Annotated in this window: 59 protein-coding genes (1 of these 59 cut by a window edge); 36 read left to right on the top strand and 23 right to left on the bottom strand. The window is 71.4% G+C overall.

Annotated features, from left to right (window positions below):
• Positions 1-648 carry the 3' portion of a protein kinase domain-containing protein gene (locus ACWDYJ_RS20200; RefSeq protein WP_451566934.1) on the top strand. It extends 954 nt beyond the left edge of the window, so only the last 648 of its 1,602 coding nucleotides appear in the window; the start codon falls outside the window, past its left edge; it ends in the stop codon at positions 646-648.
• A 46-nt stretch (positions 649-694) separates the two neighbouring features.
• Here ACWDYJ_RS20200 and ACWDYJ_RS20195 read toward each other — a convergent pair whose 3' ends face one another.
• A complete protein-coding gene (locus ACWDYJ_RS20195; RefSeq protein WP_451566933.1) occupies positions 695-1,354 on the bottom strand; it encodes a response regulator in 660 nt (219 codons plus the stop codon).
• Between the two features lie 325 nt (positions 1,355-1,679).
• On the opposite strand from ACWDYJ_RS20195, the gene pdhA reads away from it, so the two are divergent.
• From pdhA to ACWDYJ_RS20175, 4 genes are all read left to right on the top strand, one after another.
• A complete protein-coding gene (gene pdhA, locus ACWDYJ_RS20190; RefSeq protein WP_451566932.1) occupies positions 1,680-2,888 on the top strand; it encodes a pyruvate dehydrogenase (acetyl-transferring) E1 component subunit alpha in 1,209 nt (402 codons plus the stop codon).
• Entirely contained in the window at positions 2,888-3,868 is a 981-nt protein-coding gene (locus ACWDYJ_RS20185; protein WP_451566931.1) for an alpha-ketoacid dehydrogenase subunit beta, read from the top strand. Before pdhA ends, ACWDYJ_RS20185 begins: the two co-directional genes overlap by 1 nt.
• Positions 3,869-3,899: 31 nt before the next feature.
• Positions 3,900-5,297 carry a dihydrolipoamide acetyltransferase family protein gene (locus ACWDYJ_RS20180; RefSeq protein WP_451566942.1) on the top strand — a complete coding sequence of 466 codons (1,398 nt, stop codon included), beginning with the start codon at positions 3,900-3,902 and terminating at the stop codon, positions 5,295-5,297.
• A 139-nt stretch (positions 5,298-5,436) separates the two neighbouring features.
• The gene (locus ACWDYJ_RS20175; protein ID WP_451566930.1) at positions 5,437-6,369 is read left to right on the top strand and encodes a GNAT family N-acetyltransferase; all 933 of its coding nucleotides are present in this window, start codon (positions 5,437-5,439) and stop codon (positions 6,367-6,369) included.
• A gap of 48 nt (positions 6,370-6,417) precedes the next feature.
• On the opposite strand, the gene ACWDYJ_RS20170 is transcribed toward ACWDYJ_RS20175, so the two are convergent.
• Positions 6,418-6,600 carry a hypothetical protein gene (locus ACWDYJ_RS20170; protein WP_451566929.1) on the bottom strand — a complete coding sequence of 61 codons (183 nt, stop codon included), beginning with the start codon at positions 6,598-6,600 and terminating at the stop codon, positions 6,418-6,420.
• A gap of 395 nt (positions 6,601-6,995) precedes the next feature.
• On the opposite strand from ACWDYJ_RS20170, the gene ACWDYJ_RS20165 reads away from it, so the two are divergent.
• On the top strand, positions 6,996-7,979 hold the full coding sequence (locus tag ACWDYJ_RS20165; protein WP_451566928.1) for a helix-turn-helix transcriptional regulator: 984 nt from the start codon (positions 6,996-6,998) through the stop codon (positions 7,977-7,979).
• A 16-nt stretch (positions 7,980-7,995) separates the two neighbouring features.
• Here the strand turns inward: ACWDYJ_RS20165 and ACWDYJ_RS20160 are convergent, their stop codons facing one another.
• The 12 genes from ACWDYJ_RS20160 to ACWDYJ_RS20105 are packed head-to-tail and all read right to left on the bottom strand — an operon-like array spanning position 7,996 to position 21,637.
• A complete protein-coding gene (locus ACWDYJ_RS20160) occupies positions 7,996-8,493 on the bottom strand; it encodes a rhodanese-like domain-containing protein (RefSeq protein WP_451566927.1) in 498 nt (165 codons plus the stop codon).
• Positions 8,423-9,511 (bottom strand): hypothetical protein, encoded by a 1,089-nt coding sequence (locus ACWDYJ_RS20155; protein ID WP_451566926.1) that lies wholly within the window; start codon positions 9,509-9,511, stop codon positions 8,423-8,425. The genes ACWDYJ_RS20160 and ACWDYJ_RS20155 overlap by 71 nt, the downstream gene beginning before the upstream one ends.
• Positions 9,508-11,148 (bottom strand): methionine--tRNA ligase, encoded by a 1,641-nt coding sequence (locus ACWDYJ_RS20150; protein WP_451566925.1) that lies wholly within the window; start codon positions 11,146-11,148, stop codon positions 9,508-9,510. Before ACWDYJ_RS20150 ends, ACWDYJ_RS20155 begins: the two co-directional genes overlap by 4 nt.
• Positions 11,145-11,786 (bottom strand): serine O-acetyltransferase EpsC, encoded by a 642-nt coding sequence (gene epsC, locus ACWDYJ_RS20145; RefSeq protein ID WP_451566924.1) that lies wholly within the window; start codon positions 11,784-11,786, stop codon positions 11,145-11,147. The genes ACWDYJ_RS20150 and epsC overlap by 4 nt, the downstream gene beginning before the upstream one ends.
• Positions 11,773-12,981 (bottom strand): NAD(P)/FAD-dependent oxidoreductase, encoded by a 1,209-nt coding sequence (locus ACWDYJ_RS20140; protein WP_451566923.1) that lies wholly within the window; start codon positions 12,979-12,981, stop codon positions 11,773-11,775. Before ACWDYJ_RS20140 ends, epsC begins: the two co-directional genes overlap by 14 nt.
• Positions 12,978-13,376, bottom strand: a complete 399-nt coding sequence (locus ACWDYJ_RS20135; RefSeq protein WP_451566922.1) for a cupin domain-containing protein — start codon at positions 13,374-13,376, stop codon at positions 12,978-12,980. Before ACWDYJ_RS20135 ends, ACWDYJ_RS20140 begins: the two co-directional genes overlap by 4 nt.
• A gap of 14 nt (positions 13,377-13,390) precedes the next feature.
• Positions 13,391-14,710 carry a SidA/IucD/PvdA family monooxygenase gene (locus ACWDYJ_RS20130; RefSeq protein WP_451566921.1) on the bottom strand — a complete coding sequence of 440 codons (1,320 nt, stop codon included), beginning with the start codon at positions 14,708-14,710 and terminating at the stop codon, positions 13,391-13,393.
• Positions 14,710-16,119, bottom strand: a complete 1,410-nt coding sequence (locus ACWDYJ_RS20125; protein WP_451566920.1) for a diaminobutyrate--2-oxoglutarate transaminase family protein — start codon at positions 16,117-16,119, stop codon at positions 14,710-14,712. Before ACWDYJ_RS20125 ends, ACWDYJ_RS20130 begins: the two co-directional genes overlap by 1 nt.
• An 18-nt stretch (positions 16,120-16,137) precedes the next feature.
• Positions 16,138-17,511 carry a lysine N(6)-hydroxylase/L-ornithine N(5)-oxygenase family protein gene (locus ACWDYJ_RS20120; protein ID WP_451566919.1) on the bottom strand — a complete coding sequence of 458 codons (1,374 nt, stop codon included), beginning with the start codon at positions 17,509-17,511 and terminating at the stop codon, positions 16,138-16,140.
• Positions 17,508-19,022 (bottom strand): ABC transporter substrate-binding protein, encoded by a 1,515-nt coding sequence (locus ACWDYJ_RS20115; RefSeq protein ID WP_451566918.1) that lies wholly within the window; start codon positions 19,020-19,022, stop codon positions 17,508-17,510. The genes ACWDYJ_RS20120 and ACWDYJ_RS20115 overlap by 4 nt, the downstream gene beginning before the upstream one ends.
• A 48-nt stretch (positions 19,023-19,070) precedes the next feature.
• Entirely contained in the window at positions 19,071-20,351 is a 1,281-nt protein-coding gene (locus tag ACWDYJ_RS20110) for an ATP-grasp domain-containing protein (RefSeq protein WP_451566917.1), read from the bottom strand.
• On the bottom strand, positions 20,348-21,637 hold the full coding sequence (locus tag ACWDYJ_RS20105; protein ID WP_451566916.1) for an ATP-grasp domain-containing protein: 1,290 nt from the start codon (positions 21,635-21,637) through the stop codon (positions 20,348-20,350). The genes ACWDYJ_RS20110 and ACWDYJ_RS20105 overlap by 4 nt, the downstream gene beginning before the upstream one ends.
• Positions 21,638-21,830: 193 nt before the next feature.
• Between ACWDYJ_RS20105 and ACWDYJ_RS20100 the strand changes: the two genes are divergently transcribed.
• The 5 genes from ACWDYJ_RS20100 (at position 21,831) to ACWDYJ_RS20080 (ending at position 26,584) form a co-directional block, all read left to right on the top strand.
• Positions 21,831-22,415, top strand: coding sequence for a DUF3291 domain-containing protein (locus tag ACWDYJ_RS20100; protein ID WP_451566915.1), 585 nt, complete (start codon positions 21,831-21,833; stop codon positions 22,413-22,415).
• Positions 22,408-23,706, top strand: coding sequence for an MFS transporter (locus ACWDYJ_RS20095; protein ID WP_451566914.1), 1,299 nt, complete (start codon positions 22,408-22,410; stop codon positions 23,704-23,706). Before ACWDYJ_RS20100 ends, ACWDYJ_RS20095 begins: the two co-directional genes overlap by 8 nt.
• Positions 23,707-23,780: 74 nt before the next feature.
• Positions 23,781-25,052 (top strand): MDR family MFS transporter, encoded by a 1,272-nt coding sequence (locus ACWDYJ_RS20090; protein ID WP_451566913.1) that lies wholly within the window; start codon positions 23,781-23,783, stop codon positions 25,050-25,052.
• A 54-nt stretch (positions 25,053-25,106) separates the two neighbouring features.
• Positions 25,107-25,742 carry a DinB family protein gene (locus tag ACWDYJ_RS20085; protein ID WP_451566912.1) on the top strand — a complete coding sequence of 212 codons (636 nt, stop codon included), beginning with the start codon at positions 25,107-25,109 and terminating at the stop codon, positions 25,740-25,742.
• A 74-nt stretch (positions 25,743-25,816) separates the two neighbouring features.
• Entirely contained in the window at positions 25,817-26,584 is a 768-nt protein-coding gene (locus ACWDYJ_RS20080; protein ID WP_451566911.1) for a hypothetical protein, read from the top strand.
• An 18-nt stretch (positions 26,585-26,602) separates the two neighbouring features.
• On the opposite strand, the gene ACWDYJ_RS20075 is transcribed toward ACWDYJ_RS20080, so the two are convergent.
• The 4 genes from ACWDYJ_RS20075 to ACWDYJ_RS20060 all read right to left on the bottom strand — a co-directional run bounded on the left by ACWDYJ_RS20075 (position 26,603) and on the right by ACWDYJ_RS20060 (position 29,307).
• The gene (locus tag ACWDYJ_RS20075; protein WP_451566910.1) at positions 26,603-27,076 is read right to left on the bottom strand and encodes a carboxymuconolactone decarboxylase family protein; all 474 of its coding nucleotides are present in this window, start codon (positions 27,074-27,076) and stop codon (positions 26,603-26,605) included.
• Between the two features lie 111 nt (positions 27,077-27,187).
• Positions 27,188-27,604, bottom strand: a complete 417-nt coding sequence (locus ACWDYJ_RS20070) for a PPOX class F420-dependent oxidoreductase (protein ID WP_451566909.1) — start codon at positions 27,602-27,604, stop codon at positions 27,188-27,190.
• A gap of 74 nt (positions 27,605-27,678) precedes the next feature.
• Positions 27,679-28,890, bottom strand: a complete 1,212-nt coding sequence (locus tag ACWDYJ_RS20065; protein ID WP_451566908.1) for a DUF1266 domain-containing protein — start codon at positions 28,888-28,890, stop codon at positions 27,679-27,681.
• 9 nt (positions 28,891-28,899) lie between these two features.
• A complete protein-coding gene (locus ACWDYJ_RS20060) occupies positions 28,900-29,307 on the bottom strand; it encodes an ATP-binding protein (RefSeq protein WP_451566907.1) in 408 nt (135 codons plus the stop codon).
• Between the two features lie 203 nt (positions 29,308-29,510).
• Between ACWDYJ_RS20060 and ACWDYJ_RS20055 the strand changes: the two genes are divergently transcribed.
• From ACWDYJ_RS20055 to ACWDYJ_RS20005, 11 genes are all read left to right on the top strand, one after another.
• Complete coding sequence (locus ACWDYJ_RS20055) at positions 29,511-30,401, top strand: helix-turn-helix domain-containing protein (RefSeq protein ID WP_451566941.1); 891 nt, start codon at positions 29,511-29,513, stop codon at positions 30,399-30,401.
• Positions 30,398-30,601, top strand: a complete 204-nt coding sequence (locus tag ACWDYJ_RS20050; RefSeq protein WP_451566906.1) for a DUF397 domain-containing protein — start codon at positions 30,398-30,400, stop codon at positions 30,599-30,601. Before ACWDYJ_RS20055 ends, ACWDYJ_RS20050 begins: the two co-directional genes overlap by 4 nt.
• A 4-nt stretch (positions 30,602-30,605) precedes the next feature.
• Positions 30,606-30,782, top strand: a complete 177-nt coding sequence (locus ACWDYJ_RS20045) for a DUF397 domain-containing protein (RefSeq protein WP_451566905.1) — start codon at positions 30,606-30,608, stop codon at positions 30,780-30,782.
• Positions 30,755-31,033 (top strand): glutaredoxin domain-containing protein, encoded by a 279-nt coding sequence (locus tag ACWDYJ_RS20040; RefSeq protein ID WP_451566904.1) that lies wholly within the window; start codon positions 30,755-30,757, stop codon positions 31,031-31,033. The genes ACWDYJ_RS20045 and ACWDYJ_RS20040 overlap by 28 nt, the downstream gene beginning before the upstream one ends.
• Before the next feature lie 151 nt (positions 31,034-31,184).
• On the top strand, positions 31,185-31,376 hold the full coding sequence (locus tag ACWDYJ_RS20035) for a hypothetical protein (protein WP_451566903.1): 192 nt from the start codon (positions 31,185-31,187) through the stop codon (positions 31,374-31,376).
• Positions 31,360-31,887 (top strand): DUF6879 family protein, encoded by a 528-nt coding sequence (locus ACWDYJ_RS20030; protein WP_451566902.1) that lies wholly within the window; start codon positions 31,360-31,362, stop codon positions 31,885-31,887. The genes ACWDYJ_RS20035 and ACWDYJ_RS20030 overlap by 17 nt, the downstream gene beginning before the upstream one ends.
• A complete protein-coding gene (locus ACWDYJ_RS20025; protein ID WP_451566901.1) occupies positions 31,884-32,714 on the top strand; it encodes a helix-turn-helix domain-containing protein in 831 nt (276 codons plus the stop codon). The genes ACWDYJ_RS20030 and ACWDYJ_RS20025 overlap by 4 nt, the downstream gene beginning before the upstream one ends.
• A 66-nt stretch (positions 32,715-32,780) precedes the next feature.
• Positions 32,781-32,993 (top strand): hypothetical protein, encoded by a 213-nt coding sequence (locus tag ACWDYJ_RS20020; RefSeq protein WP_451566900.1) that lies wholly within the window; start codon positions 32,781-32,783, stop codon positions 32,991-32,993.
• Positions 32,993-33,241 carry a hypothetical protein gene (locus ACWDYJ_RS20015; RefSeq protein WP_451566899.1) on the top strand — a complete coding sequence of 83 codons (249 nt, stop codon included), beginning with the start codon at positions 32,993-32,995 and terminating at the stop codon, positions 33,239-33,241. The genes ACWDYJ_RS20020 and ACWDYJ_RS20015 overlap by 1 nt, the downstream gene beginning before the upstream one ends.
• Positions 33,238-33,678: a glycine-rich domain-containing protein gene (locus ACWDYJ_RS20010; protein WP_451566898.1), complete on the top strand. Its 441-nt coding sequence runs from the start codon at positions 33,238-33,240 to the stop codon at positions 33,676-33,678. The genes ACWDYJ_RS20015 and ACWDYJ_RS20010 overlap by 4 nt, the downstream gene beginning before the upstream one ends.
• A gap of 122 nt (positions 33,679-33,800) precedes the next feature.
• Positions 33,801-34,199, top strand: coding sequence for a hypothetical protein (locus ACWDYJ_RS20005; protein WP_451566897.1), 399 nt, complete (start codon positions 33,801-33,803; stop codon positions 34,197-34,199).
• 66 nt (positions 34,200-34,265) lie between these two features.
• Here the strand turns inward: ACWDYJ_RS20005 and lepB are convergent, their stop codons facing one another.
• Positions 34,266-34,958, bottom strand: coding sequence for a signal peptidase I (gene lepB, locus ACWDYJ_RS20000; protein WP_451566896.1), 693 nt, complete (start codon positions 34,956-34,958; stop codon positions 34,266-34,268).
• A gap of 382 nt (positions 34,959-35,340) precedes the next feature.
• On the opposite strand from lepB, the gene ACWDYJ_RS19995 reads away from it, so the two are divergent.
• The 4 genes from ACWDYJ_RS19995 (at position 35,341) to ACWDYJ_RS19980 (ending at position 40,416) form a co-directional block, all read left to right on the top strand.
• On the top strand, positions 35,341-35,874 hold the full coding sequence (locus ACWDYJ_RS19995) for a hypothetical protein (RefSeq protein ID WP_451566895.1): 534 nt from the start codon (positions 35,341-35,343) through the stop codon (positions 35,872-35,874).
• A gap of 531 nt (positions 35,875-36,405) precedes the next feature.
• Positions 36,406-38,292 (top strand): C1 family peptidase, encoded by a 1,887-nt coding sequence (locus ACWDYJ_RS19990; RefSeq protein ID WP_451566894.1) that lies wholly within the window; start codon positions 36,406-36,408, stop codon positions 38,290-38,292.
• 100 nt (positions 38,293-38,392) lie between these two features.
• Positions 38,393-39,043: a GntR family transcriptional regulator gene (locus ACWDYJ_RS19985; protein ID WP_451566893.1), complete on the top strand. Its 651-nt coding sequence runs from the start codon at positions 38,393-38,395 to the stop codon at positions 39,041-39,043.
• Positions 39,040-40,416: an MFS transporter gene (locus tag ACWDYJ_RS19980; protein ID WP_451566892.1), complete on the top strand. Its 1,377-nt coding sequence runs from the start codon at positions 39,040-39,042 to the stop codon at positions 40,414-40,416. The genes ACWDYJ_RS19985 and ACWDYJ_RS19980 overlap by 4 nt, the downstream gene beginning before the upstream one ends.
• Before the next feature lie 66 nt (positions 40,417-40,482).
• On the opposite strand, the gene ACWDYJ_RS19975 is transcribed toward ACWDYJ_RS19980, so the two are convergent.
• A complete protein-coding gene (locus ACWDYJ_RS19975) occupies positions 40,483-41,307 on the bottom strand; it encodes a maleylpyruvate isomerase family mycothiol-dependent enzyme (RefSeq protein ID WP_451566891.1) in 825 nt (274 codons plus the stop codon).
• Between the two features lie 137 nt (positions 41,308-41,444).
• Here ACWDYJ_RS19975 and ACWDYJ_RS19970 point away from each other — a divergent pair, with 137 nt between their 5' ends.
• The 8 genes from ACWDYJ_RS19970 to ACWDYJ_RS19935 all read left to right on the top strand — a co-directional run bounded on the left by ACWDYJ_RS19970 (position 41,445) and on the right by ACWDYJ_RS19935 (position 48,404).
• On the top strand, positions 41,445-42,248 hold the full coding sequence (locus ACWDYJ_RS19970; protein WP_451566890.1) for a carbon-nitrogen family hydrolase: 804 nt from the start codon (positions 41,445-41,447) through the stop codon (positions 42,246-42,248).
• A 9-nt stretch (positions 42,249-42,257) separates the two neighbouring features.
• Positions 42,258-43,058, top strand: a complete 801-nt coding sequence (locus ACWDYJ_RS19965) for a hypothetical protein (protein WP_451566889.1) — start codon at positions 42,258-42,260, stop codon at positions 43,056-43,058.
• A 100-nt stretch (positions 43,059-43,158) separates the two neighbouring features.
• Positions 43,159-44,010 (top strand): LppU/SCO3897 family protein, encoded by an 852-nt coding sequence (locus tag ACWDYJ_RS19960; protein ID WP_451566888.1) that lies wholly within the window; start codon positions 43,159-43,161, stop codon positions 44,008-44,010.
• Between the two features lie 413 nt (positions 44,011-44,423).
• Entirely contained in the window at positions 44,424-44,651 is a 228-nt protein-coding gene (locus ACWDYJ_RS19955; RefSeq protein WP_451566887.1) for a hypothetical protein, read from the top strand.
• A complete protein-coding gene (locus ACWDYJ_RS19950; protein ID WP_451566886.1) occupies positions 44,629-45,138 on the top strand; it encodes a DUF6879 family protein in 510 nt (169 codons plus the stop codon). The genes ACWDYJ_RS19955 and ACWDYJ_RS19950 overlap by 23 nt, the downstream gene beginning before the upstream one ends.
• Positions 45,139-45,153: 15 nt before the next feature.
• Entirely contained in the window at positions 45,154-45,999 is an 846-nt protein-coding gene (locus tag ACWDYJ_RS19945) for a helix-turn-helix domain-containing protein (protein ID WP_451566885.1), read from the top strand.
• A gap of 284 nt (positions 46,000-46,283) precedes the next feature.
• A complete protein-coding gene (locus ACWDYJ_RS19940) occupies positions 46,284-46,508 on the top strand; it encodes a DUF7848 domain-containing protein (protein ID WP_451566884.1) in 225 nt (74 codons plus the stop codon).
• A 57-nt stretch (positions 46,509-46,565) separates the two neighbouring features.
• Complete coding sequence (locus tag ACWDYJ_RS19935; RefSeq protein WP_451566883.1) at positions 46,566-48,404, top strand: NHL domain-containing thioredoxin family protein; 1,839 nt, start codon at positions 46,566-46,568, stop codon at positions 48,402-48,404.
• Positions 48,405-48,427: 23 nt separating this feature from the next.
• Here ACWDYJ_RS19935 and ACWDYJ_RS19930 read toward each other — a convergent pair whose 3' ends face one another.
• The 3 genes from ACWDYJ_RS19930 to ACWDYJ_RS19920 form a co-directional block, all read right to left on the bottom strand.
• Positions 48,428-49,720 (bottom strand): M18 family aminopeptidase, encoded by a 1,293-nt coding sequence (locus tag ACWDYJ_RS19930; protein WP_451566882.1) that lies wholly within the window; start codon positions 49,718-49,720, stop codon positions 48,428-48,430.
• A gap of 101 nt (positions 49,721-49,821) precedes the next feature.
• Positions 49,822-50,553: a hypothetical protein gene (locus tag ACWDYJ_RS19925; RefSeq protein WP_451566881.1), complete on the bottom strand. Its 732-nt coding sequence runs from the start codon at positions 50,551-50,553 to the stop codon at positions 49,822-49,824.
• 101 nt (positions 50,554-50,654) lie between these two features.
• Complete coding sequence (locus tag ACWDYJ_RS19920) at positions 50,655-52,481, bottom strand: acyl-CoA dehydrogenase (RefSeq protein ID WP_451566940.1); 1,827 nt, start codon at positions 52,479-52,481, stop codon at positions 50,655-50,657.
• Between the two features lie 204 nt (positions 52,482-52,685).
• Here ACWDYJ_RS19920 and ACWDYJ_RS19915 point away from each other — a divergent pair, with 204 nt between their 5' ends.
• Together ACWDYJ_RS19915 and ACWDYJ_RS19910 are read left to right on the top strand one after the other, a co-directional pair.
• Positions 52,686-53,153 (top strand): SseB family protein, encoded by a 468-nt coding sequence (locus ACWDYJ_RS19915; RefSeq protein ID WP_451566880.1) that lies wholly within the window; start codon positions 52,686-52,688, stop codon positions 53,151-53,153.
• 87 nt (positions 53,154-53,240) lie between these two features.
• A complete protein-coding gene (locus ACWDYJ_RS19910) occupies positions 53,241-54,191 on the top strand; it encodes a DUF5937 family protein (RefSeq protein ID WP_451566879.1) in 951 nt (316 codons plus the stop codon).
• Positions 54,192-54,442 lie beyond the last annotated feature (251 nt).

Below are 54,442 nucleotides of genomic sequence, written 5' to 3'. Positions count from 1 at the left end.
ACGCTCCCGCACGGCCAGCCCGGCGGCCCCACGAAGTCGGCGCCGCCGAACGGGAACGGCGGCCAACGGCCCCCGTACGTCTCGAACGCCACGACCTCGCAGTTCCAGCGGCCTATGGTGCCCGGGCTGAACCCGGACGACGGCTCCGCCTTCCCGGGCGGGGGCGGCCAGGGTGGCGGCCCCGGCGGCCGTGGCGGTCACGGCGGGTACGACGGCTACGACGACCGCAGGGGCGGCGGCCGGTGGAAGATGCTGGTGTTCGCGGTCCTCGCGGTCCTCGCCATCGCCGGCGGTGTGGCGTACGCGGTCAAGAACATGGAGGGCGGGACGAAGGAGGGCGGCGACGGAAAGCCCACCCACAGCTCCTCGGCCCCCTCCCAGAGCCCGAGCACGACGCCCGAGTCCCCGTCGTCCACCCCGTCGCCGGAGCACTCGCGTACGTACGAGGAGAGCTGGACGCCCACTCCGGGCCGCAGCAAGTACACGTCGAGCGGCAGCCCGTCGACGTCGGCCTCGTCGTCCCCGTCGCAGTCGAACAGCGCGTCCTCGTCACCGTCCGCGACCAAGTCTCCGCCGGTGACGCTGCCCACGAATACGCCTCCGGTGCCCACCGGAGGCGGCGCGAGCTCGCCCGCCAACGGCCAATGATCCGCTGATCGGAGCGCGTGCCGGTCCTGCCGGTCCGGGCTGTCGGTCAGCGCCTCTCGGCCTGGAGGCGGGCCACGTACGCGGCGGCCTGGGAGCGGCGTTCCATGCCCAGCTTGGACAGCAGGCTGGAGACGTAGTTCTTGATGGTCTTCTCGGCGAGGTGCAGCCGCTCGCCGATGACGCGGTTCGTCAGGCCCTCGCCGATCAGGTCGAGGATCTTGCGCTCCTGGTCGGTGAGGTGGGAGAGCCGGTCGTCCCCCCTGCCGTTCTTGCCGTCGCGCAGCCGCTCCAGCACCCGGGCGGTCGCGACGGGGTCCAGGAGGGACCTCCCGGCCGCCACGTCCCGTACGGCGCTGATCAGCTCATTGCCGCGGATCGCCTTGAGGACGTAGCCCGAGGCACCGGCCATGATCGCGTCGAAGAGGGCCTCGTCGTCGGCGAACGACGTCAGCATCAAGCACTTGATGTCCTCGTCCTGGGAGCGCACCTCGCGGCACACTTCGACGCCGCTGCCGTCGGGCAGGCGCACGTCGAGGACGGCCACGTCGGGGCGGGTGGCCGGGATGCGCACCAGGGCGTCCGCCGCCGTGCCCGCCTCGCCGACGATCTCGATGTCGTCTTCGACCGACAACAGCTCATGAACGCCGCGACGTACCACTTCGTGGTCGTCCAGGAGGAATACCTTGATTTTTCCGTCTTCGCGCACGAAGTCAGTTTCACACATTCACCTCTTCCCTGACGGGGTTACCCGGGATAACGTGCCGTTGTTCCGGCCCCCTGCAAGGCTGTGACCAGGAAGTGTTCCCGCCGCCGCCGATTTACTTGGATATCCAAGCAAAATCGCAGGTCAAACGGGGTTTCGCAGTTATGCGACGCACTGGGTAACGTGCATTGCGCAGGGCACTCGCCGGGGCACCTGTCACGCCTGAATCCCGTACGTGCCGTGCACCCACCCCGTGCGCGGGTACGGATACAGGTGAGCCGCACTGGTCCCCGGAGAACCCGGGTGCCGGACCGACGGAGGAGCACACGTGACCGTGGAGAGCACTGCCGCGCGCAAGCCGCGACGCAGCAGCGGCACCAAGCGGGCAGCAGGCGCGGCGAGCGCCCGCGCGACCGCCGCTGCCACCGCACAGCCGCACGACGCCGAGCCTCAGCTCGTACAACTGCTGACGCCCGAAGGAGAACGGGTCGAGGTCGGGGCCAATCCCGATGTCGCCGAGTTCGCCCCCTTCGTCGCGGACATCACCACCGACGACCTGCGCGGGCTCTACCGCGACATGGTCATGACCCGCCGCTTCGACGGTGAGGCGACCGCGCTCCAGCGCCAGGGCGAGCTGGGCCTGTGGGCCTCGCTCCTCGGCCAGGAGGCCGCGCAGATCGGCTCCGCCCGTGCGTTGCGCGACGACGACTACGTCTTCCCGACCTACCGTGAGCACGGTGTGGCCTGGTGCCGTGGGGTCGACCCGACCAACCTGCTCGGCATGTTCCGCGGTGTGAACCACGGCGGGTGGGACCCGACGATCAACAACTTCCACCTGTACACGATCGTCATCGGCTCGCAGACGCTGCACGCGACCGGCTACGCGATGGGTGTGACCAAGGACGGCGCCGACTCGGCGGTCATCGCCTACTTCGGCGACGGCGCGTCCAGCCAGGGCGACGTGGCCGAGGCCTTCACCTTCTCGGCCGTCTACAACTCGCCCGTGGTCTTCTTCTGCCAGAACAACCAGTGGGCCATCTCCGAGCCGACCGAGCGCCAGATGCGCGTGCCGCTCTACCAGCGCGCGCAGGGCTTCGGCTTCCCGGGCGTACGCGTCGACGGCAACGACGTCCTCGCGTGCCTCGCGGTCACCCGCTGGGCGCTGGAGCGGGCGCGCCGCGGCGAGGGCCCGACCCTGGTCGAGGCGTTCACGTACCGCATGGGCGCCCACACCACCTCGGACGACCCGACGAAGTACCGGCGCGACGAGGAGACGGCGGCCTGGGAGGACAAGGACCCGATCCTGCGCCTGAAGGCCCACCTGCTGGCTTCCGGGGGCGCCGACGAGGCGTTCTTCGCGGAGCTGGAGGCGGAGAGCGAGGCGATGGGCAAGCGCGTGCGCGAAGCCGTACGCGCCATGCCCGACCCCGACACCATGGCGATCTTCGAGAACGTCTACGCGGACGGGCACGCGCTCGTCGATGAGGAGCGCGCGCAGTTCGCGGCCTACCTCGCGTCCTTCGAGGAGGGTCACTGATGGCTGTGGAGAAGTTGTCGATCGCGAAGGCGCTCAACGAGTCCCTGCGCAAGGCCCTGGAGACGGACCCCAAGGTCTTGATCATGGGCGAGGACGTCGGAAAGCTGGGCGGCGTCTTCCGGATCACCGACGGGCTGCAGAAGGACTTCGGCGAGGAGCGGGTCATCGACACCCCGCTCGCCGAGTCCGGCATCGTCGGCACCGCCATCGGCCTGGCCCTGCGCGGGTACCGGCCGGTCGTGGAGATCCAGTTCGACGGGTTCGTCTTCCCCGCCTACGACCAGATCGTCACGCAGCTCGCGAAGATGCACGCGCGGGCGCTGGGCAAGATCAAGATGCCGGTCGTCATCCGCATCCCCTACGCGGGCGGCATCGGCGCGGTCGAGCACCACTCGGAGTCCCCGGAGACGCTGTTCGCGCACGTCCCGGGCCTGAAGGTGGTCTCGCCGAGCAACGCCTCCGACGCGTACTGGATGCTCCAGCAGGCGATCCTCAGCGACGACCCGGTGATCTTCTTCGAGCCGAAGCGGCGTTACTGGGACAAGGGCGACGTCGACGTCGAGGCCATCCCCGGCGAGCTGCACAAGGCGCGGGTCGCGCTGGCCGGCACGGACGTCACCCTCGCCGCGTACGGCCCGATGGTGAAGGTCTGCCTGGAGGCGGCGGCCGCGGCGGCCGAGGAGGGCAAGTCGGTGGAGGTCGTCGACCTGCGCTCGATGTCCCCGGTCGACTTCGACGGGATCCAGGCGTCGGTGGAGAAGACCCGCCGGCTCGTGGTCGTCCACGAGGCCCCGGTGTTCCTGGGCGTGGGCTCGGAGGTCGCCGCCCGCATCACGGAGCGGTGCTTCTACCACCTGGAGGCGCCGGTGCTGCGCGTGGGCGGATTCCACGCCCCGTACCCGCCGGCCCGCCTGGAGGACGAGTACCTGCCGGGCCTGGACAGGGTGCTCGACGCCGTCGACCGCTCGCTGGCGTACTGAGGAGAGCCCTGTGACGATCCGCGAATTCAGAATGCCCGATGTGGGCGAGGGCCTCACCGAGGCCGAAATCCTCAAGTGGTACGTCCAGCCGGGTGACACCGTCACCGACGGACAGGTCGTCTGCGAGGTCGAGACCGCCAAGGCGGCCGTGGAGCTGCCGATCCCCTACGACGGGGTGGTGCACGCGCTGCTCTTCGAGGAGGGGACCACGGTCGACGTCGGCCAGGTCATCATCTCGGTCCGGACCGAGGGCGGCTCCGGCGCCGCCGAAGCCCCGGTGCGGGAGGCGGCTGCGGCCGCCGCCCCCGCCGCGGCCGAGGAGCCGGCCGCGCCCGAGGCGCGCCAGCCCGTGCTGGTCGGCTACGGCGTCTCCACCGCGTCCACGAAGCGCCGGCCGCGCAAGGCCGTAGCGGGCACGCCCGCCCAGAACGGCACGGCTCCGGCCGCGGCGGCGGCCCAGGCTCCGGCTCCGGTCGCGCCCACTGCTCCGGCGGTGCCCGCGCAGCCGACCGGGGAGCGGCCGCTGGCCAAGCCGCCGGTCCGCAAGCTCGCCAAGGACCTGGGCATCGACCTGGCCGCGGTGGTTCCCACCGGCGAGGGCGGGGTCGTGACCCGCGAGGACGTCCACGCCGCCGCGGCGGCCACGGTCGCTCCGCAGGCCGCCCCTGCCCCGGAGCCCGTTTCCGCCCCGGCCCCCGCGCCCGCGGCGGCGACGGCGGGCACCCCGGCGCTGGAGACCCGTATCCCGGTCAAGGGCGTCCGTAAGGTCACGGCGCAGGCCATGGTGGGCTCCGCCTTCACCGCGCCGCACGTCACCGAGTTCATCACCTTCGACATCACGCGCACGATGAAGCTGGTGCAGGAACTCAAGGCCGACCCGGACCTCGCGGGGCTGCGGATCAACCCGCTGCTGCTGATCGCCAAGGCCGTCCTCGTGGCCGTGCGCCGCAACCCGGACGTCAACGCGTCCTGGGACGAGGCGGCCCAGGAGATCGTGCTCAAGCACTACGTCAACCTCGGGATCGCCGCGGCGACCCCGCGCGGCCTGATCGTCCCGAACATCAAGGACGCCCACGCCAAGACGCTGCCGGAGCTCTCCGAGGCCCTGTCGTCCCTGGTCGCCACGGCCCGCGACGGCAAGACCTCCCCGGCCGACATGCAGAACGGCACCTTCACCATCACCAACGTCGGCGTCTTCGGCGTCGACACCGGTACGCCCATCATCAACCCCGGCGAGTCCGCGATCCTCGCGGTCGGCGCGATCAAGCTCCAGCCGTGGGTCCACAAGGGCAAGGTGAAGCCGCGTCAGGTCACCACGCTGGCGCTGTCGTTCGACCACCGTCTCATCGACGGCGAACTCGGCTCCCGCTTCCTGGCCGACATCGCGGCGGTCCTGGAACACCCCCGCCGCCTGGTCACCTGGTCCTGACCCGACGGCAGCACGCGTACGACGCCCACGCACCGATGGCCGGCCCCCTCCACGGGGCCGGCCATCGGCCGTGGGCGGGCGCTGAGCGGTGGACGGAAACCTCTGGGCGGAGCGCCGGGACCCGTGTGATCATCGCCGGATGCGCTTTCGTCCTGCCACCGCAGACCCCGCCGCCCTCGACCGTGCCCTCGCCTACCAGGCCGACGGTCCCGTCGCCGCCCTGACCGCCGAGAAGATCCGCGAGGAGCTCGCCGCGAACCGGTTCCGGCCCGAGTGGATCTGGTTCGCCGAGGACGAGGACGGCGAGATCCTGGCCCGCGCCCTGTGGTGGGGCCGCGCCGACAGCGAGCGGCCCATCGCACTGGACTGCCTCCAGGTGCGCTTCTCCGTGCTCGACCGGGCCACCGTCGCCGCCGGACTGCTGGCCGCCGGGCACGAGGCCTTCGGCAGCCTGCCGCTGTACAACATGTCCCTGCCCGCGGACTGGCGGGTCCGCCCCGACATGCTCGAGGCGATCTACTGGCGCCTGGAGGCGGCGATGCGGACCGGCCTGACCAGCGCGATCAAGCGCCTGCGCTACGAGTGGACCCCGGCGGCGGGGACCGCCGAGCCCACCGGGCGGCTGGTCTTCCGGGAGGGCACGGACGAGGAGTTCCTCGCCGCCTTCGCCCGCGTGTCCGCCGGGAGTCTGGACCTGCACACGCAGAACGAGCTGCGCTCGATGGACGCGGAACAACTGGCCCGCGAGGACGTGGAGTTCTACCTCGACTGCCCGGGTGAGCGCTCCTGGTGGCGGCTCGCCGAACTGCCCGACGGCACCCTGGCGGGCCTGGCCATCCCCTCCGCGACCCCGTACCACCGCAACGTCGGCTACCTGGGCGTCGTACCGGAGCAGCGGGGACAGGGCCTGATCGACGAGATCCTCGCGGAGATCACCCGCTTCCACGCGATGCGGGGCGCCACACGTATCACCGCGACCACGGACACGGTCAACGCCCCGATGGCGGCGGCCTTCGACCGGGCCGGCTACGAGGTGACCGAGGTCCGCCTGGTCATGGAGGAGCCGTCCTGAGCTGACGTGACCGGCCGGACGTGACCGGCACACGACCCGCGGGGAGGGTCAGGACCAGCCCGGCTCCAGCGTCGTGGCGGGGGCGACCGACCAGCCCGGCTCCTGGGTCGTGGTGCCCGCCGCCGTGACGGTGGTGGTCGGCTGCCCCTCGGCCTGCTGCGCGGTGTTGACGGCGACGACGGTGAGCGCGGCGGCGGTGACGGAGATCAGGGAGACGAGCGTGCGACGCATGATGGAGAGCCCTTTACGTTTCGGCGTGAGCGGCTTCGTTGGCCGGATCTGTCGTTCCGGCACATCGCCATCGTGTCGACCCGAGGAGGCCCGTGTCGCGGGTTTCCGGTGGCACAAAGCGATCTGACACATCCGTGCCAGGCGGTCGCGGCCCGCACCGCCGTCCGCCCGGCCCTCCGTCCGCCGGGCGCTCACCCGGGAGCGCATCCGGAACGCGTGTCCGCTTGCTGGACAATGTTTGTGCTGGCGGCGGCGGGTATGGACAATCCAGGATGCGTGATCGACCTCGGAGAGGCGAACCCCGGAGGCCGGGCATCCCGTGCCTCACACCCCGCCGCCAACGTTGCCGGTAGCCCATTCCTCGTCGCTCCGATTTGCGAGCTGGGGGGCTCCCATTGCTGGTTACTCTTGGGCTGACAGAGCGCTCTGATTCGCTCTACCGACTTATCCTCAAACGGCCGGATGTCGCGGTTGCCGACGTCGCCGCGGAACTGGGGATCCCCGAGGACGAGGTCCGCGAAGACCTACTGGAGCTGACGCGGCTCTCGCTCCTCGGACCGTCCTGGCAGACCGACGGAACGCTGCGGGTGGTGAACCCGAAGGCGGCCCTGGACTCCCTGCTCGCGCACCAGCAGGCGGAGATCGCCCAGCGGCACCGGGTGCTCGCCGAGAGCCAGGCCGCGGCCAGCTCGCTGCTCTCACGCTACGCCGAACTGCACCCTGCCCAGCCCGCCTTGGAGGCGGAGCGGTTCCAGGGGGTGGAAGCGGTCCGGGCGAAGCTCGCCGTACTCAACACCCGCACCCGCCGCGAATCCATCAGCTTCCACCCGGGCGGGCCGGTGCCCGCGGCGCAGTTCAAGGCCAGCGAGCCGCTCACCGAGGACCTCATCGCCCGCGGAGTCAAGATCCGGACGATCTACCAGGACGCCATCCGCAACGACGCGGCATGCCTGGAGCACGCCCGCTGGCTGACCGAACGCGGGGGCGAGATACGGACCGTGCCGTCGCTGCCCATGCGGATGGTCATCGCGGACGGGGAATCCGCGCTGATGCCGATCGATCCGTCGGACAGTGCCCAGGGAGCGGTGCTGCTGCGGGAGCCCGGGGCCGTCGCCGCGTTCTGCGCGCTGTTCGAGGCCGTGTGGGAGACGGCCAACCCCTTCGGCGCGCCGCCCCGCCGGCGTCTGGACGATCCCGGCTCGCAGCCGCGCGAGCTGCTGCGCCTGCTGGCGCAGGGCTACACGGACGAGGCCGCCGCCCGGCGGCTGGGGATATCCCTGCGCAGCGAGCGGCGCCTCATCACGGAGCTGATGGAGAAGCTGGACGCGCAGAGCCGCTTCCAGCTCGGGCAGCGGGCCGTCGAACACGGTCTCCTCTAGGGCGCCGGCCAGGGCCTCAGCACCCGCACGCGGCGCCGTCGACCGGGGCGGTCAGCGGGTCCGGTGCGGAGGTCCGCAGGCCGTGGGCGTCCTCGACGGTGAACCCCTCGCGGGACCAGTACTCGAAGCCGCCCAGCATCTCCTTGACCTGGTATCCGGCGACGGCGAACGCGTGGGCGGCGCGGGTCGCGCCGTTGCAGCCGGGGCCCCAGCAGTAGGTGACCACCACGGTGCCGGGTGCCACCAGCTCGGCGGCGCGCGCCGCGATCTCGTCGGTCGGCAGGTGCACGGCTCCGGGGATGTGGCCCTGGGCCCAGGCCTCGGCGCTGCGGCTGTCGACCACGACGAAGCCCGCCGCCCCGGCTTCGAGGTCCGCGTGGACGTCGGAGACGTCGGCCTCGTGGGTGAACCGGCGGTGGAAGTGCGCGGCGGCCTCGGCGGGGTCAGCCGGCGGAACGCGCAGCACCTTCGAGACGAGCAGGTCCCGCGACGGCGTGGCGGTGGTGGTGGTCATGGCTGGTGGTCTCCTTCGGGAGCGGGCGGGGGCGGCGCAGGGCCGCGACGGCGATGAACAGGTAGATGGCCGCGGTGGCGGTGCCGGGGCCGACGAGCAGGGCGGCGGTGCCCCAGCCGGCGAGGTGGCCGAGGAGGAGCGTGGCGAGGGCGAGCAGCGTGCCGGGCAGGACGCCGGTGCGCCGGGGCCGGGTGGTCAGCTCGCCCCAACGGACGCCTGTGGACAGCAGGTTGGTGCGGCAGTACGTCCAGCAGACGGCCGCCGACGCGAGGCCCAGGACGGCGAGCACCGCCGGGTGGGGCGACGGCAGCCAGCCGCCGGGTCGCAGCAGCACCCCGTAGATCCCGGCGGCCAGCGCGATGCCCAGCAGGGTGCCGCCCAGGCGGGCCGGTGACCGGCGCAGGGACGGGATCGCCGCCTCCAGGCCGACCCAGCCGAACAGCAGCGGCACGACCAGCAGGGCGGGCGGCCAGTCGGCCGGCCCGGTTTCGGCCGGGCGCCCCAGCAGCCACCAGGCGGCGGCGAGGGCCAGGACGGCGCCGAGCCGGATCCGGCGGGCGGCGGGGGACAGGACGCCCGGTCTGTACGCGGCGTGCGCGGCGGCGGTGACCAGGAGGGCGACCGCGAGCGTGAGGACGCCGCCCGTACCGAAGTTCCACCCCGAGTCCGTACCGAAGTTCCAGCCCGAGTCGCCGCCACTGACGTTCCAGCCGGAGTCCCCCAGCGCGAACTCGGCCGCCGCCAGCGCCACCGCGGCCTGGCCGGTGGCGAAACCGGCGAAGTAGAGCGCGGTGACCGCACGGGCCGGGGCGGCGCCCAACCGGTCCCGGACGAAGGCCACGGGCCCGGCCGCCGCCGTACCGCCCGAGGCGGCGACCAGCAGGCACCAGCCCGCGAGTACGGCCGCCAGCGCCGGGCCCGCCCAGGGCGCGGGGGCCGGGGCGAGCGCCGCCGGGAGCACCAGTGCCCCCAGGCCCAGTACCGAGCCCAGCGTCCGGGCGGGCCCGTCGGTCCTCACGAGAGTTCGTGGAAGAACAGCGGGGTGGCGCCCGGGAGCCGGGTGCCCTCGGCCAGCAGCCGTCCCTCGACGCCCGACCACTGCGGCATCCGGGTCGCCAGGTCCACGGGCAGGCCCAGGTGCCCGGCGAGGAAGGCGGACCAGCCGGGCATCAGCGGGGCCGCGGTGACGGCGACCGCGGCCAGCAGTTCCAGCTGGGCGGCGAGCCGTCCGGCGTACTCCTCGCGCGGACCGGTGACCCGCAGCCGCGCCAGTTCGAGCAGGTCCGCTCCGGCCCGGTCGACGGCGGTGGCCAGCGCGGCCGCCGCCCGCTGCGGGGAGAACGTCTCGGCGCCGAGCGCGGCGGCCGTCTCCCCGGGCAGCGCCGCCCGTTCGGCGGCGAGCGGACCGGTGGGAGCGGCGCCGGGTACGACGGAGTCGAAGTCCTGGGCGAGCAGGTCCAGGGCGGTGTCGGTCCACCGCTCGATGCCGTCGGCCAGCACGGTGGAGACGGTGTCGGCGAACTCCTTCATCGAGAAGTTGTTCTGCTCCCGCTCCGGGCCGGTCAGGCAGAGGTGGAAGCGCAGGGCGTCGGCGTTGACCCGGCGCAGGAAGTCCCCGCCCCAGATGGCGTGCCCGCGGCTGGTGGAGAACTTGTCGCCCTCCAGCCGGTAGAACTCGTTGATGACGACCTGCGAGGGCAGCGTCAGCTCACCCTGGGCCAGCAACAGCGCGGGCCAGAGCACGGCGTGCGAGAAGGAGCAGTCGAAGCCGATGAAGTTGACGACGCGGGTGTCGGCGTCCGTCCACAGTCGTTCCCATTCGCTCGTGTCGCCGGCCGCCTCGGCGAGCCGTGCGGTGCCCGCCACGTAGCCCCAGATCCCGCTGAACCACGTGTCGAGGATGTGCCCCTCCCAGCCCGGCAGCGGGACCGGGATTCCGTAGTCCGCCTCGCGGCTGATGGCGGTGTCCGGCAGGTCGCGCTCGAACAGGCCCTCCAGGTAGGAGATCAGCCGGGGCCGCCATTCGGCCTTCGACCGGGCGTCCGCGTAGTACGCCTCCAACCGCTCGCGGTAGCGCTCCAGGGGGAAGACGATGCGGCGCAGGGTCGTCGTCTCCGGCGCGTTCCAGCAGGCCGTGCACTTCGGGGCGGCCAGGCCCGCCGGGGACTGGGGCAGGCCGCACGCCTCGCAGTACACGCCGTCGGAGGGTTCGGCGCAGAACTGGCACTCGCCGCGCACCTCGGCCTCGTACAGGTAGCGCTCGCAGGGCGCGCAGTGGAAGACGGGCAGCTCCTGGACCTCCAGGGCGCCGGACTCCCACAGTTCGAGGAAGAAGCGCTGGACGAACTCGGTGTGCGTGGAGTCGGTGAGCGGGCGGGTGAACCAGTCGTGGTGCATGGCGCCCAGCGAGAGGGTCTCCTCCATGCGGTCGCCGAAGAGCTTGGCGGTGGGGTGGGCGGTGGAGCCGATCTCCGCCGCGCGGCGCGGCACGTAGCAGGAGTGCTCGTCGGAGTAGCCCACGTAGCGGACGTCGTGGCCGCGCTGGCGCAGGTGGCGGCTGAGGACGTCGGCGCCGAGGAAGGGGCCGGAGAGGTGTCCGAGGTGGAGGTCGCCGTTCGGGTTCGGCGGGGCGCTGGTGACGACGTAAGAGGTCATGACGCGTGGGTTCCTTCGGGGAGGCGCAGGGAGGAGGAGTCGAGCGGTGTCGTGTCGAGCGGCGGCAGCGCGTCGGAGGCGGCGGCGACGACCCGGCTGTGCGGCGGCAGGTCGTCGAGGACGATCGAGTGGGCCCCGATGCGGCAGTCGGCGCCGATGGTGACCGGGCCGAGCACGCTCGCGCCGGTCCCGATGATCACGCGGTCGCCGACGGCGGGGTGGCGGCGCGAGCCGGTGGGGCGGCGCAGGTCCTTCCACCAGCCGACCGAGCCGAGCGTGACCTGGTGGTAGAGCATCACGTCCTCGCCGATCCGCACGGTCTCGCCGATCACCACGGCGGTGCCGTGGTCGATGAAGAAGCGGCGGCCGATCCGGGCGCCCGGATGGATCTCGATGCCGGAGACGGCACGGGCCAGCAGGGACAGCGCGCGGGCGCTCACCCGGTGTCCGCGGTTCCACAGCCAGTGCGCCACCCGGTACGTCCACAGGGCGTGGATGTGCGGGTAGAGGAGCACTTCGGCGCGGGACTTCGCGGCGGGGTCCTTGGCGAGGACGGTCTCGACGTCCTCCCGCAGCTTCGCCCGCAGCGACCTCTTCTCCTGCGCCGCCTCGGGGGCGGTTCCCTCACATGTGGTCATAGGGGGCCTCCGGGCGGATCGGGCGGCCCGCGAGGAACCGCTGCGGTCGGTAGGGCTCCAGCAGCTCCTGGACCGCCTTTCCGGGTACGGCGCCGCCCTCCAGGATCTCCAGGGCGGCGAGTTCGGCGACGGCGGGCGCCAGCTTGAAGCCGCCGCCGCTGAAGCCGATTGCCAGGTACAGGCCGTCGGGGCCGGCCGCGCCCACCACCGGGCGCTTGTCGGGGGTGTAGCCGTCGATCCCGGAGCGGGTGCCCGCGAGGGGGGCGGTGGCCGCCGCCGGGACCCGGCCGGTGATCGCCTTGATCGCCGATTCCAGTTCGGCCTCGGTCAACGGCTCGACGTCGCGGCCCAGTTCGGTGTCCGGCTTGCTCGGTACGCCGAAGTAGAAGCGGTCCAGGCCGTCGGGCCGGAAGTAGCTGCCGGTGGTGTCGTCGATGCAGGTGGGTACGGAGGCGGCGTGGCCGCGCCGTCCGGCGCCCGGCAGCTCGGCCTGGGCGAGGCCGATCCGGCGGGCCGTGACGGGGATGTGGATCCCGAGGTACTCGGCCGGGGCGGAGCCCCACGCCCCGCCGGCCAGTACCACCAGCGGCGAATCGATCCGGCCGATGGAGGTCAGCACTCCGGTGACGACGCCCTCGTGTTCGAGCACCTTGACGGCCCGGATGCCCTCGGACGGGGAGACACCGAGCCGGTAGGCGGCGGTGAGCAGCGAGGCCGAGGCCATCATCGGGTCGGCGTAGCCGCCCTCGGGCTCGTACGCGGCGAGCGCCACGCCCTCGGTCCGAAGGCCGGGGTAGATCTCCTTCAGTTCGGCCGGCTCGATGACCTCGACCCGGCGGTACCCGGCGGCCTCGCCGGCCCGGGCGGCGTTGTCGCGCAGGTCCTCGGCGTGGTTCTCACCGACGATCATCACGAAGCCGGTGCGGCGGTAGCCGCAGTCCCCGCCGATGACGTCGGACCACTGCTCGAAGACAGGCAGGCTGCGGGCGGCGAGCCGGATGTCGGCGAGCGAGGTGTGGTGCAGGCGCAGCAGTCCCCCGGAGCGGGAGGTGGCGCCCTGGGCGTTGACCCGGCCCTGGTCGCACAGGACGATCCGGCCGAGGCCGGCGAGGGCGAGCTGGTGCGCGATGGCGGCGCCGATCACTCCCCCGCCGACGACGACGGCGTCGGCGTGCGCGTGGAGGATGGGACTCATGTCGCGTCCTCGATGCCGAACTCGGCGGCCCACTTGGCGCGGTCGCGGGCGACCGCGTCCGCGCCGCCCCACCAGATGGTGACGAACCGCAGCCGGACATCGCCGTCGTTGGTCAGGTCGTGGTCCTGGAAGGGGGTGATGAAGACCGTCTCGCCGGCGCGCACCCGGCGCGTCTCCTCGCCGATCCGTATCACGCCGCTGCCCTCGACGATGAAGAACATCTCGTTCTCGTCGTGGTCGTGCGGGGTGGAGGTGGCGCCGGGCGCCACATCGACCCAGGCGCCGCCCCAGTTGGGCTCCTCCACGGCCTCCGGCCACGGGAAGATCCGTCGGCCGCTGACGTTGTACGGCTCCTCGAAAACCATGTCGTCCTCGTGGGCGGTGAAGATGTGCATGTCGTACGGTCCAATCAGGCGGTGACGGGCTCGCGCAGGCGGCTGCGCAGGTCGCGGTGGATGGTGTCGGCCTTGGCGGCCATCTGGCTGAAGGAGGTGGCGCTGCCGATGCCGTGCCGCCATTCGGTGAGTCCGTCGAGGTAGATGCCGACCTCGCAGTCCTCGGTGGTCTCGGCCCGGTAGGCGCGGGTGAGTTCGGGCCGCCCCTCGGCGTCGAGGCGCAGGTACGGGGTGAGGGCGGCGAGCTGGTGGGGCAGGGCGGCCTCGCGGTAGCCGGTGCAGACGATCACGGCGTCGGCCTCGACGGTCGCTCGCTCCCCGGTGAACACCTCTTCGGTGCGCAGGCGGATCCGGCCCTCGGGGGCCTCTTCGACGGCGGTCACCTCGGTGCGCTTGTGCATGTGCAGCCGCTGCCGGCCGGTGAACCGGTCCTGGTAGACCGCCTGGTAGAGGGCGGTGGAGACGTCCGGGTCGACGGCCGCGTAGTTGGTGGCGCGGGCCTGGGCCAGGGCGCGTTCGCGCTGCTCGCCCTCCAGCCCGTAGAAGTAGTCGGTCTCGTCGGGGAAGTACACCTCGTTGCTGAAGTGGCCGAGTTCGTACATCCGGAAGCCCGCGTGGCGCACCACCGAGTGGATTTCGGCGTCCGGGTGTTGGGCCGCCAGGTGCAGGACGATCTCGCCGGCGGTCTGGCCGGCGCCGATCACCACGACCGTGCGCGGCGGTTCGTCGCCGAGGGCGGCGAGGCTCGGCAGCAGCCGGGAGGCGTGGAAGACCCGCTCGCCGAGGTGCGGGCGGAAGAGTTCCGGTACGTACGCCTCGTGGCCGGTGGCCAGCGCGATGTTGCGGCCCAGGGTGCGGTGCAGCGAGCCGTCCCGGGTGTCGCGGCTGACCACGGCGGCGGTGCGGACGCGGCCGTCGGAGTCGGTGACCGGCTCCACGGAGACCACCTCGCGGTGGTACTCCACGGGGCCGCGTACCTGGCGGGCGGCCCACTGCACGTAGTCGGACCACTCCAGGCGGCTGACGTAGCCGCCCATCAGCGTGAAGGGGTAGAAGCGTCCGCTCTGCTGGAGGTAGTGGGGGAAGGTGAAGCGGGAGCGGGCGTCGCGCGGGGTGGCGAAGTCGCGCAGGAAGTGGTGCTGGATGTCGGTGCCGGGCAGGACGAGGTTGGGCTGCCAGGCGGAGTCGGCGGCCTTCTCCAGGTAGCGGGCGGCCAGCGGGGCTTCGCCGGTGGCGTCGTCGTGGTCCTCGACGGCGGCGGCCAGGGCGATCCCGGAGGGGCCGAAGCCCGCCACGACCAGGTCCAGGGCGGGAGTGTGAGTGGGGTACGTCATCACACGGCCGCCTTCGCCGGTGCGGGGACGAGGGCCTCCAGGGCGGCGATCAGCGACTCGCGGATGATCAGGCCCGCCTGGTCGATCTGCTCGGCCGTGCAGTTCAGCGGCGGCAGCATGCGTACGACGCAGTCGTCACGGCCGCCCAGTTCGATGATCAGCCCGCGGCTGACGGCCTCCCACTGCACCCGCTTGGCGAGGGTGTCGGCGGGCGCCCCGGTCTCGGGGTCGGTCAGCTCGACGCCGGTCATCAGACCCAGGCCGCGGACGTCGGCGACGTACGGGCTGACCTCGCGCAGGCCCTGGAGGTGGACCATGAGCTGGTCGGCGCGGGCCCGGACGTTCTCCAGTACGCGCTCGCGCTTGACGACCTTCATCGTGGCCACGCCCGCGGCGAAGGCCGGCTGGTTGCCGCGGAAGGTGCCGGAGTGCGCGCCGGGCTTCCACCGGTCGAGCTTCTCGTCGTAGAGGATCACGGAGGCGGGCAGGCCCATGCCGCTGAGCGCCTTGGAGGCGCAGATGACGTCCGGCTCGATGCCGTACTGCTCGAAGGCGAACCAGGTGCCGGTGCGGCCGCAGCCGCTCTGCACCTCGTCCACGATCAGCGGGATGCCCAGGCGCTTGGTGACCTCGCGGATCCGCTGGACGAATTCCACCTCGGCGGGGATGACGCCGCCCTCGCCCTGGACCAGCTCCATGATCACGGCGGCCGGCAGGGTGATGCCGCCGTTGACGTCGGTCAGGGCCTTCTCCAGGAAGGCGGCGCAGTTGACCTGGCAGCTGTCGCGCTTGAGGCCGAGGGGGCAGTTGTGGCAGTTGGAGTACGGGAAGAAGTGCACGCCCGGCATCCGGCCGCGGACCGGCTCCTTCTGCTCGACCAGGCCGGTCACGCTGAGAGCGGCCAGGGTGGCGCCGTGGAAGCCGCCCTGGAAGGTGATGATCTCCTCGCGGCCGGTGGCCGTCTTGCAGAGCTTGAGGGCCGCGTCGACGGCGTTGGCGCCGGTCGGGCCGCAGAAGTGGATCCGGGTGCGCTCCCGCATGGGCTCTGGCAGCATCCCGATGGTCAGGTCGGTGAACTCGTCCTTGACCGGGGTGGGGAAGTCCAGGCCGTGCACGAACTCGTCGAGCTGGCGGTGGGCGGCCGCGAGCGGCTCCGGGTGGTTGTGGCCCAGCGAGAGCACGCCGGCGCCGCTGAGGAAGTCGAGGAAGACGTTGCCGTCGAGGTCCTCCACGTAGGAGCCCTTGCCGCGGCGGATCGCGATCGGCAGCTTGCGCGGGTAGGAGCGGGAGTTGGACTCGCGCCCGGCCTGGCGGTCCAGCAGTTCGGCGCTGAGCGGGCCGGGCAGCGGGCCGGTGATGACCGGCGCCGTGTAGGCCTGCTGGACGGGGGTGTCGATGGTGGCAGTCATGGGTTCGCGTCTTTCCGGTCAGGCGGCGGCGAGTACGGCGCTGCGGTCGGTGAGTTCGGTGGCGGCCGCGGCCAGGCGTGAGGTCAGGGCGTCGGCGAGGGAGGCGGCGCGCAGCGACAGGAGGCTGAAGGAGCCGGCGTCGCCGATGCCGTGGCTGGACTCGCACAGGCCGTTGAGGAAGAGCGGCGGGGTGCCGTCGGACACGGCGGTCAGCGCGTAGTCGGCCGAGACGAGCAGGCGGCCGTCCGGCTCGGTGGCGAAGAGCTCGGCGAGCGGCGCCATCAGCGGCGGGCAGAGCTCCTCGTGCGGGGCGGGGCCCATGTTGCGGAAGCCGGTGGCCAGCACCGCGAAGTCCACCGACTCGGTGGTCCGCTCCCCGGTGATCCGCTCCAGGAAGTCCAGCTCGACGCGGTCCCCGGCCTCGCGGACGGCGGTGGCCTCGTGGCTGCCGCGCAGGAACACCCGCTGGTCGCCGTCGAGTTCCTGCTCGTACATGGTCAGGTAGAGCTCGCGCAGCACGTCGCCGTCGGCGGAGGAGTAGTTCGTGCCGTGCATGTACCCGTCGAGCGCGTTCTTGCCGGCGCGCGAGGCGTTGAAGTAGTAGTCGGTGAACTCCGGGAAGTAGCCCTCCTCGCTGAACGGGCTGGTGTCCTTCAGGCGCAGCGAGTGCGAGCGGGTGTACGTGGTGACCTTGGTGCGCGGGAAGCGGCGGCTGAGGTCGAGGGCGAGCTCCACGGCGCTCTGGCTGCCGCCGATGACCGCCACCGACTCCGGCTCGCGGCCCTCGCCGGCCAGCTCGGCCAGCCGGGGCAGGTACTGGGTGAGGTGGAAGATCCTCGGGGTGCGTACGGAGTCGTAGGGCGCGGGGACGTACGGGGTACGGCCCGGGCCCATCACCAGCGTCCGGCCCAGGTAGCGCCGGCCGGACATGGTGGTGACCGCGTAGACGCGCTCCCCGGCCTCCTCGACGATCTCGACGCCCGCGGCCCGCTGGCCGCAGTCGACGAGGTGGGAGAAGAAGCCGGCGGCCCAGCGGATGTAGCCCGCGTACTCCTTGCGGAGCGGGAACTCGCCCGGCACGTTGAGGTGGCGCAGCAGCCGGCCCTGCTCGTGCAGGTAGTTCAGGAAGCTGTAGCGGCTGCGCGGATTGCGCAGGGTGACCAGGTCACGGCTGGGGTGGTTCTGGATGTCGGAGCCGTCCAGCAGCATGCCGGGCTGCCACTCGGGGGTGGGGCGGGCCTCCAGGAACCGGGCGGTGAGCGGGGACTCGCGCTCCTCCAGGGCGATGGCCAGAGCCAGGTTCGCCGGGCCGAAACCGATGCCGAGGATGTCGTACACCGGAGTCGCGGCGGTCGCCTGGGTCGCGGTGGTGGCCGAAGGGGTGGCGCTCATCGTGTGGTGCTCCTTGCCGTAACAGTGGTGAGAGTTGGGTTTCCGTCGAAGTCGATGCGCAGGCCCGCGATCCGGCCGGCGGCGTGGACCCGCTGGTCGGTGCGGTACCAGAGGGGGATCAGCGCCAGGTCGGACATGGCGGTGCGGTCGGCGCGCTGCCAGGCGTCGGCGCGCTCGGCCGGGTCGGCCGAGGCGCGGGCCCGGGCCAGCAGGGCGTCGAACTCCGGGTTCGCGTACCGGCCTTCGTTGTCGCCGTGGGCCGTGCCCCGGTCGTCGGGCGCCGTGCACGAGGAGTGCAGCAGCGGGAAGAGCATGTTGTCGGGCGTCGGGTAGTCGCAGGCCCAGCCGGCCCGGCAGAAGCCCGCCGCCGCGATCGAGGTGCGGTGGTCGACGAGACCGCGGGCGTCGGTGCGCAGGAGCTCGACCTGCCAGCCCAGGACCTCTTCGAGGCCGCGGGCCAGGGCGTGCACCCAGTCGTCGTGTCCGGCGCCGGTGTTGTACGCGAACTCCACCCGGCTGCCGGGGGGCAGGCCGGCGCGCAGGGCCGCCGTACGCGCCCGCTCGGGGTCGTACGAGGTCCAGTCGGCGTCGGGGTCCTGGTCCGCCCGGGGGGTGTGGGCCTTGCCGAACCAGGGGGAGAGCAGCGAGTGCGCGGCGCTGCGGCGTCCCTGGAAGTACGTGTCGATCAGCCCCTGGCGGTCGATGGCGGCGGACAGCGCCCGGCGGGCGTCCAGCGAGTCCATCGGCGCCTGGTGGCAGAAGGGGATCAGGTAGAACAGGCCGGCGCCCTCCTGTTCCAGGAAGCCGGGGTGTGCGGCGGCCTCGGCGGTGCGGGCCGGGGGGATCCGGGCGTAGTCGTACCGGCCGGTCAGGAAGCGCTCGTACTCGTCGTCCAGGCCGGTGACCGCGTCGAGGATGTCGATGTGCACCTCGCGCACCTGGGGCGCCGGTCCGCACCACAGTCCGTTGCGGAGCAGCCTGATCGACTCTCCGTGGACCCAGGGGCCGTCCATCAGGAAGGGACCGTTGCCGATCGGCCGGTCGTTGTACTCGGGGTTGAGGGCGGGGCCCGCGCACTCGGGGACCGGGCTGAAGATGGGCTGGAGGGTCTTCAGGTCGAACTGGACGTCCGGCTGGTGGAGTTCCACGCGCAGGGTGGCGTCGTCGACCGCGGTGAAGGTGCGCACGCCCGCCAGGTGGTAGGCGGTCTCCGTGTTGGCCTCGGGGTCCAGCGCGCGGGTCCAGCCCCGGACGAAGGAGTGCGCGGTGACCGGCTCGCCGTTGCTGAACACCGTGTCGGTGCGCAGGTGGAACGTCCAGGTGCCGGCCGTTTCGTCGCTCTCCCAGGAGGTGGCGGTGGCCGGGATGAGGGCGCCGTCCTCGTCGAGTGACAGCAGCCCGGTGAACAGGGCCTTGCAGACCAGGATTCCCTCACCTTCCTGGGCCTTGTAGGGGTCGATGGCGGTGGGCTCCGTGATTCCCATCCGGAACACGGGGTCGTTGGCGTGCACGTGGGGCTCTTTCCGCGGTCGAGAGGTGGGATGTCGGGGGAAACGGGATCAGGCGGCCGGCACCACGAGCACGTCGAGCCGTTCGTCCAGCTCGGCGGCGATCTGCTCGACCCGGTCGATGTCGGCGACCGACCGGTAGGGCGCGGCGACCGCGAGCGAGCCGGCGATCTCGTACCAGCCCTCGGGCGCGCGGCGCAGCCGGTCGCCCGGCTTGGAGGCGGGGATGTACGAGCGGAAGTGCGGCGAGTGGAAGGCGTCGCCGGGGTTGTTCCGCACCAGGGTCCCGGTGCGGTACGCGAACTTGATGCAGGTGGCGGCGCGCGGTGTGGCGGCACGGACCACCTCGCCGTCGGCGACCGCCGCCCGCGCCCGCTCGTCGTCGCCGGCGAGCACGGCCTTGGCGTAGAGGCGGACCGCGTCGATGCCGTGGACCTCGCGCAGGTTGCGGTAGTTCTGGCCGCCGCTCATGCGGGTGGCGAACTCCACGACCCGGTAGCGGCCCTCGGAGTCCTGCCGGAACTCGGCGTTGAACAGGCAGTGCTCGACGCCCAGGCCCTCGACGATGCCCTCGGCGACCGCCACCAGCCCGGGTTCCTCGTCCGGGGTGCGGAAGGGGAGGGTGTAGAAGTCCTCCTCGAAGTACGGGCCGGGCATCTGCATCTTGTTGGTGACGCCCACGAGGTGGAACGCGCCCGCGATGACGACGCCGTCGAGGGTGACCTCCTTGCCCGGGAGGAACTCCTCCAGCAGCGCGATCTCCGGGCCGTCGCTGGGGAAGTAGCCGCCCCACTCCTCGGCGAGGCGGGCCACGTCGGTCAGCGCCCGCTCCAGGCCCTCGCGGTCGTGCACGAGGGTCACGCCGATGCTGGCGGCCAGCGCGCTCGGCTTGACGATGAAGGGGTACGTGAAGGCCTCGGCGGCGGCGAGTCCGGCCTCGACGCTGTCGACTCCGGCGAACGCGGGGCACGGCAGGCCGTGCTGCTCCAGGAACGCACGCTGGAGCTGCTTGTCGCGGGAGATCTCGTCGGCGGCGGGACGCGGCCAGCGGTGTCCGAGCAGCTGGTTGACCTTGGAGGTGACGGCGATGTCGCTGTCGTAGAAGGTGATCGCCGAGGCGATCCCCAGCCGGCGGGCCTCGGCGGCGCAGTACTCGGCGAGCGCGCCGCCCTCCAGGTCCTTCGCGACGGGGATGACGGAGGCGAAGCGGCCGTCGTCCGCCGCCTCGGCGACGGAGGTGGCGAGGTGGATCTCCAGACCCATCCGCTCCAGGGTCTCGATGTGCTCGCGGTGCCACGCGTACGTGTTCCGCATGATCAGCAGGATCTTCACGGCTGGGCCTTCTCTTCGGCTTCTTCGGTTTCTTCGCTGGTGGGGCGGGTGACGACGGTGACCTTCTCCACGAGCCGCTCGGCGAACGCGACGGCCGCCCCGGTGTCAGGGGCGGTGACCAGGACCTGGCCGACCCGGTCCCAGTTGCCGCGCAGTTCACCGACGGTGTCGCCCGCCGCGACGGTGGTCTCGATGTCGATGACCCCGTCCAGGGCCAGGGCCTCGTCCTTGCCCTGGATCTCCCTGACCGTGCCGGGAAGGGCGGACAGGAAGCGGGTGGCTGCCGACCGGCGGGGAGTCGGGCGCTCGGTCAGCGCCGGGATCAGCCCGAACTGCCAGGCCACGATCCACTCTTCGAGGTCGATGCCGAACGCGGCGTCCAGCAGGTCGAAGATCCGGTCGCCGCCCATGCGGTTGTGGCTCTCGATGATCTGCGGGCCGGCGGGGGTCAGCCGCAGCTCGGTGTGGGCCGCGCCGTCGGTCAGCCCCATCGCGTCGAGGAAGCGGGAGACCGCCTCCTCGACGCGCCGTTCGTCGGCGGGGGCGAGTCGGGCCGGCAGGGCGTGTCCGAGCTCGATGAAGCCCTCCTGGCCGCCGGTGAGCTTCTCGGTCACCGCGAGCACGATGTGACGGCCCGCGAAGGAGAACGTCTCGACGCTGTACTCCGGTCCGGCGATGTACTGCTCCGCGATGAACCGGCCGATGGTGAAGAAGGCCCCCCACTGCAGATCCGTACGGGCCCGCAGGGCCTCGACGCCGGCCCAGGCCTCCGCGGCCTGCTCCGGCCCGTCGATCCGTACGACACCCAGGCTGGCGGTGGCGTCGACGGGCTTGAGCACGAACGGGTAGCCGTGCTCGGCGCCGAAGGCGATCAGCGCGTCGGCGCCCTCGATCTCCGCGGCCGCCACCGACAGCGCCCGGACCTCGGGGGAGTCGCAGGCCGCGAGGTGGCGGCGCATCGCGTACTTGTCCCGCAGGAGTTCGGCGACCTCCTCGGAGGTGTTGCCCAGCCCGAGGTGGTCGCTGATCCGGCCGGCGGGCACCAGGCCCGGCTCGGTGATCGAGGCGACGCGGGTGAAGCCGTACGCCGTGTGGGCCGCCTCGACGAGGGGGCGGGTGACGTCCCAGTCGGTGTAGTCCGCGATGAGCACGGCCTCGGCGAGTTCGGCCGCCTCGGGTACGAACTGGTCCTTGTGCTGGATCAGTACGAAGCGGATTCCGAGCGCCGCCGCCTTGCGCAGCGTCTGTATACGTCCGCCGACGACGAGAAGCTTGTGTTCGGTCATGGCCAGAACTCTGCAACACGAATTCCGTCCCGGAAATGCATTCCGGCTGGCACAACCGTGCATGGCATGAAGCACGCACCCGTGTGCCCGGCCGGACCTTTCCGATCACGGGCCAGGCACGTTCGTGCCGGACACATTGGTGTCCGGTCCTGGCCATTGCCCGTGCCCGGCTCGCCCCAGCAGGATCTGCGGCATGCCCAGAGTCGCACTCACCACATTCGCCGTACTGAAACAGCCGTATCCGCATTTCTCGAACGAGGATTTCAACGAACTCGAACCGTTGGTATTCGGCGCCTCGCAAACCAGCCCCGGATTCATCGCCCGCGCCGAAGCGGTCGACACCGTACAGACCAAGTGGACGAATTTTGGCCGGGACTACGGAAGGTGGGGGCTTTTCGACGCACCTTCCTTCTACACCGGCGGCCGCGATGACGAGACGGACACCCGCGCCTCCACGCTCTCGCTGTGGACCGACCTCGCCTCGGTGAAGGCGTACGCGTACGGCGGCCTGCATCGCCATGCCCTGCGCGAGCGCCGCCGCTGGTTCGTCCACCTCCCCCACCGTCTGTACGCGGCCTGGTGGGTGGAGGACGACGCCGTCCCCACGTGGTGGGACGCGTGCCGGCGTCTGGAGCACATCAACGAGTTCGGCCCCACCGTGCGCGCCTTCGACTTCAAGCAGCCCTACGACGCCGAGGGCAACCCGGTCCTCTCCTCCCCGGGGCGCCGGCCGGCCCCCGAATCCACCCCCCGCGCCCACGAGGTGATCCATGTCTAGCCCCGCCCGCGGATCGGTCCGCGACGTCCGTGTGCTGCTGCTCGTCCTGAGCGCGGCCGCGTTCCTGCTCACCCTCGCCGGTTCGGCGCTGAAGAACACCGTTCAGGTCTACTTCGTGCCCATGGCCGACACCTTCGGAGGCTCGCGCGGTGCTCTGGCCTGGGCGACCACGCTGTTCGCCATCACCGTCGCCGTCGCCTCCCCGCTGGTCGGCGCGATCGCCGACCGCATCGGCGGCGCCGCCACCCTCGCCCTCGGCACCGCCCTGTCCGGTGCCGCCCTCGTCGGCTGCGGCCTCGCCGGAGAACTGTGGCTGTTCGTCGCGGTGTACGCCGTCATCGCCGCGCTCGCCTCCACCATGCTGTCCTACGTCCCGCTGGGCGTGCTGGTGGACGAGTTGTTCCGGGACGGCCGCAAGGGCCTGATGTACGCGCTGCTGACCAACGGCGCGGCGGTCGGCTTCGTGGTCCTGGTACCGCTGTGGTCGTGGCTCGGCACCTGGGCGCGCTGGCAGGACGTACTGCTGGCGGTCGGGCTGGTGTTCCTCTTCGTCCTGGCACCGCTGGCGCTGCTGGTGGCACGGAGCTCGGCGCGGGTCACCGCGGTGTCCGAGCCGGAGGCCGGTGGTGAGCCCGAGCCGCCGCGGCTGACCTTCGGCGAGCGGCTGCGGCTGACCGCCGGGAACGCGGACCTGCGCCGCCTCGCGCTGGCCATGTTCGCCTGCGGGGCGACGATGGCCTTCATCGACGTGCACTTCATGCCGCTGATGCACGACCACGGCATCGGCCAGCCCGTGAGCTCCACCGCCGTCGCGATGCTCGGCGTCGCCGAGATCGCGGGCGGCCTGCTGGCCGGCTGGCTCTGCGACCGCGGCTGGATCAGGGCCGTGCTGCTCAGCGCGTACGCCGTGCGGGCCGCCGCCATGCTGCTGGTGGCGCTGAGCCCGAGCGGCGCGGTCGCTGTCGCCTTCGGTGTGGTCTTCGGCATCAGCTACCTGGCCACCGTCATCGCCACCACCATGTGGGCCGCCCGCGTGCTGCCGGTGCACGTACGCGGCTTCGGCATGGGCCTGGTCTGGGCGGTGCACGCCCTCGGCACCGCGCTGTCGAGCCAGGTCGGCGCGCTCATGGCCGACGCGATGCACAGCTACACCGCGGTGACGCTGGCCTGCGCCGGCCTCGCGGCGGCGGCCTGCGTCCTGGTCCTGGCGAGCCGGCTGCCCGCGGCGCACGTGGCCGCGGAGCCGGAGCCGGAGCCGGAGCCGAAGCGGGAGCCCGTGACAGCCGGCTGACCCCGTACGTAGACATCGCGCGCCCCCTCCCTCGCCCCTCACCCCCCACCTCAGCGCCCTCAAGGAGCCCCCTCATGGCGGACAGGGTCCCCCTGCCCCTGCACGAACGCCTGCGCGAACTGCCCAGGAGTGCCTGGGTGATCTTCGCTGGAATGTTCCTCATCAAATTCGGCAATTTCCTCAACGTGTTCCTGGTGCTCTTCCTCGTGGCCCAGGGGTTCTCCGCCTTCGAGGCGGGCATCGCCCTCGGCGTGGTCGGGGTCGGCGCCTTCATCGGAAACGGCATCGGCGGCACGGTCGCCGACCGTTTCGGGCGGCGTACCGCGATCGCGGTGTCGATGTTCGGCAGCAGCGCCGCCACGGCCCTGGTCCCGCTGACCGACGGACTGTTCACCACCACCGCCCTGGTGGGGCTGGTCGGCGTGTTCGCGCAGCTCTACCGGCCGGCGGCCGGGGCACTGCTCGTGGACCTGGTCCCCGAGGAGCAGCGGGTGATGTCCTTCGCCGTGCTGCGCCTCGCCATCAACGTGGGCATGGCCGTCGGCCCGCTCGTCGGCGGCCTGCTCAGCGGGATGTCGTACACCTACCTCTTCCTCGGCGACGCGCTGTTCTCCTTCGCCTTCGGCGCGCTCGCGCTGCTGACGCTCCCGGCGGGCCGCCCGGTGCCTGCCGAGGTCCCGGCCGAGGCCTCCGCCGAGTCCGTGAAGGGCAAGCGGCGGCGCGGCGGCGGCTACCGGCAGGTGCTCGCGGACCGCCCGTACGCGCTCTTCCTCGGCTCGATGGTCGCCGCGACCTTCGTATACGGCCAGTCCACCGTGACGCTGCCCCTGCACGTCACCGACGCCGGCTTCGACAACAAGGTCTACGGCCTGCTGCTCGGCCTGAACGCCCTGCTCTGCGTGGTGATCGAACTCCCGCTCACCAAGCACACCGAACGCCGCAACCCGCGCCGCGTGATCGCCGCCGGCCTCGCCCTCCTGGGCATCGGCATGGCCCTCACCGGCGCCGCCCACGCCATCTGGCTGCTGGCCCTGACGGTGGTCGTGTGGACCGTCGCCGAAACGCTCTACACGCCGATCGCCAACGCCTACCCCGCCGAGTTCTCCCCGGCCCACCTGCGCGGGCGCTACCAGGGGGCGGAGGGCATCGCCCACACGCTCGGCGGCGCCCTCGGCCCGGCCGTCGGCGGTCTGCTGTACGGCATCTCGGCCCCGCTCCACTGGGTGGTCTGCGCGGCCGTCGCCGGCCTGGGCGCCCTGCTGGTGCTCGGCGCCAACCCCGGCAACCGGAAGCGGGTGAGCGAGACGGCGCCGGCCTCCGAGCCCCAGCCCGCCCCGGCCGGCTGAACCCCGCACCGCACCGCACCGACTGACGACAAAGAACCGAAAGGAAGCACCCGCATGACCACGCAGACCCCGGCACCCGCCGCGACCGCCCCGGCGGACGCCGACGTCCACCGGATCGACATCCCCTCCGCCACGGAGGACCCGGCGGCCTACGTCACCGCCCTCCTCGACGTGGCCGCCGACCGCGACGCCTTCGACGTACTCGCCAAGACGCCCGTCTGGGCCGCGCGGCTCTTCGCCGACCTGCCGACCGACCTCGCCGAGACCGTCCCCGAGCCGGGCGAGTGGCCGGCCGCCTTCATCGTCGGCCACCTCTTCGACGTCGACATCGTCTACGGCTTCCGCTGGCGCCTGGTCGCCACCGAGGACAACCCCGTCTACCCGGGCTACGACGAGCAGCGGTGGGCGCCGCTGCCCCGCCTCCCCTTCCGCCAGATGCTCGACGCCTGGACGGGGCTGCGCGCCTCCAACGTCGCCCTCCTCGCCTCGCTCGCGCCCGAGGACCTGCTGCGCACCGGCCGCCACGGCGAGCAGGGCGGCGAAACGATGGAGGTCATGATCCGCAAGGTCATCGGCCACGACATCGCGCACATCAACCAGATCTACCGCGCCATCCGGCTCGTACGGCAGGCCGCCGGTCTGGAGGTGGCCGAACTCGACGCGACGTACGCCTCGCTGGGCCTGCGCTGACCGCTCCCTCGCGGAGCCGGACCCCTCCGGGCGGGAGGTAACCTCGCGCCCGGAGAAGGGGGTCCAGCGTGCCGATGGCCGAGTTGCAGGTGTACGAGGTCCAGGAGGCCGACGTCGCGGGCGGCGTGTGCGTGGTGCGGTGCGTCGGCGGAGTCGCCCGTACCGGGCAGGTGTACGCCGTCGGGGAGTCGAGGCTCGGCCTGCGCCGCATCGAGTGGTACGGGCGACCCGCCGGGTTCGTCCACCTCCTCGACGCCGGCCACTCCGCGAGGGTCCACCTCACCGGCGCCATCGTCGCGCTGCTCACCAAGGGCCAGGTGCTGACCTCCGTACCGCCGGGCGGACACGCGCTGGCCGATCTGGAGGCCTGGCTGGCCACCGGCCCGCCGCTGCTGGACGAGCCCCACCCCCGGACCCTGCGCGTCCTGGCCGTGGGCCGGATGCGGGACGAGGCGCTGCCGGACGAGGTCCGGCTGCGCTGGGGCCGGGTGGCGCTGGCCGCGACGTACCGCTGCGCGGAGGCGGAGGGCGCGGCGGACCTGGTACGGGGACCCGAACTGGCCTCCGTACGCGGCTACCTGATCCAGCGCTTCGGCCCGGCGCGCGGTGGCGACCCGGCCGCCCTGTGCCGGGAGGTGCTGGCGCTGATCGACCTGACCCCGGCGCAGGCGGCGGAGCAGGCCCGCGACTGGCGCGCACTCCCGCGCCCCCGCATCCTGCACCTGCGCCGCATCAAGAACCTCATCCCGTGGCTGACCCTCGTCCGCCCCCACCTGCCGCCCGGCGACCCGCTGGGGGAACTCGTCGACGCCTGGACGGCGGTGAGGGCCCGGCTTCCCTGAGAGGCGGCCCCGGCCGGGTCAGCCGAACTGGCCGGGCCGGTAGTCGCCGGCGGGCTGCCGGACGAGCACGTTCACGCGGTTGAAGGCGTTGATGAGGGCGATGAGGGACACCAGGGCGGCGAGCTGGTCCTCGTCGTAGTGCTTGGCGGCGTTCGCCCAGGCCTCGTCGGTGACGCCGCCGGCCGCGTCGGCGATGCGGGTGCCCTGCTCGGTCAGTTCCAGGGCGGCGCGCTCGGCATCGGTGAACACCGTGGCCTCCCGCCAGGCCGCGACGAGGTTGAGGCGCGTCGCGCTCTCCCCCGCCTGTGTGGCTTCCTTGGTGTGCATGTCGGTGCAGAAACCGCAGCCGTTGATCTGGCTGGCGCGTATCTTCACCAGCTCCTGCGTCGCGGCGGGCAGCGTCGAGTCCGCGACCACCTTGCCCGCCGAGACGAAGTGCCTCAGGGACTTGGTCGCGACCGCGTTGCCGAAGAGGTTCAAGCGGGCATCCATGGCGCACTCCTTGCCGTTGTCAGTGCTTACACCTCTCTGACCGGACGGCTCGGCACGATGTGACAAGGTCAAATGTGACGTGTGTCACTTCAATGGCATCGGGGCGGGGCGCTATCCCTTGGCGGCGTTGCCGAGCACCTTCGCCGGGGTGATGCGCACGATCACCCGTACGTCCTCGGCGGGCGCCTCCTGGTACTCCTTGCCGGCGCCCGGCCCCAGGTACTCCTCGGCGATGCGGACGGCCACCGCCCGGCCGGCGTCCTCGGTGACGGTGGCGGTGCCGCGGATCTCGGCGTAGAGGTAAGGGTTGGCGAGGTCGAAGACGGTCAGGCCGACGCGCGCGTCCCGGAGGATGTTCCGCTCCTTGCGGCGGCCCCGCTCGGTGGATATCAGCACGTCGTCGCCGTCCCGGGTCACCCAGACCACCGAACTCTGCGGACTGCCGTCGGGGTTGAGGGTCGCCAGGACCGCCGGGTGCGGGGAGTCGAGAAGGCGGCGTACGGCGTCGTTGAGCGCGATGGTCGTCATGCGGGCGAGGGTAACGGGCGCCGCCGGGGCGGGGCGCGCCCTTTCCCGGCCGGGCGGGCACTACTCGAAGTCGCTCAGCGCCAGGGGATGTTGAGCCAGGGGCTGGCCGGGTCGGTGGTCAGGGTCAGGTGGGTGGCGAGGGAGGACGCGTACCACTCCCCGAACTCCTCCTCGTCGAAGTGCAGGCACCGCCCGAGCGCATAACCGGCTGAGAACTCCTCCCAGGACCGGTACGTGTCCCGGGCCGCCTCGCCGGCGCGCAGCACGGCGCGTTCGGTGTCCTCCAGAGTGCAGTAGCGGGCCCCGACGCCCCAGCGGGCCATCTGAGAGGCCCGGCCGTGGTCCCAGCCCTCGACGGAACGCACCCAGCCGCCCTCCGGGAGCAGCCCGTCGGCGCGGAAGCGCTGCTCGTAGCGGGCGATCCGGCCGATGAGCCGCTGCACGCCCGCGATCTCGCCCTCGATCTCCGCGGTGGGGCGCGGCTGGGCCACGGTGACCCCGTCGGCGGTGAGCTGCGGCTCGGCGGAGCGCTCGGCGCCGCGCCGCAGGCCGGCCTCGGCGGCGTGCCGCCAGTGCTCCACGTCCACCGGGCCGGCGAAGTCGGAGGCCAGGATCCGGCGCACGCGCAGCGCGAACTCCCAGACGGGGCTGACGATGTCGGCGTTCAGCATGCGCTGGAGGACGTCGAACCAGCCCGCGCTGTCCGTGATGTCCCAGGCCTTGCGCAGGCGCTCGCGTTCGCGGGTGTAGCCGGTGCCGTGGTAGGCGAGGGCGTTCCAGAACTCACCGTTGGTGACGGCGAGATGCGCGCCCACGGCCAGGCCGTGGGCCACGGGACCGTGGAGCGGTCCGCCGGTGTGCAGGGCGTGCACCACACCAGGGGCCGGGCCCCAGGAGGGGGCGGCGGCGTCCCAGTGCGCGCGCCAGCGGGCGCGGTCGGCGGGGGTGGTCGTGAGGTACGCCTCGGCTGGGCTGCCGGGGTTCACGGCGAGGTGGGCGGGGTCGTGGGCGTCCCAGGCCTCGGCGAACCAGGCGAGGCTCCGGCGCAGGAAGACCGTGTCCGGGGAGGGCGCGGGCAGCATGCCGCGGGTGAAGACGGCCAGGCTCGCACCGCTGGGATCGGGGTGGAAGCGGGCCTGCCGGGGGTTGGCGTCGACGTGGGCGCGGAACTGGGGGAGGAACAGCTCCGCGCGGGCGAGGGCGTCGAGGTAGCCGGACCAGTCCCCGCGCGCCTTGGCCTCGTACAGCTCGCGCTCGATCGCACTCGGCGCCGTCCATCCCCTCATACGGGGACCCTATACGGGGGCCACGGCCGCGCACTCGGCCCATACGGTCTTCCCGACGACCCGCTCGGAGGTCCCCCAGCGCTGCGCGAGCGCGCTGACGATCTGGAGCCCCCGCCCGTACTGCTCGTCGTCGGCCGCCGCTCGCGGTTCGGGCCGCCGCTCTCCTTTCGGATCGGTGACCGCGATCCGGAGCACTGCTCCGGTGAGCTGTATCTCGACCCGGAGGTAGCGGTCGCGGAGCGACCCGTGCACCAGCGCGTTGGTGACGAGCTCACTGGTCACCAGCGCCACATCCGCCGCCAGCCCCGGCTGCCCCCACACCACCGCCAGCCACGCGGCCCGCCGCCGGGCGGCGGGCACCGAGTCCTGCCGGGGCGGGTAGTTCCGTACGTCTCGTCGCGTCGCGGGCTCGTCCATGTCCGTGCACCTCCGGTGGGGCGGTGGCAATGCCGGCGCCTTGTGGGCAGCACGGTGCGCTTCCGCCAACTGAAGCTGGTCAGTGAGCAGTTCGTCACCGACGGTAGGGGTGTGGCGACTCCCGGGGCAAGCGCTTCGGGGAAGATATTCCCCGTACGGATTACGGTGTCGACTTCGGGTTGTGTGAGCGCAAGACTGAGCCGGTGAACCGTGGAACACGCGAAGGCCAGGGAAACCGGACGTCGACGGTGCTGGGGCGCCGACTCGGTGGCGAGCTGTACAAGCTCCGCACGGCGGCGGGTAAGACCCAGCTACAGGCGGCACGCGAGATCAGTGCCACGTCGACGAAGATCGTGAAGATGGAGAGCGGCTGGGTGCCCATGCGGGACCCGGACATCCGCGTGCTGTGCGAGTTCTACGGGGTGACGGACGCCCAGTTCGTGAGCGGACTGCTCGACTTGGCCCGGCTGGACCGCGATCGCCGCAAGGCCAAGGGCTGGTGGCAGCAAGTCCCCACCGTCGGCGGTTTCGCCGAGTACGTGGCGATGGAGGACGTCGCCACCCGCATCCGGTCCTGGCAACTCGCCTTGATCCCGGGGCTGCTCCAGAGCCCCGACTACATTCGCGCGCTGGGCGTTAGCTCCGACTCGTGGACACACCCGGACCAGATCGAGGAGATGGTGACCACCCGTACCAAGCGGCAGGCGCGGTTGAGGGGTGACAAGCCCCTGGAGTTCCACGCTGTGATCTGGGAGGCGGCGCTGCGCCAGGAGATCGGCGGTCGTGACGTGATGCGCTCGCAGCTCAACCACCTTGTGGAGATGGCGCAGCTGTCCAACGTGCACGTGCAGGTACTGCCGTTCCGGGCAGGCGGGCACCACGGCGTCGCGGGCGCGTTCAACATTGTGTCGTTCGCCGAACCGGGGGCCGTGGACGTCGGCTACTCCGAGGGGATCGCCTCTACTGTGTGGGTGGAGGGGGCGGAAGGGAATGAGGCGTACGCCCGGTCGTTCGACCGTGTGTCGCGCATGAGCCTTTCGCCGCACGACTCCGTGAGCTTGATCGATGACATCAGCAAAGGTATGCAGCCATGACCGAGTTCGAGTTCGTGAAGTCCAGCTACAGCAGCGTCACGAACGACACGGACTGCGTGGAGGTGGCCACGAACGTGGCCGGCACGGTCGCGGTTCGGGACAGCAAGCACACCGACGGACCGGTCATCAGGGTCACTGCCACCGCCTGGGCGGCGTTTGCGGGGAGCGGTGGACGAACCTCCTGCCTCCGGGAAGCCTAAACCCGTGAACCAGTTCGAGTTCGTGAAGTCCAGCTACAGCGGCGACCGAATCGACTCGGACTGCGTGGAGGTGGCGACGAACGTGGCTGGCACGGTCGCCCTCCGCGACAGCAAGCGCGCCGACGGTCCGGTCATCCAGGTCACCCCCACCGCGTGGACGGCATTCGCGGCGGCGCAATGAGCCCCGGGATCACCGTCTACTTGCGGCCCGGCTGCGCGTTCTGCATCAAGCTCTGGTTCAAGCTCCGCCTCACCGGCACCCGGTACCGCCCGGTCAACATCTGGCGGCAGCCCGACGCGGCGGCCTTCGTCCGGAGCGTCAACGCCGGCAACGAGACCGTCCCCACGGTCCGCGTGGTGTCTTCGACCGGCACCGAGTCGGTCCTGACGAACCCGTCCCTCACCCAGATCAAGCAGGCCCTCGACGCCTGACCCCCGGCCCGCATACGCATGGAAGTCCCCGCTACGGCGGGGGCTCTGTGCTGTCTGGGCCGGTTTCCAGTAACGGAAATCCGAACCCCTTGCGCCTACCCCGGCAGCCCCGCGAGCATCGGTCACGACACTCGATGACGAGGGGCAGGCTGTGAAGCTGACACGACTGGTGGGCGAGTGCAACGAGGGCGAGTGCCCGACCATCTACGCCACGGATCGCGGCACGCTGGCCATCCAGGGGGACAGGGTTGCCGACCACGGGCTGGAGATTCCTGCCCACGAAACCTTGGTGGAAGTCCCCATCGCGCTTATCCGAAAGGCCATCCGTGACAACCTCATCTAAGACCCTGGGGGACTGGCTCAAGGACTTCAACCAGGAAGCGTTCCGGCTGGAAACCCTGGACGACTACAGCAAGTCGGGCAGTGTCGATGCCTATCAGGCGTTCCTTGCAGGCGAGTCGCAGCCGGAGGACTTCAAGACATCCGATTGGATGGCGACGGTCGGAAATGCCGTGCAGGCAGGAAAGCGGATCTATCGCGTTCACGTCCTCGCTCGGCCGCTGACCGACTATCTGCGGTTCGAACTCTCGTGGGGTTATCAAAGGAACATGGCGGCCGGGGAAGAGTTCTTCATCCTGGACACCACGAGCCAAGGGAACCCGATCTCGGACGCCCCGGACTTCTGGATGTTTGATGAACAGGTCGTTGGAACGATGTCCTACGATGGGGAGGGTAAATTCCTGGGCATCAACTTCCCCGACGTCGAAGAATTGTCCAAGTTCTTGGCGTACAGAGACACTGCAATGGCTCAAGCCGTGCCGTTCTCTGAATGGTGGGCAAAGTACGGCGAGTGAATAAGACGAGTCTTGGATCAGCGCTGCGGGAACTGCGAGTGTCCTCCGGGATGGAGGCCAAGGCGGTTGCCCGTGGCGCTGCCATGTCTCGTTCCAAGCTGTCCAAGATTGAGAACGGGAACACTGCGGCGAGCGTTACCGATGTGGACTGCATCCTCACGGCCATAGGCGTGTCGGAGGAGGTCAAAGTCGAGTTCATGGCCGCAGCAAGAGAGGCGGCCACAGAAGTCACGGCCTGGCGCCTCATTCGCCGTCTGGGCTACAGCCGCAAGCAGGAGCAGGTGCAGGCCTTGGAGTCGCAAACGACTCTACTGCGCCTGTTTCAGCCCTCGCTCATTCCCGGTTTGCTCCAGACCCCGGAATATGTCCGGGCGGTTTTCGCCCGCAAGGGGCTGACAGAGGTTCAGCTGGAGCGCACCATCGGTGCCAGGCTGGCACGGCAAGGCGTCCTGTACTCGACGGAGAAGGCATTTCGTTTCGTGATCACGGAATCAGTCCTCCGCTGGCACATTGTTCCGCCGTTGGTGATGGTGGGGCAGTTGGACCGACTGATTTCCGTCTCCCGGTTGCCGAATGTCGATATGCGGATCGTTGCGTTGTCTGCCGCTCAGGTGGAGTTTCCGGAGCACTCATTCTCCATCAAGGACGACCGTACGGTGACCATTGAAATGGTCCATGCCGAAATGGTCGTGACCGACCCCAGGGACGTCGCCCTGTACGTATCCAAGTTCGAAGGGTTCCGTCGGACCACTGTCGCCGGCGAGAGCATGCGGGCCTTGATCGAAGGCATCCGGGACGAGCTTTTGCGCGAACAGGAAACCGGCTAGAAACGCCTCCCGCACCCCGACAGGATTGGCCCCCGACAGCCGGAAATGTCGAGCGAGGGGTGCGCGATGGCGAGCAGGACAGAACCGGCACGGTGGCACGAGGCGCCGTTGTCGCTGCCTCCCAGGGAGCCCCGGGCGGTACCGCAGCCGGTGGCCGGCTGTCCCGAGTGTCAGCGGCTGGATGTCCTGCGGCGCAGCGCGACCGAGGGCGACCGCGTGGACAACTCGCTGATCGCGGACTGCAACGTCCTGCTCCGGATGCACGGCACGGGGCACTGATGGACATGCAGACGTGGCGGGACGGCCGTACCCGGGCCGCCGACGCGGCGGAAGCGATACGTACGGCCCTGGCCGCCCTGGGCGTTGCCGAATCCGCGTGGAGCGGCATCCGGCCGACCGTGACGCACACCGGCCGGCCCTACGTCCACCTCGGGATGATCCGGGCCGACGTGGTGGAGCAGGTGGCGGAGGCGCTGAGGGCCTCCGTAAGGAACCCGACCGTTGAGAGAGAGGAAACATCGCTATGACGACCATGCTGGACAACCCCGTCGCCGTGCGGCACGGGCGGGACCTCGTGAGTCCCGAGCTGTTCGAGAAGCTGGCCGCGTTCTGCGCGGAGGAGTACGGCCAGGAGCCGGTCGTGGCTCGCCAAGTGATGGACCAGGCGCTGGCGTTCCTCAAGGTCATGGGTGACGCCCGGGCCTTCGACATGGCGCCGTCGGAGATCGTTGATCCCGGCTGGCACACGTTCATGTTGCACACGCAGGAGTACGCGGCGTGGTGTGAAGCGCAGTTCGGCTACTTCCTCCACCACGCCCCGAACTCCAAGGTCCGCACGCGGCCCCTCATGGTCTCCGTCGCGGACCGGATCAAGGTCGCCGGGTTCGCCGTGGACGAACGGCTGTGGGGCACTTCGGCCGACGGTAACCAACCCGCGTGCTGCGGCGACGGCGGCTGTTGCTGATCCAGCCGGCCGATCGGGTCCGGGCGCGGCCGACGCACCGCCCGGGCCTCCTCCCAACAGAGGTAGGGCGTATGCAGCACGACGGAGTTCTGACGGGGCAGAGCCGGGTCACGGTGTTCGCGATGTTCGGCACGGCCTTCGGGTACGCGACCCACTCCCTCGACGGACGGAACATCGGGGAGGTCGCCGTCGTCGGGCCCCTGACTCCGGGCGTCGAGTGGGCGCGGCTGTGGCAGATGGCGCGGAACATGTGCCGGCCTGCTGATGGGGACCGGGAACACGCTCAATGGATCACGATGCAGGCTTCGCGCTCGTTCATCTGCGGTAGCGACGTGATCGTGAAGTTCCCGCAAGGAACGTGGAAGCTGGAGCCCGGCGGCAAGCGGGTGGCCTTCGAGGGTACGTACTGCAACCGCGATGGCCTGTGGACAGGGAACCTGACGGTAGAAGAGGCCATGCCCGAGCACGTAGCCGCACACCCGTCGCTGTATCGGCATGACCAGTCCGCTGTGCGGAGTTGAGGACCGACTTTCTACCCCGCGCAGTCTCAGAGCATCGAGGCCCGGGGGCCGCGCGGCACTGTTCCGCTACGGCGTCGTCGGCCAGGCGGGCGACGCCGCTGGCCGCGCCGCCTTCGCGGCCCGCCTGCGGGCCACCAGTGCCCAGATCCCGAGACCGGCACCGGCAGGGAGGGGCAGAACGCTGAACAGCATCACCGCGCCGATCCAGACGTGTCCGGCGTCGGTTTCGAGGGCTTCGGCGCGTACCGCTGAGACCGGCACCATGCCCTCCCTCGTCCCGGCGAGGTGGTAGGAGGAGTCATTCGAGTTGACCCGGTTGTCCCCCATCAGGAAGATCCGGCCCTCCGGTACGGTCACGTCGAACGGAACGGTCGCCGGCACCCCCCGGTCCATCAGATACGGCTCGTCGAGCAGGTGGCCGTTGAGCGTGAGTCCGGGCGCGCCAGGGCGGAAGGAGAGGTGGTCGCCGCCGACCGCCACCACCCGGGACAACGAATCCCCGTAAGGCACCCAGGGCAGGGAGACGAGAACGACCTCCCCCCGCTCGACGTTCCGCACCGAGCCCCCGCCGAGGAAGACGCGGTCACCGCGCGCGTAGGTGGGCTTCATCGCGTCGCTGCCCGTGACGCGCGTCTGATATCCGTAGGGCGCGCCGAGAGCGGCCCAGACGGTCGTCCCCACCACCAGGACCGCCCCGAGTGCCAGCAGCACGATGGCGGTGATCCCCGGTCTGCGACCCGGCCGTCTGTTTCCCGTCACATGCCCTCCCTGCTGCGTACCTGGCGGGAATCGTACGGTCGGCCCGCACCCGGGACGCCAGTAGGGTGTCCGCCCCAGGGCAGCGTGCGGCGGCGGAAGGCGGATATGCGGGGCGGTTCGGTCACGGTGGTCGGCGGAGCATCGCGGGTTGCGCGTTCGCGTCCGGCCCGGATGCGGCCCCCGGTCACGGATGAGACGCTGGGTCTGTCCGGAACGGCGGCGGCAGTCGACGACTGGCCTGGCCCGAGTACTTCCATGGCGACGCTGACCGGAATCAGATCCCCGTAGGGACCGTCCGTCGGGCCCGTACTTGGTGTGAGCCCGGCATCACGTGATGTGTGCGCCGGGGGGCACACGCCAGTACGAGGGAGGACGAGACATCATGAGCGTTCCTGTGGCGTCCCGGTCGCGCCGCCTGGCGACGGCCACGGTCACAGCCGGTGTCCTGGCCGCCGGCTTGCTCCTGGCCCCCGAGGTCTCCGCGGTCGGCAGCTCCGCACCGACAGCCCCCCGTGCCAAGGCCGTGCCGTGTGAGTACGTGAACGGCGAGGGGGTGGCAGGCACCCGTCTGAATGCCACTCCTCCCCGCTGGAAGTACGGCAACAGCCCTTATCTGGGCACGCGGTTCGACCGCTGTGGGGACGTGGTCACGATCCATTACGGCGGCTACCCCAAGGCGAGCTATTACAAGGTCGCATGGAGCATCAACTGCCCCAAGGGATCGTTCGAGAAGAAGTACGGGCCCGGCAAGGCGTTCAAGCTCGTGCTGACTGCCGCACACTGCAGGACCACCCAAGACAGCTACACCACGTACGAGGTTCAGGTGGCGGCCTGTACCCGCCACACGCCTCCGGCGAAGGACACCTGCACCCGCTGGTCGCCCAGGGTCCTCCTGACCTACTTCACGAACCCGTAGTCGGCGCCGCCCCTGTTCACTGAGGGGGCGCCATGACATCACTGGCGCTCGAGGACTTCGTCCCATACGCAGCCCCCATCGGCCCAGCTCCACAGCCGGCGGCGCAGTGATGCGGCGGCGTGGCGCAGGCCGTCGTGGGCCCCTGGTCCCACGCTTCGGCCCGGCGGGAGCGGGGGGACGTGGCCGTGGTGGGGCCGCGGGTACGGGCGGCCGAGGGTGCGGCCGATCCGGCCTGGCATCCCGTCGAGCGGCCGGTCGTGGAGCTGTGCCCGCGCGGCAGCGGCCCGGCGGCGGTGATGGCCGGCGTGCCCAAGGGGCCGGAGGTGGCGCGGATACGGGGTCGGCTGCGCCGGGCCGGGCTGCTCCGCCGGAGCACGGCGTCCGTCGGCGGCCCCGCGAGGGCCTGGCCCGAAGGGACACCCGTACGACCCCCCGTGCCACCGCGCGACCGTGCGGACCCCCTTGACGGGCCCGGGCGGCGGGGCGAGGCTCCCGGGTCTCGGGTCGAACGGGTGCAGCTGGGGGGCCGGTATGCCGGGGGAGTCTGTGCGGACGGTGGGGGAGCTGCGGGGGCGGCTCGCGCGGTGCGGGGCGCGGTGGTCCGTCAGCGAGCACCTCGCCGACGAGGAGCCGCTGCCGCGGCCGGCGCTCGGTCTGGAGCCGGGGGTGCGTCCGACGCCCGCCGCGGAGGCGGGGGCGGTGGACCTGCGGGCGCTCGTCGGGCGGGAGAGCGGCAATCCGCACCTCACCCGGCGTCGCGCCGCACACGGGCTGCTGCCCGACTCGGAGGCGGCCGTCGGCGCCCGGCCCACCGCCGTGGACTGGCGGAGCCGTTGGGGCTGGCCGTGGCTGACCAAGGTGAAGGACCAGAATCCGTGCGGGTCCTCCTGGGCCTTCGCGGCGGCGGCCCTCGTGGAGTCGATGGCCCGGATCGAGCACCACGTGTGGGCCCGGCGCTCCGAGGGGGACGTGCGCGACGCGCTGAAGTCCGCCTGCGGGCAGGGCGGCGACCCGGAGACCGCCCTGGACTGGATCCAGGCCAACGGCGGCCTCGCGGACCCGGACTGCTGGCCGTACGGCACCCCGCCCCCCGGCCTGCCCGCTGCCCGGCGCGAGGCCTGGCGGGCCGAGTACACGCCGAGCTGGGACCGTTCGGGCCGCACCGTGCGGATCAGCGACTACGTGCGGCTCGGCGACGTGGGACAGCAGAAGACCTGGCTGGACACCGTCGGACCGCTGACCGCCTGCTTCGACGTGTACGACGACTTCTTCGGGCTCGGCGCGGGCGTCTACCACCGCACCGGCGACCGGTACGAGGGCGGCCACTGCGTGCTGATCACCGGCTACGACGACGCGGCCGGCTGCTGGCTGTTCAAGAACTCCTGGGGGACCGGCCACCACGTCGGAGGCTACGGCCGGATCGCCTACGGCGAGGTCAACATCGACTACTGGGCCAAATGCGGCCTGCTCGGCACCAACATCGACCCCTGGAGCAAGCGCCGCCTGCACACGGGCAACGTGTACGAGAGCGGGAACGGCCGCTCCCACCGCAACTTCGAGCTGGCCGCCACCGCCGGCGGCGGACGGCTGCGGCACTGGTGGCGCGACGGCGACGCCCCCTTCGCCTGGTCCCGGGCGTCCGAGTTCGCGCACGACGCCTCCGGCCAGCCCGCCTTCACCGGGTCCACCTACAACCGGAACATGGAGTCCCTGCACGTCACCACCGGCGGCCGGCTGCGCCACTGGTACTTCGAGCAGTCCGGCGGCTTCTGGCGCGACGGCGGCGCCTTCGGGCCGGGGGACGCGGCGCCCGGTTCGACCCCGGCCTTCATCCAGAGCGACTACGGCAAACCGGGCAACTTCGAGGTCGTCGTCCGCACCGCCGACGGGCGCCTCAACCACTGGTGGCGGATCAACGGCGCCCCCTGGACCTGGAACGACGGAGGCCGCTTCGCCTCCGGCATCGCCCACTACGGCCCCGCCCTCGTCCAGACCCGCAGCCGCCACCTCGACCTCGTCGCCGCCCGCACCGACGGCCGGATGCAGCTGTGGTGGCGCGACGACCCCAACGGCTTCGCCTGGCGGCCCGGCGAGGTCTTCGGCAGCGGCATCACCTCCGCGCCCTGCCTGATCGAGGCCCAGTACGGGGCCGCGGACGAGGACACCGCCGGGAACTACGAGCTGTGCGCGGCCCGCGCGGACGGCCGCGTCGAACACTGGTGGCGGGGCAACGCGGGCGACGCGGCCTGGACCCGCGGCGCCGTCTTCGGACACGACGTGCGGGCCGTCACCGGGATGCTCCAGGGCAGTTTCGGGTTCAACCTGGAAGTCGTCGTCCTGCGCACCGACCGCCTGCTCCAGCACTACTGGCGCGACGGCGCGGGCTGGCACGAGGGAGCGGTCATCGGCCCGGCCTGAGGGGCCGTGCCCGAAAGGGGCTGAGGGGGCGTACGGCGTCGCCCGGTCCGCATCCTGGACGGGCCCCGGCTTGCACCCCTGTTGTATCTAAGCTGCGCCCATGCCGTCCCCCGCCGCCACCCCCACCGCCGCCGACCGCGTCTACCACCACGTCAAGCAGGGGGTGCTGGAGCGCCGCTACGAAGGCGGGACCCTGCTCACCGAGGGCGAGGTCGCCGAGGCCGTCGGGGTCTCCCGTACGCCGGTCCGCGAGGCGCTGCTGCGGCTGGAGACCGAGGGGCTGCTGAAGCTCTACCCGAAGAAGGGCGCGCTGGTCCTGCCGGTCTCCGCGCAGGAGATCACCGATGTCCTCGAAACCCGGCTGCTGGTCGAGGAGTTCACCGTACGCCGAGCCGTGCCGGCGCCCCCCGGCCTGCTGGAGCGGCTCGCCGCCCTGATCGACGAACAGCGGCGGCACGCCGACGACGGCGACCTGGCCGCGCTGATCGCCGCCGACCGGTGCTTCCACGCCGAGATCGTGCGCAGCGCCGGGAACCAGATCCTGAGCCGGCTCTACGACCAGCTCCGCGACCGGCAGCTGCGGATGGGCGTCGCCCTGCTGCACGCCCACCCCGACCGCGTGGAGCGCACCCTGGCCGAGCACACCGAGATCCTCGACGCGCTGCGCGCCGGGGACGGGCGGGCCGCGGCCGCCGCCGTACGCGGCCACATCGGACGGGTCGGGGCACTCGTGCGGGGGCCGGGCCGATGACGACAGCGGCCGTGCTCAAGGACCCTCCGGGCGGGCGGAAGGCCGTCGCCGTCTGGTCCATCGGCGTCGCCGTCTACTTCGTCGCGGTGATCTTCCGTACCAGCCTGGGCGTCGCCGGACTCGACGCCGCCGACCGCTTCCAGGTCAACGCCTCGGCGCTGGCCGCCTTCTCCCTCCTCCAGCTCCTGGTCTACGCGGGCATGCAGATACCGGTGGGCCTGATGGTGGACCGGCTCGGCACCAAGAAGGTGCTCACCCTGGGCGCCGTCCTCTTCACCGCCGGGCAGCTCGGCTTCGCACTGTCCCCCTCCTACGGGATGGCGCTCGCCGCCCGCGCCCTGCTGGGCTGCGGTGACGCGCTGACCTTCATCTCCGTTCTCCGGCTCGGCACCCGGTGGTTCCCGGCCCGGCGCGCACCGCTGATGGCGCAGCTGGCCGGGCTGGTGGGGATGGCGGGCAACCTCGTCTCCACCCTGGTCCTGGCGCCGGTCCTGCACGGCGTCGGGTGGGTTGCGGCCTTCGCGGGGAGCGCGGTGGCGGGGCTGATCGTCCTGGTGCCGCTGGTGCTGTTCCTGCGGGACCACCCGGAGGGGCACGCGCCGGTGCCCGTCGCCCGGGGCGGGGCGGCGGGCGGCGCGGCGGGCGGGGCGGCGGGCGGCGCGGCGGGCGGCGCGGGGGGCTTCGTACGCCGCCAGATCGCGGACTCCTGGCGGGAGCCCGGCACGAAGCTCGGGCTGTGGGTGCACTTCACCACGCAGTTCCCGGCCATGGTGTTCCTGCTGCTGTGGGGGATGCCGTTCCTCGTCGAGGCGCAAGGGCTGTCGCGGACCACCGCGGGCGGGCTGCTGACCCTGATCGTCGCCGCGAACATGGGCTTCGGGCTGCTCTACGGCCAGATCGTCGGCCGCCGCCAGTCCTCCCGCATCCCGCTGGCCCTCGCCACCATCGGACTCACCGCCACCCTGTGGGCGGCGGTCCTGGTCCATCCGGGGGATCGGGCGCCCATGTGGCTCCTGGTCAGCCTGTGCGTGGTGCTCGGCACCTGCGGTCCGGCCTCGATGATCGGCTTCGACTTCGCCCGTCCCGCAAACCCGGCCGAACGCCAGGGCACCGCGTCCGGGGTCACCAACATGGGCGGCTTCCTCGCCTCAATGACCACCCTGCTGGCGGTGGGCATCCTGCTCGACGCCACCGGAGACAACTACCGCGTCGCGTTCTCGTCGGTCTTCGCCCTGGAACTCCTCGGCGTCGCCCAGATCCTCCGCCTCCGCGGCCGGGCACTGGCCCGGGAACGGGAGCGCACGCGGCCACCCACTCCAGCGGCAACCAGCCCCGCCAGGGGGTATCCCCGGACGAAGTCTGGGGGGGGTTGAGGCGCGGGGTCCGGGGCGGAGCCCCAGACCCCGGCGCAGCCGGGCTCCAGAGCCCCGCCCCCGTCCCTACGGGGTCACGGCGAACGAGCCCAAAATGGCGTCGGCCAGCGCCACGTCCCCCTCCACCTTCACCCGGTCGGCGACCGTCCGCGCCCGGACCCGGCCCGCGGCGAGGCGTACGTACGTCTCCCAGTCCAGGGTCAGCGTCACCGCCGGGCCCAGCGACGGGGCCTTGTCCAGGGTGCCCCGCCCGGCCGCGTCGACCCGTACGGTCCGCATGAACTCCAGCGCCCCGTGCACGTCGACGACCACCGCCGAGTTCGCCGGCGCGCCCGCGAGCTTCGCGACGACCTTCGGCAGCCCGGCGAGGAGGATGTCCCGCGCCACGTACGCCCCCGGCGAGTCCCAGTTCCCCGGCACGCCCAGCGCCGCCCGCAGGTCCTGCTCGTGGATCCACACGTCGAAGGCGCGCAGCCGCAGCGCGTGTTCCAGCGTCACCTGGTCGCCCAGCGGCCCGCGCACCATGGTGGCCGGATCCCGCTTCTCGTTGCGCAGCTGGCGCGAGCGGCGGATGACGGTGTACTCCAGCTCCGAGGTCATCTCCGGTGCGGTGTGGTGACGCCGTACGTCGACCTGCACCTCCATGTACCGGGTGAACTCGTCGACCACGTGCCGCAGGTCCCGCGCCACGGTGTGGATCGGCCGCGGGTCCCCGAGCTGCTCACACTCGATGCCGATGATGTGCGACACGACGTCACGGACGGACCAGCCGGGGCAGGGAGTCGCCCGGTTCCAGTCACCCTCGGGCAGGGGGAGCACCAGCTCGGATATTGCCTCGATGGAATGCGTCCACGCGTCGGCATAGGGCTGAAGGCTGGGATGGACGGTCAACGGGACCCCTCGCGTGCTGTTCAGTGGCGCGTTGTGGACTGTTCCCAAAACTACGCTGCCGGTGAGCACCCCGGCAGTGCTTTCGTGTGACGATCGTAGGCCCGAGTTGACGGCTGTTATGCCAGGACGGTGGTACTGTGCGCGCCTCGCTGATCCAAATCGCGGTGACCGACGGGGAGTCGGTGGCTTCCCGACGCTCCCGGGTCGCCGGTCTCGTACGGGAGCAGAGCGCTTCCGACCTCGTCGTGCTGCCCGAACTGTGGACCGTGGGCGCCTTCGCCTACGAGCAGTTCGAGACCGAAGCGGAACCCCTGGACGGGCCGACGTACGAGGCCATGTCCAAGGCGGCGCACGACGCCGGAGTGTGGTTGCACGCGGGCTCGTTCGTGGAGCGCGCGGGTGACGGATCGCTCTACAACACCGCCCTCGTGCTGAACCCGGCGGGCGAGCTCGCCGCGACCTACCGCAAGATCCACCGCTTCGGCTTCGACCAGGGCGAGGCGGTGCTGATGTCGGCCGGTGACTCCCTCACCACGGTGGCCCTGCCGGAGCAGACGCTCGGCATCGCCACCTGCTACGACCTGCGCTTCCCGGAGCTGTTCCGCGGGCTGGTCGACGCTGGCGCCACGACGCTGGTGGTCGCGGCGGGCTGGCCGGCCCGCCGCCGGGCCCACTGGACCCTGCTGAACCGGGCGCGGGCGGTGGAGGACCAGTCGTACGTACTCGCCTGCGCGCTGGCCGGTACGCACGCGGGCGTCGAGCAGTCCGGGCACAGCCTGGTCGTGGACCCGTGGGGCGAGGTGCTGGCGGAGGCGGGCCCCGGCGAGGAGGTCCTCACGGTGGAGCTGGACCCGGCGAAGGTCGCCGAGACCCGGGAGCAGTTTCCTGCGCTCAAGGACCGGGTACTGGGCGTGCGGCCACCGCAGGCCACGGAGGGATAGATTTCGGCCATGTCCCTCCTCTACGTGACCGACCTGGCCTACCCGGCGCGCGGGCGCCGCTACGGCGACGAGGACATATTCCTCACCGCCCGGCTCCGCGAGCACTTCCCCCTCGCCCTGTGCCACCCGCTGGACGCGGCGGCCCTGATGGGCGGGTTCGACGCGGTGGTCGTCCGCAACAGCGGCCCGGTCCTGCACTACCAGCGGGCCTACGAGGAGTTCCGCGCCGCCGCGCTCGCCGCCGGGACCCGCGTCTACAACCCGCTCACGGGACGCGGTGACATGGCGGGCAAGCAGTACCTGCTCGACCTCACGGCCGCCGGCTTCCCGGTGATCCCCACGGTCGACGACCCGGCGGACCTGCACCTGCTGCCCGAGGCGGCGACGTACGCGGTCAAGCCCAAGCAGGGCGCGGACTCCATCGGCCTCACCTTCACGCCGACCCCGTCCGGCCCGGCGGGCGAGGTGCTGATCCAGCCGCGGATCGACTTCGCGTACGAGGTGTCCTTCGTCTTCGTCGACGACGCCTTCCAGTACGCCCTGTACGCCCCGGACCCGGCCCGCCGCTGGGAGCTGGAGCCCTACGAGCCGACCGCCGCGGACCTGGCCTTCGCCCGCCGCTTCGTCGCCTGGAACACCCTGGCGCACGGCATCCAGCGCGTGGACGCCTGCCGCGCGCCGTCGGGGGAGCTGCTGCTGGTCGAACTGGAGGACCTCAACCCGTACCTCTCCCTGGACCTCCTCCCGGCCGAGGCCCAGGACGCCTTCGTCAGCGCGCTCACGGGCTCCCTCCGCTCCTTCCTGTCCTGATCCGGGTTGGCGGAATGCCTGCGTCAGCCTGCGTGGCTTGGGCACACTTCGCAGAGGTCCGTCCGGCGGCTTGCGCCCCCTACGCCTCGAGGAGCCTCTGGTGTCGTCGCAGGAACTCGACTTAACGATCACTCCCGAACAGGCCATCTACGGCGTGATCCTGACCGTTTCGCTTCCGGTCGGGCCCGCCCGCCTGCGGATTCCGTCCGGGACGCGGGACGGCGAGCTGGTGCGGGCGCGGGTCGGAGGGCAGGAGGTGCTGGCGCGGATCAGGGTGGCGTCGGCCCAGGCTCCGAGCCCTGCCCCTGCCCCTGCCCCTGCCCCCGCCCCGTCACCGTTCCTGAGTCAGGCCCAGGCCCAGGCCCCGACCCGGGCGCAGGCGCAGGTCCCGGGTTGGCCGGGGGCGGGGGCCGCGGGCCCGCCGCAGCCTGGGCCGCCGGCCAAGAAGGGCGCCGCGGGATGCCTGGTGGCGGTCGGGCTCGTCGTGGCCGTGATCGTCGCGCTCGTCGTGGCCGACTCCGGGGACGACACCGACAACAAGACGTCCGCCTCCTCGACGCCCACCCCGTCGGCCAGTTCCTGGTCGCCGTCCCCGTCCTACAGCCCGTCCTACAGCCCCTCGTACCGGTCCACCCCCGGCACCGCGACCGAGCCCGCCACCACCGAAGCGGCCAGCCCGGCGCCCAGGCCGTACGACAAGGGCACCTGCCTCAACGGGACCCTGCCGGACTCGACGACGGCGACGCGTGTCGACGACGTGGAGGAGGTCTCCTGCTCGGCGTCCGACGCCCACTACCGGGTGATCGCGAGCATCCCGATGACCTCCGACATGGACCGCTGCGACGACTACCCCAAGACCGAGTACGCCTTCTCCCACCGCTACACCCTCAACGGCGCCGTCATCAACCAGTACGTGTACTGCCTGGTCGGCATCGGCTCGTACGCCCGCTGACCCGTCAGCGTCGCCAGCCCGCCGCAGGCCTTGTCGTACGGGCGTGACCGGGCGTTCATGCGCGGATGGCAAGCTGAAGCATGAACGATGCCGCTCCGGCGCCCACCCCCGCGCCCGCGCCCGCGCCCGCGCCCCGACGTGCCCGCGTCCTGGGTACGGTCCCATTTTTGCCAGCGGCTCCGCCCCGCCCTGCGGTCACGCGGTCCACAGGGCGGAAGAACGCCCCTGCTAAGCCCCCTCAAGGCCCACTGAACAACCCCTGAGCCCCCGTGTCCGCCGCCCTGGTGAGGGTGACGGCACGAGGGCTCTAGGTATTCCACGGCCGTAGAAGTTCGTGCAAGTTGCTGGCACGTCCGGGTGATCCGGCGCAAGCTCGTTCATGTTGATCGCCACCAGAGCGACCGGAGGGCACCATGACGTTGCACCGGCTTGGCAAGGACCCAGAAAGCCCCAACAACGGTTCCCCGACCGTCTACTTGGACGACGAGACCGGGAACTACATCCTGCAAGGGTGGCGCGTGACGGACGCGGAACGGCTGGCGCAGTTGGACATGCCCGCCCATGAGACCGTCATCGAGTTCCCGAAGCGCATGATGCAGTTCTTCCCGGAGGTGAACGGTGGCGCAGGAGCCGACGTTTGAGGATCTGTTCCGCGCCGCGAGGCACAGCGCGTACCACCTGGAGATGCGGGACGCCTACGCGCTGGATCAGGACTACGCCGAGTGGACTTCGGGCAACCGATTCGACCCGGCGGAACGTTGGCCCTGGTGGATCGACCTGGTCTCTGGGGCAGTTGCGCGGGGCGTCGATGTCCGCCGGGCGCGCGTCGTCTCCGAGCCCATCTCTACGTACGTGCGCTACGAGTACGAGCTGACCAGCGGCCACAACATCAAGGCCGGGGAGTCCGTGCGCTGGCTGCCCCGCCGGGAGACTTCCGGCCTGGCACTGCCCGGCAACGACCTGTGGCTCTTCGACGGCACGTACGTGCTCTTCAATCACTTCGACGGCAATGGAGAGATGACCGGTGAGGAGCTGGTCGCCGACCCCGCCGTAGTGGAACTGTGCTCGTCCGCGTTCACGGCCGTGTGGGAGAGGGCCACGCCTCACGAGGACTATCAGCCGGTCTGATCCAGGGCACCGAACATGACCTCGTCGTCCAGCGTCCAGCAAGCCCGGGAGGCCTTGGGCAAGCGCCTGCGCGAGATCCGGAAGGACTCCGGTCTCACCGCGCGGGAGCTTGCCTCCCGGGCCGGCTGGCATGAGAGCAAGTGCAGCCGCATCGAGAACGGGCGAACGGCGCCCTCCGACGGTGATCTCCGGATCTGGGCGCTGCACTGCGACGCGGAGGAGCAACTTGCCGACCTGATCGCCACAGCACGCAACATCGACGGCGCCTACGTCGAATGGCGACGTATGGAGCGCTCCGGCCTGCGGCGCGCGCAGGAGTCGGTCCTCCCCCTGTGGGAACGGACCCGGAACTTCCGCGCCTACTCCTCCTGGCTGATCCCCGGTCCCTTCCAGACACGCGCCTATATAGAAGCGTTGCTCACAGCGATTCGCGATCGTCGCGCGCTGCCCGATGACCTGGAAGCAGCCGTTCAAGTCCGTGTGGACAATCAGCGGGTCCTGTACTCCGGTCCCCACCGCTTCGCGGTTCTCCTGGAGGAGAGCGTCCTACGTCACCGGATCGGCGGCGCCGACACCATGGCCGGGCAGCTCGGCCACCTCTTGTCTGTGGCGACCCTGCCGAATGTCAGCCTGGGCGTGATCCCCACGACGGCCGACCGTACGGCGCTGTGGCCGGTAGAGGACTTCTGGATCTTCGATGAGGCGCAGGTCAACGTCGAGCTGGTGTCCGCGTTCCTCACGATCACTCAGCCCCACGAGATCGGCATGTACGCCCGCACGTTCGCCGACCTGGCGGATCTGGCCGTCTACGGAGCGCCGGCACGCGCCCTGATCGCAGCATCCATAGACGCTCTCGGGTGACCAGCCGCAAGTCTTCGCAAGTTCGTTGAGGTGCGATCCCGGGCGTTCCTAGAGTGGTCGGCATACGGACGACACGAGGAGCGGACCGTGAAGCCGATCACGTATGCGCAACCCCCGGTAGAGCTGCCGTTGCGAACAGACGCGGAGCCCGTACCGGCGGCCGGCTGCGGAGTGTGCGCCGCCCTGGCCGACCAGCGTAGAGAGGCCCGCTTGAGGGGCGACGGCTCCACGGTGAGCGACTGCAATGTGGAACTCCGGAACCACCCGCACCTCAAGGGGTCGGCATGAGAGCGGTGCTCCGGTATGTCAGCCACGTCATGCATCGCCATCCCTCGGCGGAGACGACGGCCACCGCGCGCTGTCTGAATCCGGACTGCCAATGGATCTCCGCACCGACCGGCAACGCGGACGTGTGCACCGACATGTGCATCCAGCACACCGGTCGGACCGGTCACATGACCTTCCTCCGGGAGTTCTCGGAAGTCGCCGTGGTGGAGCGTATGCCCTGAGCAGGCGCTTCGTACGGGTGTGATCCTGCGTTCACAGGCGGATGGCAAGCTTGAAGGATGAACGATGCTGCCCCGGCGCCCACCCCTGCGCCCGCGCCCCGCCGACGTGCCCGTGTCCGCGCTCCCGAGCTGGTCGGGAAGGGGGGCTGGCTGAATACCGGTGGGAAGGAGCTGACCCTCGCCGATCTGCGGGGACGCGTTGCGATTCTCGATTTTTGGACCTTCTGCTGCATCAACTGCCTGCACGTCCTCGATGAGCTGCGCGAGCTGGAGGAGAAGCACCGGGACACCGTGGTGATCATCGGCGTGCACTCGCCGAAGTTCGTCCACGAGGCCGATCACGCCGCCGTCGTCGATGCCGTCGAGCGGTACCAGGTGCACCACCCCGTGCTGGACGACCCCGAGCTCGCGACGTGGAAGCAGTACGCCGTGCGGGCCTGGCCCACGCTCGTGGTGATCGACCCCGAGGGGTACATCGTCGCCCAGCACGCCGGTGAAGGGCATGCCCACGCCATCGAGCGGCTCGTGGTGGAGCTGGAGGCCGAGCACGAGGCCAAGGGGACCCTGCGGCGCGGTGACGGGCCGTACGTGGCGCCCGAGCCGGTCGCGACCGACCTGCGGTTCCCGGGCAAGGCGCTCGTGCTGCCCTCCGGGAACCTGCTGGTGTCCGACACCACCCGGCACCAGCTGGTGGAGCTCGCCGCCGACGGGGAGAGCGTCGTACGCCGGGTCGGCGGCGGGGAGCGCGGATTCGGGCCGGACGCCTTCAGCGAGCCGCAGGGGCTGGCGCTGCTGCCCGACGGGAGGGTCGTGGTCGCCGACACCGTCAACCACGCGCTGCGCGTCTTCGACCCGGCCACCGGGGCCGTCGAAACCGTCGCGGGGACCGGGCGGCAGTGGTGGCAGGGTTCGCCCACCTCCGGACCCGCGCTGGAGGTGGCGCTGTCCTCGCCGTGGGACGTGGCCTGGTGGCAGGGCCGGGTGTGGATCGCGATGGCCGGGGTGCACCAGCTGTGGACCTGGGACCCCGGGGCGGGCACGGTCGAGGTGGCGGCCGGGACCACGAACGAAGGGCTCGTCGACGGCCCGGCCGCCGAGGCCTGGTTCGCTCAGCCGTCCGGGCTCGCCGCCGCCGGGGACCGGCTCTGGGTCGCGGACTCCGAGACCAGCGCCCTGCGGTACGTGGAGGCCATCGACGCGGGCTACGCCGTCCACTCCGCCGTCGGCACCGGCCTGTTCGACTTCGGCCACCGCGACGGCGACGCCGCCCAGGCCCTGCTCCAGCACCCGCTCGGGGTGACCGCCCTGCCGGACGGCTCGGTCGCGGTCTGCGACACGTACAACCACGCGCTGCGCCGGTTCGACCCCGCCACCGGGCAGGTCTCGACGCTCGCCACCGACCTGCGCGAGCCCAGCGACGCCGTCCTCGTCGGCGACGACATCGTCGTGGTCGAGTCCGCCCGGCACCGGCTGACCCGGCTGCGGCTGCCCGAGGAGGCGGTACGCGTGGAGTCCGTGGCCCACCGCACCCAGCGGGCCGCCACCGAGGTCGCCCCCGGCACGCTGCGCCTCGACGTGGTCTTCCAGGCCCCGGCCGGCCAGAAGCTCGACACCCGCTACGGTCCGTCCACCCGGCTCCTGGTGTCCTCGACCCCGCCGGAGCTCCTCGCGGCGGGCGAGGGCCCCGGCACGGACCTGTTCCGGGAGCTGGCGCTGAACCCGGAGGTCACCGAGGGGGTGCTGCACGTCTCGGCGATGGCCGCGTCCTGCGACGACGCCCCTGACAACGAGTACCCGGCCTGCCATGTCCACCAGCAGGACTGGGGAGTTCCGGTCAAGGTCACCGCGGGCGGCGCGACCCGCCTCCCGCTCGTCCTCGCCGGGATGGACGCCTAGGAGGAACGCCCCGTAAGGGGGGCTCAGCCCTCCAGGAAGGCCAGCAGGGCGTTCGCGAGCAGGTACGGGTCGTCGGCCCCGCACAGCTCGCGGGCGCTGTGCATCGACAGGATCGCGACGCCGATGTCCACCGTCCGGATGCCGTGGCGCGCGGCCGTGATCGGGCCGATCGTCGTCCCGCAGGGCATGGAGTTGTTGGAGACGAACGTCTGCCACGGGACCCCGGCCCGCTCGCAGGCGCCCGCGAACACCGCGCGCCCGCCGCCGTCCGTCGCGTACCGCTGGTTGACGTTGACCTTCAGGATCGGGCCGCCGTTGGCGCGCGGGTGGTGCGACGGGTCGTGGCGCTCCGCGTAGTTGGGGTGCACGGCGTGCCCGGTGTCCGAGGACAGGCAGATGGTGTCGGCGAAGGCCCGCGCCCGGTCCTCGTACGAGCCGCCGCGCGAGAAGACTGAACGTTCCAGCACGTTGCCCAGCAGCGGGCCGTCCGCTCCGGTGTCCGACTGCGAGCCGTTCTCCTCGTGGTCGAAGGCGGCGAGTACGGGGATGTGGTCGAGCTTGCCGGCGCTGGAGACGGCGGCCAGGGCGGCGACTCCCGCGTGCACCGACAGCAGGTTGTCCATCCGCGGGCCGGCCAGCAGCTCGCGGTCACGACCCAGGTAGGCGGGCGGTTCGATCGAATGGACCATCAGGTCCCAGCCGGCGACGGAGCCTTGAGGAAGGCCTTCTTCCTCTTCCAGGAAGGCGATCAAGTCCCCCTCACGCGCTTCGCCGAGGCCCCAGATCGGCTGCATGTGCCGCTGCTTGTCGAGCTTGAGGCCGTCGGTGTTCACCGACCGGTCCAGGTGCACGGCGAGTTGGGGCACGCGCAGCAGCGCGCGGTCCACGTTCACCAGGTGCTCGCTGCCGTCACGCAGGGTCAGCCGCCCGGCCAGGCCCAGGTCCCGGTCCAGCCAGGTGTTGAGGAGGGTGCCGCCGTAGATCTCGACGGCGACCTGCCGCCAGCCCTGCGAGCCCGTGTCCGGTACCGGCTTGACCCGCAGGTTCGGGGAGTCGGTGTGCGCGCCGATGATCCGGAACGGGGTGTGCGCCGCCGCGCCTTCGGGCACGTACCAGGCGATGAGCGCGCCCCCGCGGAGTACGAACCTGCCTCCCGTACCCGAGTCCCAGGCGTCCGATTCCGACAACTGACTGAAGCCTGCCTTTTCCAGCCGCTCGGCCGCGTTGGCCACGGCGTGGTACGGCGACGGACTGGCCGTCAGGAAGGTCATCAGATCGTCGGTGTGGCCGCGGTCGAAGCGGGCGGGAGAGCTCATGTGGTTCACCTTAACGACGGTCGTGTTCGCCATGGCCGGACTGCGGCGGATAGCGAAAAGGTCGAGGATCACGGGGTGCGTGGCCCGTCATCCCTTCGCTTTCAGCCCGGCGGACGCTCGAATCTGCGCTGCAGTTGTCTGCGCTCGCCCCGGCGGATGCGCGGGAGCATCTCGGGGGTCTGCGCCGGGCGCTGCGCGCGTCTTTTGCGTCCGGCGCAGAAGATACAGGCCTCGCCGGGCGGAGCATCGGGGTCGATCGGCGCGCCGGGGTGCTCGGAGCATCCCGAGGCGTTGCGCGGGCGCGACAGCTCCCGGGCCACGATGAAGGCGCGGTGGAGGTCGTCCGCGATCCGTACGAAGTCCTGGTCGGGGGAGCCCAGGGTGAGGTGGAAGCGCTGCTCGTCGATGGTGCGCACGAAATGCCGCAGGACGTCGAGGGTGTACGGGGGCTCCGGGACGGGGTATCCGAGGCGCCGCTGCTCCCCGGCGGGGGCCGAGGCGGGCCGGCCGCCCTGGAGGCGCCGGCCGAGACGGCGGCGGTCGTTGCAGATGAGGCAGCGGCCCCAGCCGTCGGGCGCCTCGGGGTCGAGGGCGCCGTTGGGGTGCTCGGGGCAGCCGGTGTAGCTCTTGGCGGGCGCGAGGGCGGAGGCCGTCTGGAAGGCGATGTAGAGGGCGTCGGCCACCGGGTCGTACTCGGCGGGGTGGGAGCCGTCGTAGAGCTCATTGACGCGGTCGCCGAGCGCGCCCACATTCGCCTGCAGCTCCTTGAGGGCATACGGGCGCCCCGTGGGGACCGAATACCCCCTGCTGCGGTGTCGCTCCTGTGGACTCATGTCTACGAGCGTCCCACGAACCACCGACAACAGTGACCGGACCCCTGTGCGGAAGGGTCCGGCCACTGTACGAACGTCTGCGGTCCGCGAGGCGTGACCTGCTAGAAGGCGGCCTCGTCGAGCTCCATCAGGGAGTTGTCGACGGTCTCGGCGAGCGCGCGGGCGACGGAGACGCCCGGGAGGACCTGGGACGCGTAGAACTTCGCGGCCGCGATCTTGCCGGTGTAGAAGGGCACGTCCTTCGCGGAGGCCGTGGCGAGCTTCTCGGCGGCCACGGCCGCGCCCTTGAGCAGCAGGTATCCGACGACCACGTCGCCGGAGGCCATCAGCAGGCGGGTGGTGTTCTGGCCGACCTTGTAGATGTTCTTGACGTCCTCGCCGGTGGCGGTGAGGTCGACGATCATCTGGCCGACGATGCCCTCCAGGTCCACGGCGGCCTTGGCGAGGGCGTCGCGGGCGGGGGCGAGGTCGTCGCCGCCGACGGCCTCGGCGAGGAACTTCTTGATCGTCTCGGAGAGGATGTTCAGCGAGGCGCCCTGGTCGCGGACGATCTTCCGGAAGAAGAAGTCCTGGCCCTGGATGGCCGTGGTGCCCTCGTAGAGGGTGTCGATCTTGGCGTCGCGGATGTACTGCTCGATCGGGTATTCCTGGAGGTAACCGGAACCGCCGAAGGTCTGCAGGGACTGGGCGAGCAGCTCGTAGGACTTCTCCGAGCCGTAGCCCTTCACGATCGGCAGGAGCAGGTCGTTGAGGCCGATCTCGGCGGAGGCGTCCTCGCCGGCGGCCTGCTTGACCTGGATCTCGTCCTGGACGGAGGCCGTGTAGAGGACCAGGGCGCGCATGCCCTCGGCGTAGGCCTTCTGCGTCATGAGCGAGCGGCGCACGTCGGGGTGGTGCGTGATGGTGACCTTGGGCGCGGCCTTGTCCATGAAGTTCGCCAGGTCCGGGCCCTGCACGCGCTCCTTGGCGTACTCCAGCGCGTTCAGGTAGCCGGTGGAGAGGGTGGCGATGGCCTTCGTGCCGACCATCATCCGGGCGAACTCGATGATCATGAACATCTGGCGGATGCCGTCGTGCTTGTCACCGATCAGCCAGCCCTTGGCGGGGTGCTGGTCGCCGAAGGTCATCTCGCACGTGTTGGAGGCCTTGAGGCCCATCTTGTGCTCGACGTTCGTCGCGTAGACGCCGTTGCGCTCGCCCAGCTCGCCGGTCTCCCAGTCGAAGTGGAACTTCGGCACGAGGAAGAGGGACAGGCCCTTGGTGCCCGGGCCGTGGCCCTCGGGACGCGCGAGGACGTAGTGGAGGATGTTCTCCGACATGTCGTGCTCGCCGGACGTGATGAAGCGCTTCACGCCCTCGATGTGCCAGGAGCCGTCGGCCTGCTGGATCGCCTTGGTGCGGCCGGCGCCGACGTCCGAGCCGGCGTCCGGCTCGGTGAGGACCATGGTCGAGCCCCACTGCTTCTCGACGGCGATCTCGGCGACCTTCTTCTGCGCCTCGTTGCCCTCTTCCCAGAGGATGCCGGCGAACGCCGGGCCGGAGGAGTACATCCAGACGGCCGGGTTCGCGCCGAGCAGCAGCTCCGCGTAGCCCCAGATGAGGGAGCGGGGCGAGGTGGTGCCGCCGATGGCCTCGGGCAGGCCCAGACGCCAGTACTCGGAGTCCATGAAGGCCTGGTAGCTCTTCTTGAAGGAGGCCGGGACCGGCGCCGTGTTGGTGGCCGGGTCGAAGACCGGCGGGTTGCGGTCGGCGTCCTCGAAGGAGTCGGCCAGCTCGTTCTCGGCGAGGCGGGTCAGCTCCGACAGGACGCTCTTGGCGGTCTCGGTGTCCATCTCACCGAACGGGCCGGTGCCGTACAGCTTGTCGCGGCCGAGCACCTCGAAGAGGTTGAACTCGATGTCGCGGAGATTCGACTTGTAGTGCCCCATGGCGACGGCTCCGTTAAGGCTCGGGGAGACAGGTTCCTCGTACATACCGATCGGTAATGTCATGATGCTACCCGCCGGTAATAAGAATCAACCCCTTCGCCGACGACTGTGACCAGCATCAAGCCGGAAGTGCTCGAAGGCCGCCGGAAGTGTGGCGGGATCGCGTGTCCTGCGGCGCGGGGGCCGCTCGGTAGGCTTCGGCCCATGTACGGCTACGACCAGAACGTGAGCGCGGGGCAGCAGCAGCAGCAGTACGCCGCCCCCCAGCAGATGGCCGGCGGGTACGGCGAGCAGCCGCTGTACCCCGAGCCCTCGCCGCCGTCGCTCGCCGACGCGGTACGGGCCTTCACGACGGGGTCGCTGTCCGCCGAGGACTTCCAGCAGATCTTCGCGACGTCGAAGGTCTACTGCCCGCGCGGCGACACCCCGGGATTCCTGGCGCTGCACAACACGCAGCAGCCGGTCATCCCGATGTTCACCACGCTCAAGGAGCTGCGCCGGTACGCGGGCAAGGAGTCCAAGTACTTCGTGATCACCGGCGCCGAGGTCATCGACCTGCTGCCGACCGGCTACGGCTTCGTCCTCGACATGGAGGGCGACCACCGGATGGTCTTCGACGCGAAGGCGGTCGAGCAGATGGTCGACTTCGCGATGCGCCGCATGTACGGCTAGACGCCGATGCCGCGCAGACGGCTGGAAGCCGTATCGGCTGATCGCTGACGGCGGGGCGGGGGCGGGGGCGGGCGGACGATGCTGAGGGTGCACTTCACGGCCGAGGACCTGTTCAACGTCACCTTCGCGAGTGAGCCGCTCCCGCTGGTGGAGCTGTGCACGGCGCTCGTCGCCTGGCAGCGCACGGACGAGCGGGCGGTTTTCGGCCGCTGGCGCAGTGCCGTCGGCCGGGAGCTGCCGGTCGGGGTGCGCCCGCTGCTGGACCTGCTGCGCCCGGACGGCGACAACCCCGCGTTCGTCGAGCCGTTCGCGCGGACGCTGGAGGAGGGCCTGGCCGCCGTACGGGACGCCGGGCCGCTGCTCACCGCCGACCAGCTGGGGCGGGCGGCCGCGCGGGCCCCGGGCTCCGCGTCCTGGCTGCGCGCGCTGTGGGGCCAGGACCGCGAGGCGTGGGACCGGCTCGACGGCGCGATCCGGTCCGCCCACGAGGTGGTCGTCGCCCCGCAGTGGCCGCGGATCCGGCAGTCCTTCCAGGCGGACGTGGCCTGGCGCACCCGGCTGCTGGCCACCCACGGGATCAAGGCCTGCCTGGCCAGTACGCATCCCGCGGCCGGCTGGTCGGGCACCGTCTTCGAGGTGGACCGCCCGCCGGGCTTCGAGGTCCGGCTCGGCGGGCGCGGGCTGCTCCTGATGCCCTCGCCGTTCTGGACGGGGCGCCCGCTGCTGGCCGAGCATCCGGACGGCCCGCACGTCCTGCTGTACCCGGCCCTCACGCCGCTTCCGCTCGTGGGGCCGGGTCCCGCCGAGGGGGCGCTGGACGCGCTGCTGGGGCGGACCCGGGCGGCGGTGCTCCAACTGCTGGTCCGGCAGCGCACGACGAGCGAGCTGGCCCGGGACCTCGCCATCAGCCTGCCCTCGGTCTCCGAGCACACCCGCACGCTGCGCGCGGCCGGGCTGATCACCACCGAACGGGACGGCAAGGCGGTCCTGCACTCGGTGACGGGCCTGGGCGTGGACCTCCTCCGCAGCGGCGGCTGACCCGGCTCCTTTCGGGCAGGCCCGAAACCATCGCGGCCCGCGTGTGCCCTGCCGCACCATCGCTGTGGCGGGGGATCCACGGGGGGTCCCCCGCCCTCCGACGGGGGAGGCGGCGACGTCGAGGCGTACGTCCATGGAAGCGGGCCGGGGATTCCCCCGGGCGGATCGTGCCGCCCATGGGCCGCCCGGTCCTCGGTACCCGCGTCCGGCTGCTCGACGACGCGCTGCGGCCGGTGCCCCCGGGCGTCGCG

This window comes from Streptomyces sp. NPDC003042 (genome assembly GCF_053591315.1).
The sequence above is the reverse complement of the archived record's forward strand: the minus strand, read 5'-3'. Positions and strand labels throughout refer to the sequence as shown.

Bases quoted from the DNA above. Each gene is read 5' to 3' on its own strand.
- ACWDYJ_RS20185 (WP_451566931.1), top strand. From the start codon at position 2,888: ATGGCTGTGGAGAAGTTGTCGATCGCGAAGGCGCTCAACGAGTCCCTG.
- ACWDYJ_RS20180 (WP_451566942.1), top strand. From the start codon at position 3,900: ATGCCCGATGTGGGCGAGGGCCTCACCGAGGCCGAAATCCTCAAGTGG.
- ACWDYJ_RS20175 (WP_451566930.1), top strand. From the start codon at position 5,437: ATGCGCTTTCGTCCTGCCACCGCAGACCCCGCCGCCCTCGACCGTGCC.
- ACWDYJ_RS20170 (WP_451566929.1), bottom strand. From the start codon at position 6,600: ATGCGTCGCACGCTCGTCTCCCTGATCTCCGTCACCGCCGCCGCGCTC.
- ACWDYJ_RS20160 (WP_451566927.1), bottom strand. From the start codon at position 8,493: ATGACCACCACCACCGCCACGCCGTCGCGGGACCTGCTCGTCTCGAAG.
- ACWDYJ_RS20150 (WP_451566925.1), bottom strand. From the start codon at position 11,148: ATGACCTCTTACGTCGTCACCAGCGCCCCGCCGAACCCGAACGGCGAC.
- epsC (WP_451566924.1), bottom strand. From the start codon at position 11,786: ATGACCACATGTGAGGGAACCGCCCCCGAGGCGGCGCAGGAGAAGAGG.
- ACWDYJ_RS20140 (WP_451566923.1), bottom strand. From the start codon at position 12,981: ATGAGTCCCATCCTCCACGCGCACGCCGACGCCGTCGTCGTCGGCGGG.
- ACWDYJ_RS20135 (WP_451566922.1), bottom strand. From the start codon at position 13,376: ATGCACATCTTCACCGCCCACGAGGACGACATGGTTTTCGAGGAGCCG.
- ACWDYJ_RS20130 (WP_451566921.1), bottom strand. From the start codon at position 14,710: ATGACGTACCCCACTCACACTCCCGCCCTGGACCTGGTCGTGGCGGGC.
- ACWDYJ_RS20125 (WP_451566920.1), bottom strand. From the start codon at position 16,119: ATGACTGCCACCATCGACACCCCCGTCCAGCAGGCCTACACGGCGCCG.
- ACWDYJ_RS20120 (WP_451566919.1), bottom strand. From the start codon at position 17,511: ATGAGCGCCACCCCTTCGGCCACCACCGCGACCCAGGCGACCGCCGCG.
- ACWDYJ_RS20105 (WP_451566916.1), bottom strand. From the start codon at position 21,637: ATGACCGAACACAAGCTTCTCGTCGTCGGCGGACGTATACAGACGCTG.
- ACWDYJ_RS20100 (WP_451566915.1), top strand. From the start codon at position 21,831: ATGCCCAGAGTCGCACTCACCACATTCGCCGTACTGAAACAGCCGTAT.
- ACWDYJ_RS20095 (WP_451566914.1), top strand. From the start codon at position 22,408: ATGTCTAGCCCCGCCCGCGGATCGGTCCGCGACGTCCGTGTGCTGCTG.
- ACWDYJ_RS20090 (WP_451566913.1), top strand. From the start codon at position 23,781: ATGGCGGACAGGGTCCCCCTGCCCCTGCACGAACGCCTGCGCGAACTG.
- ACWDYJ_RS20085 (WP_451566912.1), top strand. From the start codon at position 25,107: ATGACCACGCAGACCCCGGCACCCGCCGCGACCGCCCCGGCGGACGCC.
- ACWDYJ_RS20080 (WP_451566911.1), top strand. From the start codon at position 25,817: ATGGCCGAGTTGCAGGTGTACGAGGTCCAGGAGGCCGACGTCGCGGGC.
- ACWDYJ_RS20075 (WP_451566910.1), bottom strand. From the start codon at position 27,076: ATGGATGCCCGCTTGAACCTCTTCGGCAACGCGGTCGCGACCAAGTCC.
- ACWDYJ_RS20070 (WP_451566909.1), bottom strand. From the start codon at position 27,604: ATGACGACCATCGCGCTCAACGACGCCGTACGCCGCCTTCTCGACTCC.
- ACWDYJ_RS20065 (WP_451566908.1), bottom strand. From the start codon at position 28,890: ATGAGGGGATGGACGGCGCCGAGTGCGATCGAGCGCGAGCTGTACGAG.
- ACWDYJ_RS20060 (WP_451566907.1), bottom strand. From the start codon at position 29,307: ATGGACGAGCCCGCGACGCGACGAGACGTACGGAACTACCCGCCCCGG.
- ACWDYJ_RS20050 (WP_451566906.1), top strand. From the start codon at position 30,398: ATGACCGAGTTCGAGTTCGTGAAGTCCAGCTACAGCAGCGTCACGAAC.
- ACWDYJ_RS20020 (WP_451566900.1), top strand. From the start codon at position 32,781: ATGGCGAGCAGGACAGAACCGGCACGGTGGCACGAGGCGCCGTTGTCG.
- ACWDYJ_RS20015 (WP_451566899.1), top strand. From the start codon at position 32,993: ATGGACATGCAGACGTGGCGGGACGGCCGTACCCGGGCCGCCGACGCG.
- ACWDYJ_RS20010 (WP_451566898.1), top strand. From the start codon at position 33,238: ATGACGACCATGCTGGACAACCCCGTCGCCGTGCGGCACGGGCGGGAC.
- ACWDYJ_RS20005 (WP_451566897.1), top strand. From the start codon at position 33,801: ATGTTCGGCACGGCCTTCGGGTACGCGACCCACTCCCTCGACGGACGG.
- ACWDYJ_RS19995 (WP_451566895.1), top strand. From the start codon at position 35,341: ATGAGCGTTCCTGTGGCGTCCCGGTCGCGCCGCCTGGCGACGGCCACG.
- ACWDYJ_RS19990 (WP_451566894.1), top strand. From the start codon at position 36,406: ATGCCGGGGGAGTCTGTGCGGACGGTGGGGGAGCTGCGGGGGCGGCTC.
- ACWDYJ_RS19985 (WP_451566893.1), top strand. From the start codon at position 38,393: ATGCCGTCCCCCGCCGCCACCCCCACCGCCGCCGACCGCGTCTACCAC.
- ACWDYJ_RS19980 (WP_451566892.1), top strand. From the start codon at position 39,040: ATGACGACAGCGGCCGTGCTCAAGGACCCTCCGGGCGGGCGGAAGGCC.
- ACWDYJ_RS19965 (WP_451566889.1), top strand. From the start codon at position 42,258: ATGTCCCTCCTCTACGTGACCGACCTGGCCTACCCGGCGCGCGGGCGC.
- ACWDYJ_RS19955 (WP_451566887.1), top strand. From the start codon at position 44,424: ATGACGTTGCACCGGCTTGGCAAGGACCCAGAAAGCCCCAACAACGGT.
- ACWDYJ_RS19945 (WP_451566885.1), top strand. From the start codon at position 45,154: ATGACCTCGTCGTCCAGCGTCCAGCAAGCCCGGGAGGCCTTGGGCAAG.
- ACWDYJ_RS19940 (WP_451566884.1), top strand. From the start codon at position 46,284: ATGAGAGCGGTGCTCCGGTATGTCAGCCACGTCATGCATCGCCATCCC.
- ACWDYJ_RS19935 (WP_451566883.1), top strand. From the start codon at position 46,566: ATGAACGATGCTGCCCCGGCGCCCACCCCTGCGCCCGCGCCCCGCCGA.
- ACWDYJ_RS19930 (WP_451566882.1), bottom strand. From the start codon at position 49,720: ATGAGCTCTCCCGCCCGCTTCGACCGCGGCCACACCGACGATCTGATG.
- ACWDYJ_RS19925 (WP_451566881.1), bottom strand. From the start codon at position 50,553: ATGAGTCCACAGGAGCGACACCGCAGCAGGGGGTATTCGGTCCCCACG.
- ACWDYJ_RS19920 (WP_451566940.1), bottom strand. From the start codon at position 52,481: ATGGGGCACTACAAGTCGAATCTCCGCGACATCGAGTTCAACCTCTTC.
- ACWDYJ_RS19915 (WP_451566880.1), top strand. From the start codon at position 52,686: ATGTACGGCTACGACCAGAACGTGAGCGCGGGGCAGCAGCAGCAGCAG.